Origin of the sequence: Streptomyces sp. NPDC048270 (assembly GCF_040652335.1) — a bacterium.
In the GTDB taxonomy this organism is placed as follows: domain Bacteria; phylum Actinomycetota; class Actinomycetes; order Streptomycetales; family Streptomycetaceae; genus Streptomyces.
The window spans coordinates 114561-160104 of the sequence record NZ_JBEZLV010000016.1 but is presented as its reverse complement, the minus strand read 5'-3'; the positions used below and the strand labels follow the sequence as shown (position 1 = coordinate 160104).

At 72.9% G+C, this 45544-nt stretch carries 35 protein-coding genes; 15 read left to right on the top strand and 20 right to left on the bottom strand.

The window, feature by feature from the left end:
* The 11 genes from AB0D66_RS16930 to AB0D66_RS16880 all read right to left on the bottom strand — a co-directional run.
* On the bottom strand, nucleotides 1–559 hold a 559-nt coding region (locus AB0D66_RS16930; protein ID WP_362303171.1), incomplete at its 3' end, for an ABC transporter substrate-binding protein.
* Nucleotides 560–810: 251 nt separating this feature from the next.
* The gene (locus tag AB0D66_RS16925; RefSeq protein WP_362303168.1) at nucleotides 811–2151 is read right to left on the bottom strand and encodes a GTP-binding protein; all 1341 of its coding nucleotides are present in this window, start codon (nucleotides 2149–2151) and stop codon (nucleotides 811–813) included.
* Between the two features lie 2 nt (nucleotides 2152–2153).
* The gene (gene cysD / locus AB0D66_RS16920; protein WP_362303165.1) at nucleotides 2154–3089 is read right to left on the bottom strand and encodes a sulfate adenylyltransferase subunit CysD; all 936 of its coding nucleotides are present in this window, start codon (nucleotides 3087–3089) and stop codon (nucleotides 2154–2156) included.
* Nucleotides 3086–3631, bottom strand: a complete 546-nt coding sequence (gene cysC / locus AB0D66_RS16915; protein WP_362303163.1) for an adenylyl-sulfate kinase — start codon at nucleotides 3629–3631, stop codon at nucleotides 3086–3088. The genes cysD and cysC overlap by 4 nt, the downstream gene beginning before the upstream one ends.
* 38 nt (nucleotides 3632–3669) lie before the next feature.
* Nucleotides 3670–4398: a phosphoadenylyl-sulfate reductase gene (locus AB0D66_RS16910; RefSeq protein WP_362303160.1), complete on the bottom strand. Its 729-nt coding sequence runs from the start codon at nucleotides 4396–4398 to the stop codon at nucleotides 3670–3672.
* Complete coding sequence (locus AB0D66_RS16905) at nucleotides 4395–4574, bottom strand: hypothetical protein (RefSeq protein ID WP_362303157.1); 180 nt, start codon at nucleotides 4572–4574, stop codon at nucleotides 4395–4397. The genes AB0D66_RS16910 and AB0D66_RS16905 overlap by 4 nt, the downstream gene beginning before the upstream one ends.
* Complete coding sequence (locus AB0D66_RS16900; protein ID WP_362303154.1) at nucleotides 4571–6268, bottom strand: nitrite/sulfite reductase; 1698 nt, start codon at nucleotides 6266–6268, stop codon at nucleotides 4571–4573. The genes AB0D66_RS16905 and AB0D66_RS16900 overlap by 4 nt, the downstream gene beginning before the upstream one ends.
* Before the next feature lie 225 nt (nucleotides 6269–6493).
* Complete coding sequence (locus AB0D66_RS16895) at nucleotides 6494–6577, bottom strand: putative leader peptide (RefSeq protein WP_310942095.1); 84 nt, start codon at nucleotides 6575–6577, stop codon at nucleotides 6494–6496.
* A 176-nt stretch (nucleotides 6578–6753) separates the two neighbouring features.
* The gene (locus AB0D66_RS16890) at nucleotides 6754–7317 is read right to left on the bottom strand and encodes a GNAT family N-acetyltransferase (protein ID WP_362303151.1); all 564 of its coding nucleotides are present in this window, start codon (nucleotides 7315–7317) and stop codon (nucleotides 6754–6756) included.
* Between the two features lie 5 nt (nucleotides 7318–7322).
* Nucleotides 7323–8585 (bottom strand): GAF domain-containing protein, encoded by a 1263-nt coding sequence (locus tag AB0D66_RS16885; RefSeq protein ID WP_362303194.1) that lies wholly within the window; start codon nucleotides 8583–8585, stop codon nucleotides 7323–7325.
* Nucleotides 8586–8848: 263 nt separating this feature from the next.
* Nucleotides 8849–10498 (bottom strand): acyl-CoA dehydrogenase family protein, encoded by a 1650-nt coding sequence (locus tag AB0D66_RS16880; protein ID WP_362303148.1) that lies wholly within the window; start codon nucleotides 10496–10498, stop codon nucleotides 8849–8851.
* A 17-nt stretch (nucleotides 10499–10515) separates the two neighbouring features.
* On the opposite strand from AB0D66_RS16880, the gene AB0D66_RS16875 reads away from it, so the two are divergent.
* Both AB0D66_RS16875 and AB0D66_RS16870 read left to right on the top strand, forming a co-directional pair.
* Nucleotides 10516–11640 carry a YihY/virulence factor BrkB family protein gene (locus tag AB0D66_RS16875; RefSeq protein ID WP_362303145.1) on the top strand — a complete coding sequence of 375 codons (1125 nt, stop codon included), beginning with the start codon at nucleotides 10516–10518 and terminating at the stop codon, nucleotides 11638–11640.
* A 152-nt stretch (nucleotides 11641–11792) separates the two neighbouring features.
* Complete coding sequence (locus AB0D66_RS16870) at nucleotides 11793–12527, top strand: helix-turn-helix domain-containing protein (protein ID WP_362303142.1); 735 nt, start codon at nucleotides 11793–11795, stop codon at nucleotides 12525–12527.
* Here AB0D66_RS16870 and AB0D66_RS16865 read toward each other — a convergent pair.
* Entirely contained in the window at nucleotides 12458–12859 is a 402-nt protein-coding gene (locus AB0D66_RS16865) for a VOC family protein (protein ID WP_362303139.1), read from the bottom strand. The genes AB0D66_RS16870 and AB0D66_RS16865 overlap by 70 nt on opposite strands.
* Nucleotides 12860–13351: 492 nt before the next feature.
* On the opposite strand from AB0D66_RS16865, the gene rsgA reads away from it, so the two are divergent.
* Nucleotides 13352–14485 carry a ribosome small subunit-dependent GTPase A gene (rsgA, locus tag AB0D66_RS16860; protein WP_362303136.1) on the top strand — a complete coding sequence of 378 codons (1134 nt, stop codon included), beginning with the start codon at nucleotides 13352–13354 and terminating at the stop codon, nucleotides 14483–14485.
* A gap of 558 nt (nucleotides 14486–15043) precedes the next feature.
* On the opposite strand, the gene AB0D66_RS16855 is transcribed toward rsgA, so the two are convergent.
* Nucleotides 15044–15526, bottom strand: a complete 483-nt coding sequence (locus AB0D66_RS16855; protein WP_362303133.1) for a DUF456 domain-containing protein — start codon at nucleotides 15524–15526, stop codon at nucleotides 15044–15046.
* A gap of 24 nt (nucleotides 15527–15550) precedes the next feature.
* Nucleotides 15551–16528 carry a helix-turn-helix domain-containing protein gene (locus AB0D66_RS16850; protein ID WP_362303191.1) on the bottom strand — a complete coding sequence of 326 codons (978 nt, stop codon included), beginning with the start codon at nucleotides 16526–16528 and terminating at the stop codon, nucleotides 15551–15553.
* Between the two features lie 199 nt (nucleotides 16529–16727).
* Here AB0D66_RS16850 and AB0D66_RS16845 point away from each other — a divergent pair, with 199 nt between their 5' ends.
* From AB0D66_RS16845 to AB0D66_RS16830, 4 genes are all read left to right on the top strand, one after another.
* Nucleotides 16728–20495, top strand: a complete 3768-nt coding sequence (locus AB0D66_RS16845) for a S8 family serine peptidase (RefSeq protein WP_362303130.1) — start codon at nucleotides 16728–16730, stop codon at nucleotides 20493–20495.
* A gap of 1116 nt (nucleotides 20496–21611) precedes the next feature.
* Nucleotides 21612–22655, top strand: a complete 1044-nt coding sequence (locus AB0D66_RS16840) for a protein phosphatase 2C domain-containing protein (protein ID WP_362303128.1) — start codon at nucleotides 21612–21614, stop codon at nucleotides 22653–22655.
* A 28-nt stretch (nucleotides 22656–22683) separates the two neighbouring features.
* Nucleotides 22684–24426, top strand: coding sequence for a pyruvate dehydrogenase (locus AB0D66_RS16835; protein ID WP_362303125.1), 1743 nt, complete (start codon nucleotides 22684–22686; stop codon nucleotides 24424–24426).
* 250 nt (nucleotides 24427–24676) lie between these two features.
* Complete coding sequence (locus tag AB0D66_RS16830; protein ID WP_362303188.1) at nucleotides 24677–24988, top strand: ATP-binding protein; 312 nt, start codon at nucleotides 24677–24679, stop codon at nucleotides 24986–24988.
* Between the two features lie 42 nt (nucleotides 24989–25030).
* On the opposite strand, the gene AB0D66_RS16825 is transcribed toward AB0D66_RS16830, so the two are convergent.
* Nucleotides 25031–26089, bottom strand: a complete 1059-nt coding sequence (locus tag AB0D66_RS16825) for a DUF2637 domain-containing protein (protein ID WP_362303122.1) — start codon at nucleotides 26087–26089, stop codon at nucleotides 25031–25033.
* A 196-nt stretch (nucleotides 26090–26285) separates the two neighbouring features.
* On the bottom strand, nucleotides 26286–27146 hold the full coding sequence (locus AB0D66_RS16820) for a (2Fe-2S)-binding protein (RefSeq protein WP_362303120.1): 861 nt from the start codon (nucleotides 27144–27146) through the stop codon (nucleotides 26286–26288).
* Between the two features lie 103 nt (nucleotides 27147–27249).
* On the opposite strand from AB0D66_RS16820, the gene AB0D66_RS16815 reads away from it, so the two are divergent.
* Nucleotides 27250–27915, top strand: coding sequence for a GntR family transcriptional regulator (locus tag AB0D66_RS16815; RefSeq protein ID WP_362303118.1), 666 nt, complete (start codon nucleotides 27250–27252; stop codon nucleotides 27913–27915).
* Nucleotides 27916–28267: 352 nt separating this feature from the next.
* Here AB0D66_RS16815 and AB0D66_RS16810 read toward each other — a convergent pair whose 3' ends face one another.
* Entirely contained in the window at nucleotides 28268–29050 is a 783-nt protein-coding gene (locus tag AB0D66_RS16810) for a hypothetical protein (RefSeq protein ID WP_362303115.1), read from the bottom strand.
* A 165-nt stretch (nucleotides 29051–29215) separates the two neighbouring features.
* Nucleotides 29216–30895, bottom strand: coding sequence for a PucR family transcriptional regulator ligand-binding domain-containing protein (locus tag AB0D66_RS16805; RefSeq protein WP_362303112.1), 1680 nt, complete (start codon nucleotides 30893–30895; stop codon nucleotides 29216–29218).
* A gap of 254 nt (nucleotides 30896–31149) precedes the next feature.
* Here AB0D66_RS16805 and AB0D66_RS16800 point away from each other — a divergent pair, with 254 nt between their 5' ends.
* The 7 genes from AB0D66_RS16800 to AB0D66_RS16770 all read left to right on the top strand — a co-directional run bounded on the left by AB0D66_RS16800 (nucleotide 31150) and on the right by AB0D66_RS16770 (nucleotide 40845).
* On the top strand, nucleotides 31150–32046 hold the full coding sequence (locus tag AB0D66_RS16800) for a xanthine dehydrogenase family protein subunit M (protein WP_031151493.1): 897 nt from the start codon (nucleotides 31150–31152) through the stop codon (nucleotides 32044–32046).
* A gap of 2 nt (nucleotides 32047–32048) precedes the next feature.
* Entirely contained in the window at nucleotides 32049–32657 is a 609-nt protein-coding gene (locus AB0D66_RS16795) for a (2Fe-2S)-binding protein (RefSeq protein ID WP_362303109.1), read from the top strand.
* Between the two features lie 2 nt (nucleotides 32658–32659).
* Nucleotides 32660–35065: a molybdopterin cofactor-binding domain-containing protein gene (locus AB0D66_RS16790; RefSeq protein ID WP_362303106.1), complete on the top strand. Its 2406-nt coding sequence runs from the start codon at nucleotides 32660–32662 to the stop codon at nucleotides 35063–35065.
* Between the two features lie 322 nt (nucleotides 35066–35387).
* The gene (locus tag AB0D66_RS16785) at nucleotides 35388–36851 is read left to right on the top strand and encodes an NCS2 family permease (protein WP_362303103.1); all 1464 of its coding nucleotides are present in this window, start codon (nucleotides 35388–35390) and stop codon (nucleotides 36849–36851) included.
* A gap of 81 nt (nucleotides 36852–36932) precedes the next feature.
* Nucleotides 36933–38105, top strand: coding sequence for an XdhC/CoxI family protein (locus tag AB0D66_RS16780; protein ID WP_362303100.1), 1173 nt, complete (start codon nucleotides 36933–36935; stop codon nucleotides 38103–38105).
* A gap of 130 nt (nucleotides 38106–38235) precedes the next feature.
* Nucleotides 38236–39483, top strand: a complete 1248-nt coding sequence (locus tag AB0D66_RS16775; RefSeq protein WP_362303098.1) for a YncE family protein — start codon at nucleotides 38236–38238, stop codon at nucleotides 39481–39483.
* Between the two features lie 129 nt (nucleotides 39484–39612).
* Nucleotides 39613–40845, top strand: coding sequence for a GNAT family N-acetyltransferase (locus AB0D66_RS16770; RefSeq protein ID WP_362303095.1), 1233 nt, complete (start codon nucleotides 39613–39615; stop codon nucleotides 40843–40845).
* Nucleotides 40846–40931: 86 nt separating this feature from the next.
* Here AB0D66_RS16770 and AB0D66_RS16765 read toward each other — a convergent pair whose 3' ends face one another.
* The gene (locus tag AB0D66_RS16765; RefSeq protein WP_362303092.1) at nucleotides 40932–43148 is read right to left on the bottom strand and encodes a germacradienol/geosmin synthase; all 2217 of its coding nucleotides are present in this window, start codon (nucleotides 43146–43148) and stop codon (nucleotides 40932–40934) included.
* A 113-nt stretch (nucleotides 43149–43261) separates the two neighbouring features.
* Nucleotides 43262–45289: an ABC transporter ATP-binding protein gene (locus AB0D66_RS16760; protein WP_362303090.1), complete on the bottom strand. Its 2028-nt coding sequence runs from the start codon at nucleotides 45287–45289 to the stop codon at nucleotides 43262–43264.
* Nucleotides 45290–45544: the final 255 nt, after the last annotated feature.

The window sequence follows — 45544 nt, the reverse complement described above, 5'->3', positions numbered from 1 at the left end:
TCTCCGAGATCCAGTTGAGGAACGCGACGTCCTGCGTGTTCCCCTTCTGCGGAGTGGCGATCCTCTTGCCCTTGAGGTCGTCCAGGGTCTTGATCCTGTCCGGGTTCACCACCAGCTTCACGCCGCCGGACGCGGAGCCGGAGACGATCCGCAGGTTGGAGCCCTTGGACTTGACGTAGCCGTTGATCGCGGGCGAGGGGCCGATGAAGCCGATGTCGAGCGAGCCGCCGTTGAGGGCCTCGATCTCGGACGGACCGGCGTTGAAGGCCTGCGGCTTGATCCTCGTGCCGCCCAGCTCCTTCTGGATCAGGCCCTCCTGGAGACCGACCAGGGCGGTGGCGTGCGTCAGGTTCGGGAAGTACCCGATGCGCACCTCGGGAGCGGAGAGCTTCTCGCCGGCGGCGCCGGCCGCCTGCGGCTCGCCCTTCTCGGCCTGGGAGCCGTAGCCGCAGGAGGCGAGCGCGCCGATCAGCAGCGGCAGGGCGGCAGCGGCGACGAGGCCGCGGCGCAGGGCCGTCCGGGCGCTGTGCTTCGTGCGGGTGGTGGCGGTGGCAGGCACGGGAGGACTTCCTCTCGTGACGCGGTCATCTCATGACGCGCGTCTTCGTCTGTGGAGCGGGGGCGGGTACGGCTCGTGGAGGGCGCCGGTGCGACAGCGGGCTGCCGCCGGCGACACGGTCAGCGCGCACATCGCGCCACCCCTCCCTGGCCGCTGCCGAGGGCGCCTCTCCCGGACTTCGTCCGGGGGTACCCCCAGCCCGCGCGGCCGCCCTCCGTCGCGAAGGTGGAGTAGATGTCGGAAGGCATGGGCTAGAAGTCCCACCCTTCCTCGTCGGCCTGGACGGTGGTCTCGGCCGTGGAGGCGAAGGACTCGCCGGCCATGCCCGCCGCCAGGGTGGTTCCGTCGGCCGGGTCGATCAGCAGGAAGGATCCCGTGCGGCGCGAGTCGGCGTACGCGTCGAGCGCGAGCGGCTCGGCCGTACGGACCACCACGCGGCCGATGTCATTGGCCACCAGCTGCCCGGGGTTCGGGTGCTGGGACAGGTCGTCGAGGGTCAGCCGCGAGGGGATCTCCTTGACGATCGCCTTGACCGTCCGCGTCGTGTGCTTGATCAGCACCCGGGCGCCGACGGCCAGGGGCTGGTCCGCCACATGGCAGACCGTCGCCTCGACGTCCTGCGTGGTGGCCGGGGCGCTCGCGGTCGGTGCGATCAGGTCGCCGCGCGAGATGTCGATGTCGTCCTTGAGGCGCACGGTCACCGACTGCGGGGCCCAGGCGATGTCGACGCTCCTGCCGAGCGCCTCGATGCCCTCGATGACCGAGGTCCGGCCCGAGGGCAGCACGGTCACGGCCTCGCCGACCCGCAGCACGCCGGAGGCGATCTGGCCCGCGTAGCCGCGGTAGTCCGGGTGCTCGGCGGTCTGCGGGCGGATCACGTACTGCACCGGGAAACGCGCCGGGCAGGCGGTGAGGTCATGGCTGACCGGCACCGTCTCCAGGTGCTCCAGCACCGTCGGGCCGCCGTACCAGTCCATGTTCGCCGACGGCTCCACCACGTTGTCCCCGGCCAGGGCCGAGATCGGGATCGCGGTGATCTCCGGGACGCCCAGGTCCGAGGCGTAGGCGGTGAACTCCTCGGCGATCGCCGCGAAGACGGACTCCTGGTAGCCGACGAGGTCCATCTTGTTGACGGCCAGCACCACGTGCGGAACGCGCAGCAGCGCGGCGACGGCAGCGTGCCGGCGGGTCTGCTCGATCACGCCGTTGCGGGCGTCGACCAGGACCACGGCCAGGTCGGCGGTGGAGGCGCCGGTGACCATGTTCCGGGTGTACTGCACGTGCCCGGGGGTGTCGGCGAGGATGAACCGGCGGCGCGCGGTGGCGAAGTAGCGGTACGCGACGTCGATGGTGATGCCCTGCTCCCGCTCGGCCCGCAGGCCGTCGGTGAGCAGCGCGAGGTCGGGGGCGTCCTGGCCGCGCTGGGCGGAGACGGCCTCGACGGCCTCCATCTGGTCGGTCAGGACCGACTTGGAGTCGTGGAGCAGCCTGCCCACCAGGGTGGACTTGCCGTCGTCGACGGAACCGGCGGTCGCGAAGCGCAGCAGCGTGGTCGCCGACAGATCGGCGAACTGCTCGGTGGTGGAGGTCATTTCTAGAAGTACCCTTCGCGCTTGCGGTCTTCCATCGCGGCCTCGGACATCTTGTCGTCGGCGCGGGTCGCACCCCGCTCGGTGAGGCGGGAGACGGCGATCTCGGCGATCACGGCATCCAGCGTGGCGGCGTCGGAGTCGACGGCGCCGGTGCAGGACATGTCGCCGACGGTGCGGTAGCGGATGAGGCGCGTCTCGGGCGTCTCGCCCTCCTTGGGGCCGCCCCACCCGCCGGCCGTCAGCCACATGCCGTTGCGCTGGAACACCTCGCGCTCGTGCGCGAAGTAGATCTCCGGCAGCTCGATGCCCTCGCGGGCGATGTACTGCCAGACGTCCAGCTCGGTCCAGTTGGAGAGCGGGAAGACGCGCACGTGCTCGCCGGGCGCGTGGCGGCCGTTGTACAGCTGCCACAGCTCGGGGCGCTGGCGGCGCGGGTCCCACTGGGAGAACTCGTCGCGCAGGCTGAAGACCCGCTCCTTGGCGCGGGCCTTCTCCTCGTCGCGGCGGCCGCCGCCGAAGACCGCGTCGAACTTGAGCCGCTGGATCGCCTCGGTCAGCGGGACGGTCTGCAGTGGGTTGCGGGTGCCGTCCGGACGCTCGCGCAGCTTGCCCGCGTCGATGTAGTCCTGGACGGACGCCACGTGCAGGCGCAGCCCGTGCTTCTCGACGGTGCGGTCGCGGTATTCGAGCACCTCGGGGAAGTTGTGCCCCGTGTCGACGTGCAGGAGGGTGAAGGGCACCGGCGCCGGCGCGAACGCCTTGAGCGCCAGGTGCAGCATGACGATGGAGTCCTTGCCGCCGGAGAACAGGATCACCGGCTTCTCGAACTCGCCCGCCACCTCGCGGAAGATGTGCACGGCCTCGGACTCGAGGGCGTCGAGGTGCGACAGCGCGTAGGGCGCGTCGGTCTCTTCGTGCAGGTGGGCGACCGTGGTCATGCCAGACCCCTCTCGGTGAGCAGCGCGTGCAGGGCCGAAGCCGACTCCTGGACGGTCTGCGTGTGCGACTCGATACGCAGGTCCGGGGACTCCGGTGCCTCGTACGGGTCGTCGACCCCGGTCAGACCGGAGATCTCGCCCGCCGCCTGCTTGGCGTACAGGCCCTTCACGTCACGCTCGGAGCACACCTCCACCGGGGTGGCCACGTGGACCTCCAGGTAGTTCGTCGCCGCGGCGGCGTGCCGCTTGCGGACGGCCTCGCGGCTGTCCGCGAACGGCGCGATCACCGGTACCAGCGCCTTGACGCCGTTGCTCGCGAGCAGTTCGGCGACGAAGCCGATGCGCTGCACGTTGGTGTGCCGGTCCTCGCGGCTGAAGCCGAGCCCGGCGGAGAGGAACTCGCGGATCTCGTCCCCGTCGAGCACCTCCACGCGGTGGCCCTCGGCGCGCAGCCGCTCGGCCAGCGCGTAGGCGATGGTGGTCTTGCCGGCGCTGGGCAGCCCGGTCAGCCACACGGTGGCGCCCTGGTCGCTCACGCTCATCTGCTGTGTCTCCGTAAGTTCTTCGCTGGTCGTGGTCATCAGCCGTGCAGTCCGCACTCGGTCTTGCCGCGCCCGGCCCACCGGCCGGCCCGCGCGTCCTCACCCTGCGCCACCCGGCGGGTGCAGGGGGCACAGCCGACGGAGGCGTAGCCGTCCATCAGCAGCGGGTTGGTGAGCACCCCGTGCTCGGCCACGTAGGCGTCCACGTCGTCCTGGGTCCAGCGGGCGATCGGCGAGACCTTGACCTTCTGCCGCTTCTCGTCCCAGCCGACCACCGGGGTGTTCGCCCGGGTCGGGGACTCGTCGCGGCGCAGGCCCGTCGCCCAGGCGTCGTACGCGGTCAGGCCCTCTTCGAGGGGCTTGACCTTGCGCAGGGCGCAGCACAGGTCGGGATCGCGGTCGTGGAGCCGGGGGCCGTACTGCGCGTCCTGCTCGGCCACCGTCTGGCGCGGGGTGAGGGTGATGACGTTGACGTCCATCACCGCCTCGACCGCGTCGCGGGTGCCGATGGTCTCCTCGAAGTGGTAGCCCGTGTCGAGGAAGACCACGTCCACGCCGGGGAAGGCGCGCGAGGCCAGGTGGGCGACGACCGCGTCCTCCATGGAGGAGGTCACGGCGAACTTCCGGCCGAAGGTCTCGGCGGCCCAGGTGAGGATCTCCAGCGCGGAGGCGTCCTCCAGCTCCCGGCCCGCCCGCTCGGCCAGGTCCTTGAGCGCGGCCGCGGCGGGAGCCGCGGTGGTGAGACCGGCGTCCCGAGTCGTGGTCATATCTCGTCCCCTCCCGCTGCATCGGACCGGACGCCCCGGGCCAGCAGCCCGAGGTACTTCAGCTGGAAGGCCCGGTTGCAGGCCCGGCATTCCCACGCGCCGTGGCCCGTCTCGTGGGGGAACAGGTCCTCGTCGCCGCAGTACGGGCAGTAGAAGGGTGCGGCGCGCTCGCTCACGAGAGGCTCTTCTCGTCCGCGCGGGCGACCCACGCCGCGAAGCGCTCGCCGTCCTCGCGCTGCTCCTCGTAGCTCTTGACGACCCGCTCGACGTAGTCGGGCAGGCCGGCCGAGGTGACCTTGAGGCCGCGGACCTTGCGGCCGAAGCCGGCCTCCAGGCCGAGGGCGCCGCCCAGGTGGACCTGGTAGCCCTCCACCTGGTTGCCCTCGTCGTCCAGGACCAGCTGGCCCTTGAGACCGATGTCCGCCACCTGGATACGGGCGCAGGCGTTCGGGCAGCCGTTGATGTTGATGGTGAGCGGCTCGGCGAACTCCGGCAGGCGGCGCTCCAGCTCGTCGATCAGCGAGGCGCCGCGCGCCTTGGTCTCGACGATGGCCAGCTTGCAGAACTCGATGCCGGTGCAGGCCATCGTGCCGCGGCGGAACGGGGACGGCTTGACCCGCAGGTCGAGCGACTCCAGGGCGGCCACCACCGAGTCGACCCGGTCGGCCTCGATGTCGAGGACGATCATCTTCTGCTCGGCGGTGGTGCGCAGCCGGCCGGAGCCGTGCTGCTCGGCGATGTCCGCGATCTTGGTCAGGGTGGCGCCGTCGACGCGGCCCACGCGGGGCGCGAAGCCGACGTAGAACCGGCCGTCCTGCTGCTGGTGGACGCCGACGTGGTCGCGCCACTGGCCGGAGGGCTGCTCGGGCGCGGGGCCGTCGGTCAGCTTCCGCTCCAGGTACTCGTCCTCCAGGACCTGGCGGAACTTGGCCGCACCCCAGTCGGCGACGAGGAACTTCAGGCGGGCGCGGGTGCGCAGCCGGCGGTAGCCGTAGTCGCGGAAGATCGAGATGACGCCCTCGTAGACGTCCGGGACCTCGTCGAGCGAGACCCAGGTGCCCAGGCGCACGCCCAGCTTGGGGTTGGTGGAGAGGCCGCCGCCGACCCACACGTCGAAGCCGGGGCCGTGCTCGGGGTGGTTCACGCCGACGAAGGCGATGTCGTTGATCTCGTGCGCCACGTCGAGCAGCGGCGAGCCGGAGATCGCGGACTTGAACTTGCGGGGCAGGTTCGAGAAGTCCTTGTTGCCCACGATGCGGCGGTAGATCTCGTCGATCGCGGGGGTGCCGTCGATGATCTCGTCCTGGGCGATGCCGGCGACGGGCGAGCCGAGGATGACGCGGGGCGTGTCACCGCAGGCCTCGGTGGTGGACAGCCCGACGGCTTCCAGGCGGCGCCAGATCTCCGGGACGTCCTCGATCCGGATCCAGTGGTACTGCACGTTCTGCCGGTCGGTGAGGTCGGCGGTGCCACGGGCGAACTCCTGGGAGATCTCGCCGATCACGCGGAGCTGCTCGGTGGTCAGCCGGCCGCCGTCGATGCGCACGCGCAGCATGAAGTACTTGTCGTCCAGCTCCTCCGGCTCCAGGATCGCGGTCTTGCCGCCGTCGATCCCGGGCTTGCGCTGGGTGTAGAGGCCCCACCAGCGCATGCGTCCGCGCAGGTCGTTGGGGTCGATCGAGTCGAAGCCGGCCTTGGAGTAGATCGTCTCAATGCGTGTCCGCACATTGAGACCGTCGTCGTCCTTCTTGAACTGCTCGTTGCCGTTGAGGGGCGTGTGGTGTCCGACGGCCCACTGACCCTCACCGCGGTGACGGCCTGTCTTGCGGCGCGCGGCGGCGGCTGCGGGCGTTTCGGGAGTGGCGGCCATGGCGGGTACGTCCTTCTTCGGCGGCTCAGGGCAGGAGCGGGGACACAGGGGAGCGGTGGTACGCCCCCGTCACGTCGGCGTCGCTGAGCGGGTGTGGCTGATTTCCGCCTTTGCCGGGGTGGCCGGCGGGCAGGGCGGTATTCGGCCGTCAGGGGGCAGAGATGATCGTCACTTCCACGGCGACGATGCCGGGATGGTGGCGGTGTGCGGCGGTTGCTGGTTCCGTCAGCAGGCCGGACAGATGGCGCTGGACATGCGGCCGAGGTCGACGTGCCGCCGACTCACCAAGGCAATTCCAGCTCCATTCATGGCGGAAGCGTGTCATGTGGCGATTGGAGGAGTCCACTACTGTCCAAAATGCGGACGATGTCGTCTCGCATCGTGATACCGGGGTGATCGCCGTCACCCCGGTGCCGGGGGAGCCCCGGGCGTCCGGCCAGGGCGCAGGCGCCTGGTCAGCAGCCCCAGGCGCCCGGCCAGGAGTCCTAGGCGCCCGGCCAGGGGCCCGGGGTCGGCGCCTCCTCCTTGGACTCCGTCTCCGTCCTGAAGAGCTTGAACCCGCGCCGCAGGTAGTTGTCCATCGCCGTCGGCCCGTCCAGGCTGCACGTGTGCAGCCAGACGCGCCGCGTCGGCTCGCGGTCCGGCCAGCGGGAGGCGAGGTCCCAGGCCCTGGCCACGCCCACCGACAGCAGGTGCCCGCCGATCCGCCGCCCCCGGAAGTCGGGCAGCAGGCCGAAGTAGACGATCTCCACCACGCCGTCGTCCTGGGGGTCGAACTCCACGTACCCCGCCGGCGTGCCCCGGTCGTACGCCACCCACGTCTCCACGCCCGGCCGCCCCAGCTGCTCCACCCACTGCGCGCGGGTCAGGCCCAGCCGGTCCGTCCAGTGGATGTCCCCGCCGACGGAGGCGTACAGGAACCGGCTGAACTCGGGGGAGGGGACCTCCGCCCGCGCGATGGTGACCTCCGGGCCCGGTACGGCGGCCGGAACCAGATCGTCCGGCGAGGTCATTTCCAGGGACCAGGTGGTGAGGGTGATGGCGCTCATGCAGGTCAGGGAATCATGCCCCGCCCCCGATGGCCCAGGCGGGCCCTGATCACCGCGGGCGCGGTGGAGTGCGGCAGCAGGCCGGCCGGGTCCTCGGGGCGGATCACCTCCACCTCCACGTCCTCCGCGAAGCGGTACGGCCGGTGGGTCAGCACCCCCGCGAGGTTGCGGCGCACCCGGGACATCTCCGCGCGGACCGTCACCGTACGGGTGGGGTCGCCGAACAGCTCCTCGGACAGCTCCGCAGCCGAGCGCCCGCGCGGGCTCTCCGCCAGCAGGAACAGCAGCTCCGCGTGGCGCGGGCTCAGCTCCTGCGACCAGCTCCCGGCGGCCCCGTACACGGTCGCCGACCAGGACCGCGCCCGGCTGAGGTCGAGCACGACCCGGGTCGCCCCCGGCTCCGGGCGCTCCTGCGCGATCCGCAGCAGCCAGCCGCCGGGCAGCGGCTCCACCGCGCAGTCGCCGAGCTGCGGCACCCACACCCGGCCCGGGCCGAAGGACTTCGGCAGCGGGATCCGGTCCACCGGCGCCAGGCCCGTCACGGCCGCCGTCCAGCCGTGCGCGTCCACGGCCAGCGCCCGCCCCGGCAGCCGGGCCAGCAGCGGCGCGGCCACCGCCCGCAGCCGCTCCAGCGACTCCAGGTGCCGCACGCGCAGCTCCCGCTCCGCGAGCCGGGCCACCGAGCTCACCCACGCCAGCGTCGCCGGGTGCATCGTGGCCAGCGGGCCGCTCACGTCGACCACGCCCAGCAGCCGCCCGTCGCGCGGGTCGCGCACGGGCGCGCCCGCGCAGGTCCAGTCGTGGTGGCTGGAGACGAAGTGCTCCGCCGAGAACACCTGGACCGGCCGCCGGGCCACCAGGGCCGTACCCACCCCGTTGGTGCCCACCACGGCCTCGTCCCAGTCGGCCCCGACCGCGAAACCGAGCCGGTCCGCCTTGCGCAGGATGGAGGAGTGCCCCTCCCGCCACAGCAGCCGGCCCTCCGCGTCGGCCACGACCATGATGTGCAGCGCCTCGTCCAGGGCCGGGAGCAGCCCCTCCCGCAGCACCGGCAGGACCGCCCGCAGCGGCGAGACGTGCCGCCGCTCCTCGGTCTCGGCGGCCGACAGCATCCGCGAGCGCGCGTCCCGGTCCGGGTGCACCCCGCCCGCCAGCATCCGGCGCCAGGACTCGGCGATCTCCGGGCGCGGGGCGGCCGGGGGGCGGTCCCCGGCCAGCGCCGCCGCCCGCACGCCCTTGAGCAGACGCGCGGCCTCCCGCGCGTCCATGGCCGAGATGCGGGCCACATCGACCGTGCTGCCTGTGGACTCGGCCACCGGAACCTCCCCGTGCGAACAGGACGACTCAAAGGTTGCAACGGTATGCAACTCTCGCCAAGTCCCGGTCGCCCGACCGAAACTGTCCGGACGCCGCCGAGCGGCGTGACAGCTCCTCCTCGGGGCTTCTCGGGTCAGGGGTGGTGCCGAGTCGGCGCGGCGCCACTCCTGATCCCGTCCGACGGGCCGGATCCCGGCTCGGAGCGGTTTGGGGACTACTCCCCGCCGGTGATCCGCGCCCGTTCCACGAGAGCGCCCAGGTCGAGACTGTGCGGCAGCGTGCCGAAGGCCGCTCCCCAGTCACCGCCGAGCCGTGAGGCGCAGAACGCGTCGGCCACCTCGGGCGGTGCCCACCGCACCAGCAGCGAGCCCTGGAGCACCAGGGCCATGCGCTCGACCACCCGGCGGGCCCGGGCCTCGATGCCCTCCAGGTCGGCGAGCTCCGTCAGCAGGTCCTTGATGGCCGAATCCAGCCGGTGGTCCGCGCCCCGGGCCAGGCCGACCTCCTGGAGGAACGCGTTCAGGGCCTGGGGCTCCCGCTGGAGGGCGCGCAGGACGTCCAGCGCCTGCACATTGCCCGAGCCTTCCCAGATGGAGTTCAGCGGGGACTCGCGCAGCAGTCTCGGCATGCCGGACTCCTCGACGTACCCGTTGCCGCCCAGGCACTCCAGGGCCTCGGCCACCATCGGCGTACAGCGCTTGGTCACCCAGTACTTGGCCGCGGGCACCGCCAGGCGCAGGAAGGCCTTCTCCTGGTCGGACCCGCTGTCGTAGGCCGCGGCCAGCCGCAGGGTCAGGGTGGTGGCCGCCTCCGACTCCAGGGCGAGGTCGGCCAGGACGTTGCGCATCAGCGGCTGGTCGATGAGCGGTGCTCCGAAAGCAGAGCGGTGCTCCGCATGGTGAGCGGCCTGCGTCAGGGCCTGCCGCATCAGCGAGGCCGAACCGATGACACAGTCCAGCCGGGTCGCCGCGACCATCTCGATGATCGTCCGCACCCCCCGGCCCTCCTCGCCCACCCGGCGCGCCCAGGTCCCGTCGAACTCCACCTCGCTCGACGCGTTCGACCGGTTCCCCAGCTTGTCCTTCAGCCGCTGGATCGCGAAGACGTTGCGCGTGCCGTCCGGCAGCACCCGCGGCACCAGGAAGCAGGTCAGCCCGCCCGGCGCCTGCGCCAGCACCAGGAAGCCGTCGGACATCGGCGCCGAGCAGAACCACTTGTGCCCGGTCAGCACGTACTCGCCCGAGGCGTCCAGTGGGACCGCGGCCGTCGTGTTCGCCCGTACGTCGCTGCCGCCCTGCTTCTCCGTCATCCCCATGCCGAAGAGCACGCCGGCCTTCTGCGCGGCCGGCGCCAGCCCCTCCTCGTACACGTGCGAGGTCAGGCGCGGCTCCCACTCGGCCGCCAGCTCCGGATCGGCCCGCAGTGCCGGCACGGCGGCGTGCGTCATCGAGACCGGGCAGCCGTGCCCGGCCTCGGCCTGCGACCACACGAAGAACCCGGCGGCCCGCCGCAGGTGCCCGGCCGGCCGCCCCCAGGCGTCCGTGAGCCCGGCGGACACGGCCTTGCCGAGCAGGCGGTGCCAGGCGGGGTGGAACTCCACCTCGTCGATCCGGTTCCCGTACCGGTCGTGCGTCCGCAACTCGGGTGGATTCTCGTTCGCCAGCCGGCCCCACTCCTGTGCCTGCGCGGAACCGGCGGAGCGCCCGAGCAGCGTGAGCTCCTCCCGCACCTCGCCGAGGAGTTCGGGGGCCGCGTCGGCGAGATGACGCTCCACGCCCTCGGTGAGGGCCCGGTCGCCCCCGTAGACGTCGTGGCCCACGAGCGGCGGGGCCTGATTGGTGACTGTGTGGGTGGTGGCTGCCATGCGGATACCGTAAGGACGTGCAGCCAGCAAAAGAAACACCAGAGCGGATCCTGGTACGCCACGGACGGCTCCACCGGGCCCGCGCCCTCTACCGCAACGTCTCGAAGCGGAAGATGGGCTGGCTGCTCCTGAAGGACACCGTCAACTCGTGCATCGAGTACCGGATCCTCGGCCTCGCCGCCGAGGCGGCCTTCTTCACCCTGCTCTCGCTGCCCCCGCTCTTCCTCGGCCTGTTGGGCCTCCTCGGCTACGTGGACGGCTGGACGGGCACCACGACGGTGGCCAGCATCGAGGAGAACATCCTCGGGGCGGTCGGCACGATCCTGTCCGACCGGGGCGTCAACGACATCGCCAAACCGATGCTGGACGACGTGACCGGCCGCGGCCGCCCGGACCTGATCTCGCTCGGTTTCGCCTTCGCCCTGTGGTCGGGGTCCCGCGCGGTGAACGTCTTCATCGACACCATCACCGTGATGTACGGGCTCGACGGGCACCGCGGCATCGTCAAGACCCGGCTGCTCGCCTTCCTGCTGTACATCATCGCGCTGGTCATCGGCGCGGTCGTGCTGCCGCTGATGGTGGTCGGACCCGACGCGGTGGTACGGCTGGTGCCCTGGGGCACCAGTGTGATCGCGGTGCTGTACTGGCCGACCGTCACCCTGCTGTCCATCGTCTTCCTGACCACGCTGTACCACGTGTCCGTGCCGGTGCGCTCGCCGTGGATCGAGGACGTGCCGGGCGCGCTGGTCGCCCTCGCGATGTGGGTGCTGGGCTCCTTCCTGCTGCGGATCTACCTCACCAACACCGTGGAGGGCCCGACGATCTACGGCTCGCTGGCCGCGCCGGTGGCCGTGCTGCTGTGGATCGGCATCTCGGCCTTCGCGGTCCTCGTCGGCGCCGCCGTCAACGCGGCGATCGACCGCGTCTGGCCCTCGGTGGCCACCGCGGCGGCCCGGGAGGCGAACGAGCGGGCCCGCGAAGCGGAGGCCGCCCAGCTGATCGCGCGGGCCGCGGCGTGGCGCGCGATGGCGGAGGGCGAGTCGGAGGACGACGAGGACGACGCGATGCCCTCGGAGTTCCCCGAACGCTGGTCGAAGTTCCTGCCCCCGGAGGACTACACCTCGCGGCTGCGCAAGCACTGAGGCCGACGGTAGGCCGGGGCCGCGTACCGCTGACTCCCGGCGCCGGGGGGCCGCCCCGCCCGCGGGTCGAGGCCGGCGGGCACCCCGGGGCCCGTGTACCGGCGACCGCCGGCGCCTGGGTCCGGCCTCCCCGCGGGGCCTAGCCTGGAAGGGTGTACGAGGAGACGCGGTCAGGGGTGGTGGCCGGAGCCGTGCTGTGGCGCGCCGGCGGGCCCGGGCGGGTCGTGCTGCCCGACGGGTGCATGGACCTGCTGTGGGCCGAGGGCCGGCTGCTGGTCGCCGGGACCGACACCGGGCCGCATCCCGCCGGGGAGGTCGCGGGCGGGGCCTTCGCCGGGATCCGGTTCGCGCCCGGTACCGCGCCCGCGCTGCTCGGCGTACCGGCCCATGAGCTGCGGGACCGCCGCGTCGAGCTGGCCGACCTGTGGCCCGCCCGGGAGGTGCGCCGCCTCGCCGGGCAGGTGGCCTCGTACGGGGACCCGCGCGCCGGGCTGGAGGCGCTGGCCGCCCGCCGCGCGGCCGGGGCCGGGCCGCCGGACCCGCTGGTCGCCGAGGTCGTGGCCCGGCTCCGGGCGGGCCAGGCGGTGGCCCCGATCGCCGCCGCCGTCGGCCTCGGGGAGCGGCAGCTGCGCCGGCGCTCCCTGGACGCCTTCGGGTACGGGCCCCGGACGCTGGGCCGGGTGCTCCGGCTGCGCCGAGCCCTCGCGCTGGCCCTGGCGGGCACGCCCTACGCCGAGGTCGCCTGCGTCGCCGGGTACGCGGACCAGGCCCATCTGGCCCGCGAGGTACGGGCGTTGGCCGGGACCACGCTCGGCTCCTACGTGGCGGGCGCCGACGGGGCGAAGAGCGAGACCCCGCAGCCGTCCGGATCGAGGAGCACGGCGTAGCGCTGGCCCCAGAAGGCGTCCCAGGGCTTCATGTGCCCGGGATGCCCGGCGGCGGTCAGCTCGGCGTACAGCGCGTCCACCTCGGCGGGGGAGTCGCACAGGAAGGCCAGGTCCCGCCGGCCGTCACCGGTGGGCCGGGTCCAGGAGGGGTCGAAGGAGCGGACGGTCTCCTCCGTGTCCCAGCCGATCCGCAGGCCGCCCGGCAGCACGGCCTCGACGTGCGGCTGGTCATCGGCGTCGGCCGGTACGTCCAGCCCCAGCCTGCGGTAGAAGGCGAGCGAAGCGGCCATGTCGGAGACGACCATGCCGATCATGTCGAGTCGAGGAGTCATGACGGCAGGCTAGGCCGGGCCCGGGACGGCTGTCTTGAACGAAACGGACACCGCCACGGGGATTGACGGGGCGTCAGGCCGGGGCGCGCGTTACATCGGGAGGCCGATACCACTCCCGAGAGGCCCCGTGCCACCGCCCCCGCCCCCGCCCGCGTCCGCGCCCGTGCCGCCCGCCTTGCCCGCGTCGCCGTCGCCGTCCGGGTCCGGGTTCGCATCGGCTAGTAGGGGGGCGGGGCGGCGGCGAAAAAAGAATTGGCGCCCGCCGGAGAGGGCTTGTTACGGTGCATCCGTTCCCGCCGAGCAGTGCGGAACACCAGGACGCGTATGACCCGGAGGTGAGTTCATTGATGACTGTCGTCAGGCAGGGCGCCGTCGCCCGCACTCAGAAGACCATCAATGTCACTTCCGTGGTCTCCGGCTGACCTCACACCTCTTCGCGCGCCGCCGTCGAGCGGGCGCGCGCTGCCGGGGCCACCCTGTGAAGGGTTCCCCTTGTCTCACGCATCCCGTCCTTCTCCTTCCACCTCCTCCACCTCCTCCGCCCCGTCGCTCGCCGACACCCTCGGCCCCTTCGGCTGGGACGCGGCCTGGGCGGTCGAGTTCATCCCGTACGCGGAGCAGGGCCTGCTGCCCGGCCGCGTCGTACGCGTCGACCGCGGGCAGTGCGACGTCATGACCGAGCACGGCATCGTGCGCGCCGACACCGCGTTCGTCACCCCGCACGATCCGCTGCGGGTCATCTGCACCGGCGACTGGGCGGCGGTCGAGCCGTCGGGCAACCCGCGCTACGTGAAGGCGTACCTGCCGCGCCGCACCGCCTTCGTGCGGTCCACCTCCAGCCAGCGGTCCGAGGGGCAGATCCTCGCCGCCAACGTCGACCACGCGATCATCGCCGTCTCCCTCGCCGTCGAGCTGGACCTGGGGCGCATCGAGCGCTTCCTGGCCCTGGCGTGGGAATCGGGGGCCCAGCCGCTGGTCGTCCTCACCAAGGCGGACCTGGTGCCGGACCCGGTCACCCTCGCGCACCTGGTCCAGGACGTGGAGACCACCGCGCCCGGGGTCCAGGTACTGACGGTGTCCTCCCTCACCGGGGAGGGCACGGACGTCCTCACGGCCCTGGTCGGCGGCGGTACGAGCGTGCTGCTCGGGGTCTCGGGCGCCGGCAAGTCCACCCTGGCCAACACGCTGCTCGGGGCCGACGTCATGGAGGTCCAGTCGGCCCGCGAGGTCGACGGCAAGGGCCGCCACACGACCACGACGCGCAACCTGCTCGCCCTGCCGGGCGGCGGCGTCCTGATCGACACGCCCGGACTGCGCGGCGTCGGGCTCTGGGACGCCGGGACCGGGGTCGGCCAGGTGTTCGCGGAGATCGAGGAGTACGCGGAGGCCTGCCGCTTCCACGACTGCGCGCACGAGGCGGAGCCGGGGTGCGCGGTGCGGGCCGCCGTGGACTCCGGTGAGCTGCCGGAACGCCGCCTGGAGAGCTACCGCAAGCTGCTCCGGGAGAACCAGCGGATCGTGGCGAAGACGGACGCGAGGCTCCGCTCGGAGATCCGCCGGGACTGGCGCCTCAAGTCCGCGGAAGGCCGAGCCAACTACGCAGCCAAACGCCACGGCCGAGCCTAACCCCGCCCCCGGCCCTGTCCTGCCCGAGCCGGGCGCCGGCCCGGCCTGGGCCGTGGTGGGGGCGGGTTCGGCTCGGCGCTGCCACGCCGAGGTCCGGCCAACTCCAGCCCCGCCGGCGTTTGCGGCGCGGGTCTGGGGCGGAGCCCCAGGGAACGGTGGAAGGGCGGGGCGGGGAGCGGCTCCGCGCAACGGCCCGGAGCCCGGCCCTGAGCCCGGCGGAACCGGTCGGCCGGGTGGGCCCGGCGGGCCTTGGGTCTGCATCCGGGCTCGGGTTGCCGGCCGGGCGAGGCCGGGCGAGGCCAGGCCGGGCGAGGCCAGGCCGGGCCAGGTCAAGGCCGGGCCAGGCCGGGCCAGGTCAAGGCCGGGTCGGGCCGGGCCAGGTCAAGGCCGGGTCGGGCCAGGTCGGGCCGAGGCGCAGGGGCAGGGGCGCTCGGTTCGGTCCCGGTGGGCCGAGCCGGGGCGGCCGGAGCCCGAGGCTTGGCGCGGGGCGGCCGAGGCCGCGCGGCAGGGGCCCGCCATGCCCAGCCCCGCCCCGCCCCCCGGGAGGCCACGGCGGATTCAGCCCGCCGCCACCACCCCCACCCACGCCCCCAGCACCACCAGGCACGCGAACAACTCCACCAGCACGCTCGTCCCCGCCGCCCGCATCACCGCCCGCGTCGACGCCCACGCCTCACCGCGGGTCCCCAGGCGCAGCCGTTCGCACAGGTAGATGCCGCCCACGAAGCCCGGGACCGCCCCCAGCACGGGGACCAGTACGAAGCCCAGTACCGCCCCGGTGCCCGCGTACACCGCCATCCGGGGGGTCACCGCCACCCCGTGCAGCCGCCGCGGCGGGAGCAGCCACTTCACCACCTGCACCACCAGCAGCAGGGCCGTCGCCGCGACCAGCAGGGTCCACGCCGGCGCCGACCGCTCGTGCAGCGCCCACCACAGCAGCCCCGCCCACACCAGCCAGGTCCCCGGTACGCCCGGGACCAGCACCCCGAGCACCCCGAGGAGCAGCACCAGCCCCACCAGGAGCAGCTGCGGCAGATCCATCTGCCCAGCCTGCCCGACCAGGGGCTATCGGGCCACCCAGCCCCGCTCGTAGGCGTGCCAGCCCAGCTGGAGCCGCGTCGTGACCGCCGCCAGCTCCATCAGGCCCTTGACCCGCCGCTGCACCGTCCGCAGCCCCAGCTCCAGGTGCTTCGCCACGCTCGCGTCCGTCATCCCCGCCAGCAGCAGGGTCAGGATCTCCAGATCGGTGGCGTCCGGACCGCCGTCCGACTCCTCGGGCCCGCCCGACGCCCCCAGCCGCAGCGGCAGCGACTCCCGCCACACCGCCTCGAACAGGCCCGTCAGGGATTCCAGCAGCCCCGACGCGTGCACCACCAGCGCCGCCGGCTCCGCGCCGCGCGCCGTCAGCGGGACCATCGCCAGGGTGCGGTCTGCGATCACCAGCTTCGTCGGGACCTCGCCCGTCACCCGGACCCGCTCGCCCCGGGACAGCGCCGTCGACGCCTCCCGGATCCCGCTCGGCAGGGTCAGCACCTCCCGCTCGATGACCACCCGGTAGTCGACGCCGCGTACCGAGGCCCGTTCCTCCGCCTCGTTCTCCGTACCCGTCACCACCTGCGGCCGGCCGCTGACCAGCGCGCACACCTCCCGCTCGGCCCCCAGCTGGAGCTGGTGGAAGCGGTGCGCCACCGCGCTCGCGCCCTGCACCACCTCCACGAGGTCGTGCACGGCCGGCTCGGAGGCCTCCGCCCGGTACTCCTCCGCCAGCAGCGCCGCCGTCAGCTCCGCCTGCTCCAGCTCGTGCCGCTGCTGGGTGAGCAGAGCCCCCAGGGCGACCCCCGGCGGCGCCGCCACCCAGCGCCCCGGCCGCGCCGAGGACTGCGCGGCCAGTCCGTGCCGCTCCAGGTGCCGCAGCGCCCGCTCGGTCTGCGGCACCGGCAGGGTCAGCCGGTGCGCGAGGTCGGGCACCTCCGCCGCCCCCAGCGCCACCAGCGCGCGGTACGCCGACTCCTGGCCCTCGTCGAGGCCTATCGCACCCAGCAACCCGAACACCCACCTCTCATCCCCGCGCCTGGCGGGAAGCGGCCACGGCGCAAACCCGCCGCCGACATCATCGCCGCACCCCCCGCCTCTCTGCCAAGGTGACGCCACCGCAGCACCAACATCCGCTGGCCAGAAGCCATTTACGCGGCAGCTTTGCCGCGCAATGCAGTAGTTGGCCGGAATTCACCTGGGGAGAGCGATGCGCCCGATATCGCGAACGACGCTCGGGGCGGCCACCGCGGCCGTCCTGGCCGTCACCGCCGTCGGCCCGTCGGCGGCACAGCCGAGCGACGGAGCGCCTGGAAAGAGACCACTCGTCGGCAGCGAGGCGGCCGGAAAGCAGCCCACCGCCCCCGTCACGGTCACCCTCGTCACCGGCGACCGGATCGTGGTGTCCACGGACGCGGCCGGCCGCACCGCCGCCACCGCCATGCCGCGCCCGGACGGTTCGCAGCCGGTCGTGCAGACCCGCCAGTCGGGCAAGGACCTCTACGTCTACCCGCAGAGCGCGGTCAAGGCCCTCGCCGCCGGCAAGGCGGACCACGAGCTCTTCAACGTCACCGGCCTCATCCGGCAGGGCTACGACGACGCGCACGCCAAGAAGCTCCCGCTCATCGCGGTCTACGACGGCTCCGTGAACGTGGCCCGCAGCGCCCCGCCCGCGCCCCGCGGCGCCGAGCGCTCCCTGGTCCTCGACTCCATCGGCGGCGTCGCCCTCTCCGCCGACAAGGAGCAGGCCGCCTCCTTCTGGGCCGATGTCACCGGTACGGACGCCCGTGCGCGCTCCGTCTCGGGCGGGCTGAAGAAGCTGTGGCTGGACGGCAAGGTCCAGGCGAACCTCGAACGCTCCACCCGGCAGGTGGGCGCCCCCGCCGCCTGGGCCGCCGGATACGACGGCAAGGGCACCAAGGTCGCCGTCCTCGACACCGGCACCGACCTCGAACACCCCGACCTCAAGGGCCGCGTCTCCGGCTCGAAGAACTTCACCGACTCCGACACCGACACCGACCGGCAGGGGCACGGCACCCACACCATCTCCACCGTCGGCGGCTCCGGAGCGGAGAGCGGCGGCGCGAAGAAGGGCGGGGCCCCCGGCGCCGAACTGCTCAGCGGCAAGGTCCTCAACGACGAGGGCTACGGCCTCGACTCGTGGATCATCGCCGGCATGGAGTGGGCCGTCGCGAGCAAGGCCGACGTGGTCTCCATGAGCCTGGGCGACCCCTCCCAGACCGCCTGCGACGACCCGCTCGCCGCGGCCGCCGAACGGCTCTCCCAGCAGGGACCCCTCTTCGTGATCGCCGCGGGCAACGCGGGACCCGGCAACAACACGGTCTCCTCGCCCGGTTGCGCGGCCTCCGTGCTGACCGTGGGCGCCGTCGACCGCGACGACACCACGGCCGTCTTCTCCAGCCGCGGCCCGGCCGGGCTCCAGCACACCCTCAAGCCCGAGATCGCCGCCCCCGGCGTCGGGATCTCGGCCGCCGCGGCCGGCGGGCGCGGGGTGTACGCGTACCAGGGCATGTCCGGCACCTCGATGGCCACCCCGCACGTCGCGGGCGCCGCCGCCATCGTCAAGCAGCGCCACCCCGAATGGACCTCGCAGCAGGTCAAGGCGGCCCTCGTCGGCTCCGCCAGCACCGCGGTGCCCGGGGACGTACGGGAGACCGGCGGCGGCCGGCTCGACGTGCGGGCGGCCCTGGACGTCACCGTCACCAGCGCCCCCGCCGTGCAGGGCGGCACCTACAACTGGCCGCAGGACCGCAGCGACCGCACCACCGTGCAGGTCCCCTACACCAACACGGGCACCCGGCCGGTCACCTTGAACCTCGCCGTCGAGAAGGTCACCGGCAACGACGGCTCCGCCGTCCGCGGCCAGGTCGCCCGCCTCGGACAGCGCACCGTGACCGTCCCGGCCGGTGCGACCGTCACCGTCCCGCTCGCCCTCGACCCGGCCGCCGGGCTCGAGCGCTCCCAGTACGGGGACGTCACCGGCCGGATCGTCGCCACCGCGGGCGGCGTACGCGTCTCCACCCCCTTCGCGCTCTACGTCGAGCCGCAGACGGTGACCCTGCGCGTCAAGCTCCTCGACCGCGCGGGCAAGCCGGCCGCCGGACCGTCCTCCCTGGACGTGATCGGCACCGACGACGCCACCGGCGAGCGCCGCTTCAACGACGGCTCCGTCGACCAGGTCTACCGGGTCCGGCCGGGCGCCTACTTCCTCTCCGCCTTCGTCGCCACCCCCGACGCGGGCGAAGCGGACGACCGCCTGATCGACTCCCTCACCTACCTCGGACGCCCGCAGGTCGAGGTGAAGAAGGACACGACCATCGTGCTCGACGCCCGCAAGGCCGGGCGCCTGGCCATCGAGGCCGACAGGCCGGTCGAGGCCCGCAACACCACCCTCGGCTTCGCCCGCAGCTGGGACGACGTGTGGCTGCACGCCGGCACCGCCATGGGCGGCCGGACCATCCGCGGCTACTACTCCTCCGTCGAAGGCCGCGCGAAGGACGGCGAGTTCGAGTTCGGCAGCTACTGGCGGGCGGCCGCGCCGCTCGTCTCCGAGCTGAAGGTCGCCGGCGGTCCGGTCCTGCACCCGATCACCGCGTCCACCGGCAGCGACAACCTCGACGGGAACGGCGCCGCGCCGCTGGTCGACGCGGGCGCCGGCACCCCGCAGGAGCTGGCCGCGGTCGCCGCGAAGGACGCGGTGGTGCTGGTCAAGGCCGCGGACGGGGCGCTGTACGAGGTCGCGCAGAACGCGCGGGCCGCCGGCGCCAAGGCCGTGCTCGCCTACCGCGACGCCCCCGGCCGCTGGGTCGCCTTCACCGGCTACGCGGGCGGCGCGCTGCCCGTCATGGCTATCGAGGCCGCCGAAGGCAAGGCGCTGCTGGGCCGGCTGGCGGCGGGCGAGGTCGCGCTGTCCTGGAAGGCCACCGCGAAGAGCCCGTACGTCTACAGCCTCGCCTTCCCCGAGACCGGAGAGGTCAGGGGCGACCGCACCTACCGGGTGCGCGACCGCGAGCTCGGCCAGGTGGAGTCCGCGTACCACTCGATGGGCGTGGCGGCCGACTTCATGGACCTGGCCGGTGCCTACCGGCCGATCGGCAGCGCGGTGTACTTCGGCGGAATCGAGACCGTCGCGACGCCGGGCCGGCGCACGGAGTTCTACACGGCCGGGGACACGGCCTGGGACCAGATGCTCTCGAGCAGCTTCCCCTGGGGCGAGTTCATGGTCGGGGAGCAGCGCACCTACGCCAAGGGGCAGAAGACCAGCGCGAGTTGGTACGACGGGGTGACCGGCCCGGTCGCACCGCGCGACGCCTCCGGCAAGGAGGCGCTGGCCGCCGAGCGGCAGGGCAACCTGATCGGCTTCGCCCCCGCCATGTGGGGCGACAGCCGCCACGCCGCCCAGCCGGGCTCCTTCGGCGACATCGGCAACCTGCAGCTCAAGCGGGACGGCGAGGTCATCGGCGAGAGCTGGTACCCGTTCGGGGTCTTCGAGGTCCCGGCCGAGGCGGGCCGGTACGAACTGACCCAGGCCATCGAGAAGATCGGCCCGCCGGCGCGCACCTGGCAGCGGTCCACGTCCGTCCGGACGACCTGGGGCTTCATGTCGAAGCTCGACGCGTCGGCGTACTCGCAGGGGCTGCCGGTGCTGTTCCCGCGGTACGCGGCGCCGCTGGACGGGATGAAGACGCTCGCGGCGGCGAACGGCCAGGCCATCGGGCTGAGCGCCACCGGGCACGCGGGTTACGCGCCGGGTGCGCTGAAGTCGGCGAAGCTGTCGTACTCGTACGACGGCGAGAACTGGACCGAGGCGAAGGTGAGCGAGCGCGCGGGCCGGTGGACCGCGGTCGTGGACCACGCCGGGGCCTCCGGCAAGCAGGTGTCGCTGAAGGTCGAACTGACCGACGCGAAGGGTGCCTCCGTTGCCCAGACGGTCGCGCGGGCGTACGACGTCCGCTAGTCCTTACGGGTGAGGGTGGAGGGGTCCACCGGGCGGCGGCCCGGTGGACCCTTTTCGCGCGTTCGGCGTTTTCCGCCCGCGCGGGAGGCCGAGAATGAGGGCATGAGTCAGCAGGGCGCGGACGACTGGTGGCAGAAGCTCTACGCGGACCCGGACCTGGACCCGGGCCCGCCCCCCGACCCGGGCGACACCCTGGACCACCGCTTCCACACGGCGGCCGACCTCACCACGGCCCCACCCCCGACCCCGGCCGGCATCCCACCACAGGGCCGAGCCCCGTCCCCGGCATCACCGCCGACCGCCGGGCCCCCGGCCCCGGGCGGCATCCCACCACAGGGCCGAGCCCCGTCCCCGCCTGCCACCCCGGCCCCGATCCCGCCGAAGGCCCCGGCCGGGACCCCACCCCAGCTCAGGCCCCCGGGCCCGGGCTCGCCCCCGCCTGCCACCCCGCCCCCGCCGGCGGCACCTGACGCGCCCCCGGCCCCACCAACAGCCCCGGCCGCCGGCCCGCCGCCGGGCCCGCGCGGGCCTGCGCCGCAGGCACCGGGCCCGGGCGGAATTCCGGCCGAGGGACGGGCGGCCAACCCGGCTGCCGGCCCGGCCCCGGCCCCTGACGCGCCCGCGGCCCCGCCGACCATGCCTTCGGCGCCCGGGCGGGCGGGGTCTCCGCCGCCGCCGCTCGCCCCGCCGGAAGGCCCCGTCGCTGCTGAGCCGTTGCTCCCGGGTCCCCGCCGGTCGCTGCCGCCGCCCCCGCCCGGGTGGCCGCCGGCTCCGCCGCGTGCGGTCGTCCCGCCAACGGCGCCCGCAGTCCCGGCGTCTCCAGCACCTCCGCCGCCCACCTCGGCCGTCGCCCCGCCGCTTGCGGGTGGCGCCGCCCAGCCTTCGGTGGATCCGCGGCCGACGGCTGCCGAGGCGCCGGAGGTTGCTGCCGCGCCGCCGGCTGGCGCCGACCTCTCGGCCGGGCCCCGGCCGGCGGTTGCCGAGCCGCCAGGTACCGCCGGCCCACCGCGCCCGGGGGCCGCCCGGCCCTGGGCTGACCCGCGGTCGACGGCCGCCGAGCCCCCGGCCGTTCCGCCGCCTCCTGCGGACGCCCCGCGGGATCCGCGGGAGGGCGGTGTGACCGGGTACGCGCTCGGGGGTGTGGACGTGCCGCCCGTGCGGGAGTCGGAGGGGGGCGCCGAGCCGCCCGTGCGGCGGGAGGCGGCCGGGGCGGAGCCCGGGCCTCCGGATGCCGAGCCCGCGGCGGCGGACCGGCCCGCGGCGGCGGACCGGCGGCCCGAGGTGCGGCACCTCGGGGACCGCGCGCCCACCTACGCCGCCGAGCCCGGCTCGCTCCCGCCCGCCGACCCGGCCGCGCTGGACGCGCTGACCCCCGACACGGTCCTGGAGGGCGCCCGTTACGGCACGTACACCCTGCGCGCCGCCTCCCTGCGCGGGGACTCCGCCCGCTTCCGCGGCGAGCCCCGCCGCGACTTCCTGCTCACCGCCCGCTTCGGCGGCGGCGACGACGGCCTGGTCCTGGTCGCCCTCGCCGGCGGCGACCGGGCCGCCCCCGGAGCCGCCGAGGCCGCCGCCGAGCTCTGCCGGACCATCGCGGCGGCCGTCGGGCGCAGCCAGGAGCGGCTGGCCGACGACATCCGGGCCGGGCGCCGCGACGCCCTGCGCTCGGGCCTCCAGCGGCTCACCGACCGCGGCTACGGACGGCTGCGGGCCCGCGCGGCCGAGCTCGGACTCGCCGAGGAGGCCTACACGGCCGGGGTGCGCGGGCTGCTGCTCCCGGTGGACCCCGAATGCCGCACCCGGGTGTGCTTCGGCTCCGGCGCGGGCGGCCTGTTCCGGCTGCGGGACGGCGCCTGGCAGGACCTGGAGCCCACCGGACCGCCCGCCCCGCCCGCCCCACCTGCCCCATCCGCCCCCGACGAGGACGCCCCGCACGGCTTCCGCTTCCGCGCGTCCGTGGCCCGCCCCGGCGACACCCTGCTGCTGTGCTCCGGCGGCCTGGCGGAGCCGATGCGGGAGGAGCCGGTCCTCCCGGCCGCCCTCGCCGCGCGCTGGGCCGAGCCGGAACCGCCCGGCCTCGCCGCCTTCCTCGCGGACGCCCAGCTCCGCCTCAAGGGCTACGCCGACGACCGCACGGCCGCCGCCGTCTGGGAGGCGTAACCGGCGCACCCGTGGCTGGATAGGAGGCATGGCCAAGCAGAACGTCGCAGAGCAGTTCGTCGACATCCTCGTGCGCGCGGGCGTGCGCAGGCTGTACGGCGTCGTCGGAGATAGCCTCAACCCGGTGGTTGACGCAATCCGCCGGACGGGTGGCATCGACTGGATCCAGGTCCGCCACGAGGAGACGGCGGCCTTCGCGGCGGGCGCCGAGGCCCAGATCACCGGCCGCCTCGCCGCCTGCGCCGGCTCCTGCGGCCCGGGAAACCTGCACCTGATCAACGGCCTGTACGACGCCCACCGCTCCATGGCCCCGGTCCTCGCGCTCGCCTCGCACATCCCCTCCTCGGAGATCGGCCTCGGCTACTTCCAGGAGACGCACCCCGACCGGCTGTTCACCGAGTGCAGCCACTACAGCGAGCTGATCTCCAACCCCCGGCAGATGCCGCGCGTGCTCCAGACCGCCATCCAGCACGCCGTCGGCCGCAGCGGGGTCGGCGTCGTCGCGCTGCCCGGGGACGTCGCCGCGCAGCCCGCGCCGGAGAAGTCGGTGGAGCACGCCCTCGTCACCGCCCGCCCCTCGGTCCGCCCGGGCGAGGGCGAGATCGAGAAGCTGGTCCGCCTCGTCGACGAGGCGGACAGGATCACCCTCTTCTGCGGCAGCGGCACCGCCGGGGCGCACGCCGAGGTGATGGAGTTCGCCGGCCGGGTCAAGGCACCCATCGGGCACGCGCTGCGCGGCAAGGAGTGGATCCAGTACGACAACCCGTACGACGTCGGCATGAGCGGGCTCCTCGGCTACGGCGCGGCCTACGAGGCGACCCACGAGTGCGATCTGCTGATCCTGCTCGGCACGGACTTCCCGTACAACGCCTTCCTGCCCGACGACGTGAAGATCGTCCAGGTGGACATCCGGCCCGAACACCTGGGGCGCCGCTCCCAGTTGGACCTCGGCGTCTGGGGGGACGTACGGGAGACCCTGCGCGCCCTGAACACGCGGGTGCGGGCGAAGACGGACCGCCGCTTCCTGGACCGGATGCTGAAGAAGCACGCCGACGCCCTGGAAGGCGTGGTCAAGGCCTACACCCGCAAGGTGGAGAAGCACACGCCCATCCACCCCGAGTACGTGGCCGCGGTGCTCGACGAACTCGCCGACGAGGACGCCGTGTTCACCGTCGACACCGGCATGTGCAACGTGTGGGCGGCGCGCTATCTTTCCCCGAACGGCAAGCGGCGCATCATCGGCTCCTTCAGCCACGGCTCCATGGCCAACGCCCTCCCGCAGGCCATCGGCGCACAGTTCACCGACCGCGACCGTCAAGTGGTGTCGATGTCGGGTGACGGCGGTTTCTCGATGCTGATGGGAGATTTCCTCACCCTGGTGCAGTACGACCTTCCCGTCAAAGTGGTCCTGTTCAACAACTCATCTCTCGGAATGGTCGAGTTGGAGATGCTGGTTTCCGGCCTGCCCTCCTACGGCACGACGAACACCAATCCCGACTTCGCGGCCATCGCCCGCGCGGCAGGCGCGTACGGCGTCCGCGTGGAGAAGCCCAAGCAGCTCACGGGCGCTTTGAAGGACGCGTTCAAGCACCGGGGACCGGCTCTGGTGGACGTGGTGACCGACCCCAACGCCCTGTCGATTCCCCCCAGGATCAGCGCCGAGATGGTGACCGGATTCGCCCTTTCCGCCAGCAAGATCGTGCTGGACGGCGGGGTCGGCAGGATGGTCCAGATGGCTCGATCCAACCTGCGCAACGTGCCGCGCCCCTGAGGCCGAAGGAGTGCGGACCGGTCCGGGGGGCATGCATCCCGTAGACCTGTTCGAGAGCAATGAACGCGGGAGGTACACCGCCGTGCGGGTGGGGGCGAACACGGGGAAGCTGTCGAAGAGGGGCCGTCCGGTCCCTCGCGAGCCCTCGGCCGAAGGCGGGGGAGCGGGGGACGCGCTGGAGATCAGCCGCAGCGTCCGCCGCGCCGATCTGAAGGCCGTCGGCGAAATCCGGCGGTCGTTACGGGACTTGATGCGCCACCGGTGCCGGTCGGACGCCGCGGAGGTGGCCGAGCTCCTCATCACCGAACTCGTCACCAACGCCCTCGTCCACACCGAGCAGGGCGCCGAGGTCTCCGCGAGCCTGGCATCCGCCCGGCTGCGGGTGGAGGTCAGGGACTACGCCTCACGCAGGCCCCTTCCGTACGTACCGACCGCCGACGACGGTACGCACGGGCGGGGCCTGGTGCTGGTGCAGGCCCTCGCCGACGCGTGGGGCGTGGACGTGGTGGAACCGGGCCGCGGCAAGGTGGTCTGGTTCGAACTGGACGGAGGGCTCGCCTGAGCGGGCGAGCCCTCCGGGGTCCGGGTGCGCATCCGGGGCCGTTCAGCCGAACTGCTGCTCCAGGTCCTTCAGTTTGCGCTCCAGCGAGTCAAGCCGGGGAATCGTCTGGGTGTCGTCCTCGGCGGTGAGGTCCACCGTCCGCGGCCCGGTCACCTCAAGGGACTCGGTCCGGCTCACGGCCTGCAGGGAGGGCCTTCGGCGCGCGGGCAGCTGTTCCGATTCCGGTATGGCCGGCTCCGCGCCGACCGGCGCGGAGCCCGCTCCCTGGGTCAGTTCCGGAAGCTCGACCTGGCGGCCGCGCGCCCGCCCGAAGGCCCGGTGCTGGCGGCCGAGCGCCCTGATGTGCGCACGGTCCAGGCGGTGCTGCTCCCGCCTGCGGTGCCGGTCGTTCTCCTTCTCCTTCTTGTCCTCGCGCACCTCGTCCACCGCCTCGTCGAGCGTGCGCACCCCCTCCAGCAGCATGAGCGACCACGCGCCGAAGGTCTCCCGGGGCGCCCGCAGCCAGCGGACCATCCGAATCTGCGGCAACGGCCGCGGGATCAGGCCCTGTTCGCGCAGCGCCGCCCGGCGGGTCTGCTTGAGGGCCCGGTCGAAGAGGACGGCCGCCGAGAGCGACATGCCGGCGAAGAACTGCGGGGCCCCGTCGTGGCCCAGTCCGCGCGGCGCGTGCACCCAGTTGAACCAGGCGGCCGCGCCCGCGAACAGCCAGACCAGCATGCGCGAGCCGAGGGCCGCGTCACCGTGGCTGGCCTCGCGGACGGCGAGCACCGAGCAGAACATGGCGGCGCCGTCGAGGCCGAAGGGGACCAGGTACTCCCAGCCCCCGGAGAGGTTGAGGTTCTGCCGCCCGAAGCCGACCAGTCCGTGGAAGGAGAGGGCGGCGGCGACCGCCGCGCAGCAGAAGAGCAGGACGTAGGAGGCGGTCCCGTAGACGGCCTCCTTGCGCCTGCGGCGCTCCTCGCTGCGCTCCCAGCTGTCGTCGGCGGCGGCCTTCTCGCTCTCGCGCTTGCCCCGGGCCAGTACCGCAACTGCCGCAAGTACGCCCAGGATCAGCAGGCTGCCGGGCAGCAGCCAGTCCAGCGATATGTCGGTCAGTCTCATGCGGATGTCCCTTGCCTCTGCCTCGCGTATGCGGCCTACCGGCGCCATAGTGGCGCAGCGGATCGGCCCGGCATGCCGGTTTCGGGGCAAGTGGACGCCATCGGGGGGCGGGGCCCGCCGGATAGGGTGTTGTGGCCCGAACGGGTGCCCGTACAAAGGGAATCCAGTTCGAATCACGTCACCCTTGGGGGTGGGTTCAGCCCGCGACGGGCTCCGCCGCGGCCGTCAGGCGGGTGACGCGGTCCGCGTCGCAGGTCCGGGGGCAGGTGACACAGGTGTCCTCCGGCCGGATGGTGTAGAAGAAGCAGCAGCTGGCCCGGTCCCGCGTGGGAAGCTCGCGGCCGTCCGGCCCGGAGAGCGTACGGAAGCCCGCGGACCCGGTGTACGGGGCGGCCCCGCCGGGCAGCAGCGCCTCCAGTTCGGCCATGGCCCGCCGCTCCTCGCCGAGCAGGTCGCCGATGTACCACAGGCTCTCGACGACCTCGTCGGTCACCATGCCCCACAGGGCGCGGCGGCCGCGCCGCATGCGCGGCCCGAAGCCCGCCAGTACCGGTTCCAGGTGCTGGGCCACCGCGGCCCGCACCTCGGCGCGCAGCGCCTCCTCGTCGGGCACGACCCGGGCCCCGGGGAGAGCGGCCGCCGGGTCGTCCGGCAGGCAGGCGAATTCCGCCACGTGTACGGCCATCCGGCCCTGCGTCCGGTGGAAGGCCACCTCGGAGGCCGGGAGCCGGGGGACGCGCCGCTGGAGGAACCACGGCAGGGTGATCAGCAGACAGGCCGGCCACGCGTACCGGTGCAGCCCGAAGGTCGCGACCACGTCGGGTCGGGCCTGCTGCCCGTAGTCCCGCAGGATCTGGGCGTCGTCCCAGGCGAGGAACGCGTCCAGGGCCGGTCCGCCCGCCGCGAGCTCGTCCGCGCCGACCCAGCCCGCACCGCGAGGGGAGGGTTCGTGCGCGGAGCGCTCGACGACCAGCAGCCCGGCGTAGGCCTCGGCCAGCCGGGCGTAAGAGGCCGCCACCGGGGAGGCGGTGACGGGAGGAACGGCCGTGACGGTCATGACGGACCACCAAATCGCGCGATCGTTAGCAGGTTAGCCTTACCTTACCCGATCTCGGTCAGGCCGTATCCTCGGGGGTGGCCGAACCACCGAGGAGGACCGAGTGCACGACACGGCCCGAGCCCGGGTACCGGCACAGACGCGGAAGGTGCTGCGCCATTCCGTGCGCGGACAGGTCCTCGACGCGTTGCGCGCCGCGCTGGTGGACGGCGAGCTGGTGCCGGGCGAGATCTACTCCGGCCCGGCGCTCGGGGACCGCTTCGGCGTCTCCGCGACGCCCGTGCGCGAGGCGATGCAGCAGCTGGCCCTCGAAGGGGCGGTGGAATGCCTCCCGAACCGGGGCTTCCGTGTGGTCTCGCGCACCCCGCGCGAGCTGGCGGAGCTGGCCGAGGTACGGGCGATGCTCGAGGTCCCGGTGATGCTCCGGCTGGCCCGTTCCGTGCCGGCGGCGACGTGGGAGGCCCTGCGGCCGGCCGCGGCCGCCACGGCGGAGGCGGCGGCGGCGGGTGACGTGCCGGGGTACGCGGAGGCGGACCGGGCCTTCCACCGCGAGGTCCTCGCGCTGGCGGGCAACGACCAGCTGGTCCAGGTGGCCGACGAGCTCCACCGGCGGGCCCAGTGGCCGCTGCCGGGGGCTCCGCGGGTCCGGCGGGCGGATCTCGTCGCCGATGCGGCGGAGCATGCGGCGCTGCTGGAGGCGCTCGCCGCCGGTGACCTCCCGGTGGTGGAGTCCCTGATCCGCGAACACTTCGCGGGCGCCACCTCCTGACCCGCCCGGGCACCCCGCCGCTGCCGGGGCCCCGGCCCCCGCACCCCGCGCCTCAAACGCCGGCGAGGCTGGGAGTCCGCGCCTCAAACGCCGGCGGGGCTGAAAGCCGGGGCTCCGCCCCGCACCCCGCGCCTCAAACGCCGGCGGGGCTGGGAGTCCGCGCCTCAAGCGGCGGCGAGGCTGGGAGTCCGGAGCTCGGCGTTGGTGGGGCTGAAAGCCTGAGCGGGCCGGCGGGTGCGGGTGCACCCGGGTCGGAGGCGCCGGGTGCGTGGCGGGGCCGCCGCGTACCCTTCAGCCCCGCCGGCGTTTGAGGCGCGGGCGCGGAGCGCCGTGTTCGGACGGTCGGGGGGAGCTACGCCGCAGGCGACTCCGTGGGGTGGAGTTGGTCCGCCAGCCAGGTGGGGATGCCGCCCAGCAGGTGGAACAGGCGGCGGGCCTCCGCGCGCAGGCGGGTGGCCTCCGGTTCCGGTTCGGCTTCGGCCAGGGCGGCCAGCGCGGGGGCCGTGCCGACCAGGAAGCCCAGTTCCTCCCGGATCCGGAGGGACTCCAGGAAGCCGTGGCGGGCCTCCGCCACCTCGCCGTCCCGCAGGGCCAGCGCCGCCAGGTGCCGCCAGGTGAAGGACAGCAGCAGCGTGTCCCCGTGGGCCACCGCCCCGGCGTGCGCCCGGTGGTACGCCGGACGGGCCGACTGCGGGGCGTCCGCGAGGTGCTCGGCGACCAGCCCCCGCCGGAAGTCCAGCAGCGGCCGGGTCCGGGACCCCGGCGACAGCAGCGCCGCCGCCCGGCCGAGCGCCGAGCGGGCCTCGTCGGCCCGGTCCCGTACGCCCAGCACGGTCGCCGCGTACGCCAGCTGGCCCCGCTCGCACGCGGCCGCGCCCCGGTCGTCGTCGTCCTGCGCGACCGCCTCGGCGACCCGCAGCGCGTCCTCGGCCTCGGCCCAGCCCTGGCCCGTGAACAGGCAGCGTTCGACCAGGAGCGCGGTCCGCTGTACGGCGGCCCCCGCGTTCCCCAGGTGCGGCGTCAGCAGCGCCGCCGCGTCGGTCCAACAGCCGCGCGAGCGCAGCCGCCATATCGCCCGCTGGAGGGGGTCGTCTCCCCCGGTAGTTCCGGCACCCGACATGGCGGTTTCCGCCACATTGCCCTCCCCAAAGCAATCAAGCAGCACATCGTTGAGCCCTGGGGCGAAATGAGAGCACGGATCGGCGGCTCCGGCCAAGGGGTCGGGTGAACTCTTTCACAAAGTCCGGACGGATCATCAGCGCCCCCCGGCCGGACCCCTCCGGCCGCGGGGCGGATCTTCTCAGCTCATGCGCAGTGCCAGGAAGAAATCGAGCTTGTCCTCCAGCCGCGACAGGTCACGCCCCGTCAACTGCTCGATTCGCCCGACCCGGTACCGCAGCGTGTTGACGTGCAGGTGCAGCCGCGTCGCGCAGCGGGTCCAGGAGCCGTCGCAGTCCAGGAAGGCCTCCAGCGTCGGAATGAGCTCCGCGCGGTGGCGCCGGTCGTAGTCCCGCAGCGGGTCCAGCAGCCGGGCCGTGAAGGCGCGCCGCACGTCGTCCGGCACGAACGGCAGCAGCAGCACGTGCGAGGCCAGCTCGTGGTGTCCGGCCGCGCAGACCCGGCCCGGGCGGGCCGCGGCGACCCGGCGGGCGTGCCGGGCCTCCTCCAGCGCCCCGCGCAGCCCCTCGGCGGAGTGCACGGCCGCGCTGACGCCCAGTGTGAGGCGCCCGTCGTCGGCCAGACCGGCCTGCAGGGGGTCGCGTACGGCCGAGAGCAGCTCGTCGGCGTGCAGGGCCGAGTCGGGGCCCTTGTCCTCGCCGCTCTCCCCGGCCAGGGACGGCAGCGGCACCAGGGCGATGGCCTCGTCGCCGGCGTGGGCGACGGCGATCCGGTCCGAGGGCTCCGGCCCCGAGACGGACGGGTCGACGAGGATCTCCTCGAGCAGCGACTGGGCGACCGGCCCGCCGGGGATGTCCCCGCCGTCCCAGTCCACCCGGGCCACGACCACCTGCCAGTGCGGGGCCGCGCCCAGGCCGGGCAGCAGCACCGGCGCCGCCACCCGCAGGCGGGCGGCGATCTCGGCGGGCGGAGCACCCGTCTGGACCAGTTCCAGGACCTCCTGGGCGAGGCGGCGGCGCACGGTGCGGGCCGCGTCGCGCCGGTCCCGTTCCACGGCGATCAGCTGGGTGACGCCCTGGAGCAGGTCCAGGCGCTCGGCGGGCCAGTCGCCCGCGTCCGCCTCCACGGCCAGCAGCCAGTCCGACAGCACGCTCTCGCGCACGTCCCGGGAGCCCGGCCCGGCGGCGCTCCGGCCGTGTCCCCTGATCGGGAAGAGCGAGTAGGTAATACCCTGAATGGAGATCCGGTGCGGTCCCCTGCGGCCCGTCCGGACCGCCGCGAGGTGCTCGCTCGCCAGGGCCGCGCACACGCCCGGTGCCAGCGGCTCGCCCGCCCCGGCGATCTGCCGGCCGGTGGGGGACAGCACCCAGGCCCGGAGATCGAGGTCGGTGGTGAGCAGATCCAGCACCACATCCGGTCCACCGCCCGCCGGACCCGAGGTCATCAGGCGCCGGTGGCGGTCGACGACGGCCGCGAGATCGCCCGCACGCTCCCCCGAGACCTGGCGCACGACGTACTCGGTGATCGTGGCGAATGCAACGTCTTCGTTCACGGCGAACAGCGGCAGGCGGTTGCGCCGACAGGCTGAGACCAGATCGTCCGGGATGTCTCCCAGCTCCGCCTCGCCGGCGGCGAGCCCGGCGACGCCCGCGCTCGCGAGGATTCGTACGAACGGCTCGGAATCGGCTGAATTTCTACGCCAGGCCAGGCCAGTGAGGACGAGCTCGCCCCCGGTGAGGTATCGGCTGGGATCACGCAGGTCGGTCGTCATGACCCCGCGGACCGTCCGGTCGAGTTCTTCCTCGCCGCCCAGCAGCCGCAGCCCCAGCGCCTCGGTTTCCAGCAGTGCGCGCAGCCGCATGATGTCGCCGCCGATCTGTCTCGAATGTTGCCGTTGGAAATCGGGCAGGTCGTCGCATCCTGCCTTTCATACGAATCTACAAGACGAGGGAGGCCGTCAGCCAACTCCTTCATGGTTTCGGTGACTGCACCCGGGGGACAGGCGGCCGGTGTACTGAGTCCACACCGCGTTAACAGCACGTGAACGACCAGTCGAGGGCCCTTAGGCCTCCTGGCTTGAAGTGAACGACCCGATTAAGAAGAAGAGAGCCGCACATGGACTTCCTTCGCCCCGCCAGCTGGGAGGAGGCGCTCGCCGCTAAGGCCGAGTTCCCCACAGCTGTGCCGATTGCGGGTGGCACCGATGTGATGGTCGAGATCAACTTCGACCACCGTCGGCCGGAGTACCTCCTGGACCTGAACCGCATCGGTCTGCTGCGGGAGTGGGAGGTCGGCGAGGACGTGGTTCGTCTGGGCGCCTCCGTCCCGTACACGCAGATCATGGAAAACCTCCGCACGGAGCTTCCGGGTCTCGCGCTCGCCTCGCACACGGTCGCGTCCCCGCAGATCCGCAACCGCGGCGGCGTCGGCGGCAACCTCGGTTGCGCCTCGCCGGCCGGCGACTCGCACCCCGCGCTCCTGGCGGCCGGTGCCGAGGTCGAGGTGGAGTCCGTACGCGGCTCTCGCCTGATCCCGATCGACGAGTTCTACACCGGCGTCAAGCGCAACGCGCTCGCCGCCGACGAGCTCATCAAGACCGTCCACATCAAGAAGGCGGACGGCCCCCAGCAGTACTCCAAGGTCGGCTCCCGCAACGCGATGGTCATCGCGGTCTGCGCGTTCGGCCTGGCGCTGCACCCGGAGACCCGCACGGTCCGCACCGGCATCGGTTCGGCCGCGCCGACCCCGATCCGTGCGAAGGCCGCCGAGGAGTTCCTGAACGCCGCGCTCGAAGAGGGCGGCTTCTGGGAGTCGGGCAAGGTCATCACCCCGTCGATCGCCAAGCAGTTCGGTGACCTCGCCTCCGGCGCGGCCAACCCGATCGACGACGTCCGCGGCACGGCGAAGTACCGCCGTCACGCGGTTGGCATCATGGCTCGCCGCCAGCTCGTCTGGACCTGGGAGCAGTACCGCGGTACCGGCAACGGCCGCTCGCTTGAAGGGGCTGCGTAATCATGCGCGTCAATTTCACTGTCAACGGCCGTCAGCAGGAAGCCGACGACGTGTGGGAGGGCGAGTCCCTCCTCTACGTGCTGCGCGAGCGCCTGGGCCTGCCGGGCTCGAAGAACGCCTGTGAGCAGGGCGAGTGCGGCTCCTGCACCGTCCGGCTCGACGGCGTGCCGGTCTGTTCCTGCCTGGTCGCGGCCGGTCAGGTCGAGGGTCGCGACGTCGTGACCGTCGAGGGCCTGGCGGAGTTCGCCAAGCAGCGCGAGGAGCACGGCCACGGCGGTGCCTGCGGCACCGGCGGCGGCTGCGGCGGCAAGGGCGGCGTCTCCCTGGACGCGGCCAAGCAGTGGCAGGCCAAGCCGGGCGACTCGCAGACCGGCGAGGGCGTCGAGCTCTCCAACATCCAGCAGGCGTTCATCGACGCCGGCGCCGTCCAGTGCGGTTTCTGCACCCCGGGCCTCCTGGTCCAGGCCGACGCGCTGCTGGAGGAGAACTCCTCCCCGTCCGACCAGGACATCCGCGAGGCCCTGTCCGGCAACCTGTGCCGCTGCACGGGCTACGAGAAGATCCTCGACGCGGTCCGCCTCGCGGCCGCCCGTCAGGCAGAGGCGGTCTGACCATGGCTCAGAACACGCGCACGGTTCCGGCGGGTACGCCGACCAACGTCACGCAGAAGCACAACAAGGGCGGCATCGGCGAGTCCACGCTCCGCCCGGACGGCACCCTCAAGGTCACCGGTGAGTTCGCGTACTCCTCGGACATGTGGCACGAGGACATGCTGTGGGGCCAGACCCTGCGCAGCACCGTCGCCCACGCCGAGATCGTGTCCATCGACATCTCCGAGGCGCTCGCCATGCCCGGCGTCTACTCGGTGCTGACGTACGACGACCTGCCGGCCGAGATGAAGAACTACGGCCTGGAGATCCAGGACACCCCGGTGCTCGCCAACGGCCGGGTGCGCCACCACGGTGAGCCGGTCGCCCTCGTGGCCGCCGACCACCCGGAGACCGCCCGCCGCGCGGCCGCCAAGATCAAGATCGACTACCGCGAGCTGCCGCTCGTCACGGACGAGGCCTCGGCCCTGGCCGCCGATGCGCCGCTGATCCACGAGGGCCGCGACGACCACCACATCGGTCACGTCCCGCACCCGAACATCGTGCACCGCCAGCCGATCATCCGCGGCAACGTGGAAGAGGCCCGCAAGCGCGCCGACGTGATCGTCGAGGGCGAGTACACCTTCGGCATGCAGGACCAGGCCTTCCTCGGCCCGGAGTCCGGCCTCGCCATCCCGGCCGAGGACGGCGGCGTCGACCTGTACGTCGCCACCCAGTGGCTGCACTCGGACCTCCAGCAGATCGCCCCGGTCCTCGGCCTCCCGCCGGAGAAGGTCCGCATGACGCTCTCGGGCGTCGGCGGTGCCTTCGGCGGCCGCGAGGACATCTCGATGCAGATCCACGCCTGCCTCCTGGCCCTGGCCACGAACAAGCCGGTCAAGATCGTCTACAACCGCTTCGAGTCCTTCTTCGGGCACGTGCACCGCCACCCGGCGAAGCTCTACTACGAGCACGGCGCCACGAAGGACGGCAAGCTCACGCACATGAAGTGCAAGATCGTCCTGGACGGCGGCGCGTACGCGTCCGCTTCCCCGGCGGTCGTGGGCAACGCCTCCTCCCTCTCGGTGGGTCCCTACGTCCTGGAGGACGTGGACATCGAGGCGATCGCGCTCTACACGAACAACCCGCCCTGCGGCGCGATGCGCGGCTTCGGCGCCGTCCAGGCCTGCTTCGCCTACGAGGCCCAGATGGACAAGCTCGCGGCGAAGCTGGGCATGGACCCGGTCGAGTTCCGCCAGCTGAACGCCATGGAGATGGGCACGGTCATGCCCACCGGCCAGGTCGTGGACGCCCCGGCGCCCGTGGCCGAGCTGCTGCGCCGGGTCAAGTCCCGCCCGCTGCCGCCCGAGCGCCAGTGGGAGTCGGCCGGCGAGGGCGCGGACGTCCGCGCGCTGCCCGGCGGCCTCTCCAACACCACCCACGGCGAGGGCGTCGTACGCGGCGTCGGCTACGCGGTCGGCATCAAGAACGTCGGCTTCTCCGAGGGCTTCGACGACTACTCCACCGCCCGCGTGCGCCTGGAGGTCATCAACGGCGAGCCCGTCGCGATGGTCCACACGGCCATGGCGGAGGTCGGCCAGGGCGGCATCACCGTCCACGCGCAGATCGCCCGTACCGAGCTGGGTGTCACGCAGGTGACCATCCACCCGGCCGACACGCAGGTCGGCTCCGCCGGTTCCACGTCCGCCTCGCGGCAGACGTACATGACCGGTGGCGCCGTGAAGAACACCTGTGAGGCCGTCCGCGAGGCCCTGCTGGAGATCGGCCGCCGCAAGAACGGCTCGTACCACCCGGCCTGGGCCACCGCCGAGCTGCTGCTCGAAGGCGGCAAGATCGTCACCGACGGGGGCGAGGTCCTCGCGGACATCGCCGAGATCCTGGAGGGCGAGGACGCGATCGACCTGGAGCTGGAGTACCGGCACCACCCGACCGTCCCGTTCGACCTGGTCACCGGCCAGGGCAACGGCCACGTGCAGTACACCTTCGCCGCGCACCGCGCGGTCGTGGAGGTGGACACCGAGCTCGGCCTGGTCAAGGTCGTCGAGCTGGCGACCGCCCAGGACGTCGGCAAGGCCCTGAACATGCTCTCCGTGGTCGGCCAGATCCAGGGTGGCACCACCCAGGGCCTCGGCGTCGCGATCATGGAAGAGATCATCGTGGACCCGAAGACCGCGAAGGTGCGCAACCCCTCCTTCACGGACTATCTGATCCCCACCATCCTCGACACCCCGACCATCCCGGTCGACGTCCTGGAGCTCGCCGACCCGAAGGCGCCGTACGGCCTGCGCGGTATGGGCGAGGCCCCGACCCTGTCGTCCACCCCGGCCGTCCTCGCGGCGATCCGGCAGGCGACCGGTCTGGAGCTCAACAAGACGCCGATCCGTCCGGAAGCCCTCACCGGGACCCTCTAGGACGGCGTGGTCCGGGGGCCGCGAGGCCCCCGGGCCCCCTCAGACTCTCCGGGTGGTGCGCAATGGGAACGTCACACTTCACAGCGCGCCGCCCGGAGTACCCGAAGTACCGCACCGCTCGCGGTTCGCTTCACCCCGCAGCACCCCTGCGAGAACCCCCACGTAGTACCAGCGGTCACCCCCGCGCTACCCGCAGTACACGCAGTGCACCTTCGCGTCGCCTCGGGCCGTCACCCCGGGTCGTGCAGCCAACGCAGTTTCCCAAATCCCGCGTCTCCAATCTTTATGCGGGTGCCCCTTTGAACCTTGGGAGTTAGGCACCATGACCCAGTCGTCTGTGGAGCCCAAGACCACCGCGGAAGAGGCCGGCGACGGCTCTCGCAATCCCGCCGGGCGTTCTTGGCTCGACCGGTACTTTCACATAACGCACAGAGGATCCAACGTCGGCAACGAGGTTCGTGGCGGTATCACGACCTTCATGGCCATGGCGTACATCCTCCTTCTCAACCCCCTGCTCCTCTCGGGCAAGGACGTCGCCGGCACCGTGATGGACGGATCGGCGATCATCACCGCCACCGCCTTCGCCGCGGCCGTCACCACGCTCCTCATGGGCTTCGTCGGCAAGGTGCCGCTGGCCCTCGCCGCCGGCCTCTCCGTGTCCGGTGTGCTGGCCTCGCAGGTGGCCCCGCAGATGACCTGGCCGCAGGCCATGGGCATGTGCGTGGTCTACGGTGTCGTGATCTGTCTCCTGGTCGTCACCGGCCTCCGCGAGATGATCATGAACGCCATCCCGCTCGCGCTCAAGCACGCCATCACCATGGGCATCGGCCTGTTCGTCGCCCTGATCGGCTTCGTGAAGGCCGGGTTCGTCGGCAACGGCGGGGAGTTCATGCCCCCCGTCCAGCTCGGCGCGACCGGGGAGCTGTCCGGCTGGCCCGTGCTGCTCTTCGCCCTCACCCTGATCGCCATCTTCATGCTCCAGGCCCGCAAGGTGCCCGGCGCGATCCTGATCGGCATCGTCGGCGGCACCGTCCTCGCCGCGATCCTCAACGCCATCGTGGACATCGACCCCAAGGCCTGGAAGAACGGCCCGCCGGAGCTCGACGGCTCCGCGGTCTCGATGCCGAACTTCGAGCTCTTCGGCGACGTCTCCTTCGGCGGCTGGGGCGACGTCGGCTACATGACGGTCGGCATGATCGTCTTCACCCTGGTGCTCGCCGGCTTCTTCGACGCGATGGCCACCATCATCGGCGTCGGCACCGAGGCCAAGCTGGCCGACGACAAGGGCCGCATGCCCGGCCTGTCCAAGGCCCTGTTCATCGACGGCGCCGGTGGCGCCATCGGTGGCGTCGCGGGCGGCTCCGGCCAGACCGTGTTCGTCGAGTCCGCGACCGGCGTCGGCGAGGGAGCCCGCACGGGCCTCGCCTCCGTCGTCACCGGCCTCTTCTTCGCCGCCTGCCTCTTCTTCACCCCGATCACCCAGATCGTCCCGGGTGAGGTCGCCTCCGCGGCCCTGGTCGTCATCGGCGCGATGATGATGCAGAACGCCCGCCACGTGGACTGGGCCGACAGCTCGACCGCGATCCCGGTCTTCCTGACCGTCGTGATCATGCCCTTCACGTACTCGATCACCGCGGGTGTCGCCGCGGGCGTCATCTCCTACGTCGCCATCAAGGTCGCTCAGGGCAAGGCCCGTGAGATCGGCGGCTTCATGTGGGCGCTGACCGGAATCTTCCTGGTCTTCTTCGCGCTCCACCCGATCGAGAGCTGGCTGGGCGTCGGCTGACCCGGCCGCGCCTGATCCGTACGCAGTACCGCGCACTCCACGTATCCGATACTGGAACCGAACCTCTCCGAGGAGGCCCCCATGCTGGACATCGCCGAAGAACTGAACCGGTGGGTCGAGCAGGGACGTGACTTCGCCGTCGCCACCGTGGTGGCGGTCGGCGGGAGCGCGCCCCGGCAGCCCGGGGCCGCGCTCGCCGTCGACAGCGAGGGCACGGCCATCGGCTCGGTATCCGGCGGATGCGTGGAGGGCGCGGTGTACGAGCTGTGCCGGCAGGCGCTGGAAGACGGCCAGACCGTCGCCGAGCGCTTCGGCTACAGCGACGACGATGCCTTCGCGGTCGGTCTGACCTGCGGCGGGATCATCGACATCCTGGTCACCCCGGTCTCCGCGGGCTCTCCCGTACGGGAGGTGTTCGCGGCCGGTCTGGCCGCCGCCGCCCGAGGGGAGGCGGCGGCGGTCGCCCGGGTGGCGCAGGGGCCGGCCGAGCTGATGGGCCGCGCCGTGTTCGTCCGTACCGAAGGCGCCTGGGAGGGCGGCTTCGGGGGCCACCCCGAGCTGGACCGCACCATCGCCGAGGAGGCCCGCGCCATGCTCGACGCCGGCCGGACCGGCGTGCTGGAGATCGGCGCCGACGGCCGGCTCTGCGGAGAGCCGCTCAAGGTGCTGGTCGAGTCCAGCGTCCCCGCCCCGCGGATGATCGTCTTCGGTGCCATCGACTTCGCTTCCGCCCTCGTGCGCATCGGCAAGTTCCTCGGCTACCGGGTGACCGTCTGCGACGCCCGGCCGATCTTCGCGACGAGGACCCGCTTCCCCGAAGCGGACGAGATCGTCGTCGACTGGCCGCACCGCTACCTGGAGGCACAGTCCTCGGAGGGCTCGCTGGACGGCCGTACCGTCCTGTGCGTCCTCACCCACGACGCCAAGTTCGACGTCCCGCTCCTCGAACTGGCCCTCAGGCTCCCCGTCGCCTACGTCGGCGCCATGGGCTCCCGCCGCACCCACGAGGACCGCAACAAGCGGCTCCGCGAGGTCGGCGTGACCGAGCTCGAACTGGCCCGGCTGCGCTCCCCGATCGGCCTGGACCTCGGCGCCCGCTCCCCGGAGGAGACCGCGCTGTCCATCGCCGCCGAGATCGTCGCCAACCGCCGCGGCGGCAGCGGCGCCGCGCTGACCGGTGCGCACATCCCGATCCACCCCGATCCGAAGGCCGTCTCCGACGGCGTGATCGGCCGGATCGGCTCCGTCGCTTGAAGAGCTGAATCCCGTACGTGACGAAGGGCGCGACCCCGTGGGGGTTGCGCCCTCTTGGCGTTCCGCCTATCTTACCCGCCGGTAACAGGAGGCGCCTTCTCCATCCCTTCCCCCCAACGGAGTTGAACGGATGTCACGTACCCTCCGCACGCTGGGCGCGCTCGCCGCGGCCGCCCTCCTCACCTCCCTGGCGCCCGGCGCCCCCGCCGCGGCCTCGCCCGGTGACGGCGGCCTGCGCGAGGTGCTGTTCGTCGGGAACAACTGGGAGGGCACCGCCGACGTCCTCTCCTCCACCGGCGATCTCGCCAAGGTCGGCCGGATCAACATCGTTCCCGACAAGGAGGAGCGGCTCCGGGAGATCTACCTCAACCCGGTCAAGCTCGGCTTCTTCCTCGGTATCCGGGCCACCGCCGGCGAGGGCCACGACCAGTTCGTGGACGACCTGTACACCACCCCCGACGGCTCGGCCGTCGTCGCCTCGCGGCCCAGCTTCGCCGACGTCGTCTCCGTCGACCTGCGGACCGGGCGGATCAACTGGCGCTTCCCGGTGGCCGGCTACCGCGCCGACCACATGGCCGTGTCGCCCGACGGGACCCGGGTCGCGGTATCGGCTTCCACCGCCAACACCGTGCACGTCCTCGACATCGCCACGGGCCGGCAGACCGGCTCCTTCGCCACCGGCGACAAACCCCACGAGAACACCTTCACCGGCGGCGGCCGCTACCTGTGGAACAGCTCGATCGGGGAGGTGACCACCGCCCTGGACGCCCCCTGGCTCGACTGGACGAAGGGCGACCGGAAGATCACCGTGGTGGACACGCAGACCTTCCGCACGGTCAAGGTGATCGACATGCGCGAGCGGCTGGACGCCTTCGGCCGCCGGGACCTGTCCGACGCCGTACGCCCCGTCTCCTTCAGCCCCGACGAGTCGAAGCTCTACTTCCAGGTGTCCTTCTTCAACGGCTTCCTGGAGTACGACGTGGCCACCGACCGGATCACCCGCCTCAAGACCCTCCCCGAGAACCCGGCCACCAGCACCGACCGCACCACGTGGGTCAACGACTCCCGCCACCACGGCATGTCCATGAGCCCGGACGGGACCAAGCTCTGCATCGCGGGCACCATGGACGACTACGCGACCGTCGTGGACCGGGCCACCCTCGCCGAGGGGCCGCTGGTGAGCGCCGACAAGCCGTACTGGGCCACGGTCGACGGCGACGGCACGGCCTGCGTGATCTCCGAGAGCGGCTCGGACCGGGTGACGGCCATCGACTTCGCCACCGGCGCCAAGCGGGTGTCCGTGCCCGTCGGGGACCACCCGCAGCGCATCAGGATCGGACAGGTCCCGGCGGGCTGGACGGGCCCCGCCACCGGGTGACGCACGCGCCGGGGGGCGTGCGGGGCCGGGCCCGCACCCCCGCCCGGCTGCGCGGGCAGACTGGTCAAACGGGCAGATCCGGCCACTATGAGGTGACCGGTCCACCGATGACCGATTAGTCTCGTGATCATGGTGGACATCCGCGAGGTACCCGAAGCCGACATCGACCGCGCTCTGGAGCTCGCCTACCTGGTGTTCAACGACCGGCCCGAGAAGGAGGGCCGCGAACGGCACCACGCCCTGCTCCTGCGCTGCAGCCGGATCGGCGCCTACGACGGGGACACCCTCGTCGGCTTCATGGCCGCGCACGACTTCCGCCTGTCGGTCCCCGGGGCGGACCTGTCCTGCCCCGGGCTCACCTTCGTCTCCGTCGCACCCACCCACCGCCGCCGCGGCGTACTCACCGCCCTGATGGCCGAGCAGCTGCGGCGCGCCACGGCCGCCGGCAGCCCCCTCGCCGCCCTGTGGGCCTCCGAAGCCGCCATCTACGGCCGCTTCGGCTACGGCGGAGCCACCACCGGCGTCACCATCGAGATCGACTCCACCCGGCCGCTGCCCCTGCGCATCGCCCCGGACCGGCGTCCGCTGCGCCTGGTCGCCCCCGACGAGGCGCTCGAGGTCGTCGGCGCCTTCCACGAGGCGTCGCGCGCCGGGCGGGCGGGCCGGCCCAGCCGCAGCCCCGAACGCTGGAGTCAGGAATGGCTGTCCGAACAGGCGGAGGACGACGAGGAGTTGAGCCCGCCCCGGATCATCGTCCTGGGCGACCCGGGGGAACCGGTCGCCGGGTACGTGCTCTACCGCACCAAGCCGGAGGACGACGGCGGGCCCGTCCGCACACCGGGCCTCGTGCGCGTGGAGGAGCTGGAGGCCGAGACCCCGGCGGTCGCCGCCGCCCTGTGGGAGTGCCTCGCCGCCCTCGACCTGACCGGCCGGGTCACCGCGTGGGGCCGTCCGGCCGACGACCCGCTGCTGCACTTCGCCGCCGACCGGGACCAGGTGCGGGTGACCGCCCAGTTCCCGGCGCTCTGGCTGCGCCTGGTCGACGTACGGGCGGCGCTGACCGGGCGGTCCTGGGCCGCGCCGGTGGAGCTGGTGCTGGAGCTGACCGACGTACGGCTGCCCGCGAACGCCGGGCGCTTCCGGCTGAAGGCGGGGCCGGGCGGGGCAGCGTACGAGCCCGCCCGGGCGGAGCCGGACCTGGCCCTGGACGTGCGGGAGCTCGCCGCCTGCTACCTGGGCGGGACCCGGGTCGTCGAGCTGGTCGCGGCCGGGCTGGTCGCCGAGAACCGGCCCGGCGCGGCGGCGGAGCTGGACGCCGCCCTGCGGACGGATCTGCTGCCGCACACGAGCGACGAGTTCTGAGGCACAGGGCGGCGCGGGGGGCCGGGTGGAGGCGGGGGCGGGCGAGCGGACCGTCCCCGCCTGGCGGATTCAGGCGGGTCCCGGGGTCAGGCCGGCAGTGAGATCCGGGACGCCGCCATGCCGAAGGCGGAGCCGAGGACGCCGGTGGACAGCGGGTCGGGCAGGCCGTGCAGGTCCTGGGGGCGGTAACGGGCGATCTTCTGGTGCCAGTTGAGCACCCCGGCGTGCCAGTCCTTCAGCTCGTCGACGTACGCGTCCAGGGCGCTGCGCGCCTGCGCGCCGAGCTTCCAGTCGTCGTAGAGCAGCGGCAGCTGGTTCGCGACGATGTGCTCGAACTCCTCCGTGCGCTGGGTCATCAGGGAATGGCAGATGTGCAGCGCCTCCGCGTACCCGATGTCGAAGAAGTTCCGCGTGACGAGGATGTAGTTGTGGACCTCGCCCTCGACCTCCACCTCCTTCTGGTAGGAGAAGATGTCGTTGATCAGGCAGGCGGCGTCCGCGACGGCGTTCTCCAGGGACCGGATGGTGCCCGAGGCGTAGATCTCCTCCGGGATGCCCCGCCCCTGGTGCCCCAGCCGGCACAGGTACATCGTGAGATAGCTGCCGAAGGTGCGGCGGCGCATCTCGGCGTAGTCCACCGGGTCCGGGATGCGGTTCTGGATCTGGTTGTCCACCTCCCACAGCCAGCTCTCCAGCATGTCCACCAGCGTGGCGCGGAACTCGGTGCGCTGCTGCTGGGACATGGCGGCGCTGGTGCGCACCCAGAGGTCGGCCAGCGCGCGCTCCATCGCCGTCAGCGGTTCCGGCTGGTCGGCGTGGTCGACGGGGACCATCGCGATCAGCCGCGCCGTGGTCGCCTTCGCGGCCGGCAGGTTCCTGCCCTGGCCGAAGACCACCGGGTAGTAGTCGTCCCCGTACGTGCCCCAGGTCAGCCAGCAGGCGTTGAGGGCCAGCTCCTCGGCCGTGGCGTCCGGGTCGATCCCGGCCGAGCAGACCGCGAAGTCGAAGCCGCGCAGCTTGGCCTCGGTCCAGATCGCCGAGCCCGGGTCGCCCGGCTGCGGGTCGAGCAGGCCCATCCGCCGGGACCAGGCCACCGACTCCTCGCGGGCGTGCGCCAGGTGCGGGCTGAGGCTCAGCCGGTGCGGCATGTAGATGTCGGGAATGACGGAGGGCCCGGTCTTCTCGAACGGGACGTGGGTGAAGGAGCGGCGGCGCATGTCCATCGAGCGCCGGTTGAAGACGGACCCCAGGTCGAGCGCGGTGGTGCCGAGCCCGGACGGGAGGAAGGGCAGGGTGAGCGGGGCGGTGGCCCGGGCCTCCTTGTTCATGTAGCGGCTGGAGACCATGTGCCACTCGTGGCCGCCCGACTGCCAGTCCTGCAGGCCCTTGGCGTAGGCGAGGACGGCTGCGATGTCGGCCGGGTCCATGGCGTGGTCGGCGAAGAGCTGGGGCAGCTCGCCGAGCGCGGTCTGCTCGAACTGCTGGAGGCGCGAGGTGAGCAGGTCGTTGGAGGCCTCGGCGGCCTCCTGGGTGGTGCAGCCGAGGAAGGTCTCCAACACCAGGATCGCATTGGAGAGTTCGCCCTCGTCGGCGACCTCGCGCTGGTAGGAGAAGAGGTCGTTCCTGATGTGCACGGCGTCGGAGAAGGCGTCGCGGAGCACGCCGAGCGGCCGCGAGTGCGCCACGCGGGCCGGGACTTCGGCGGAGACGTATTCGATCAGGCCGGCCGACCAGGGGGCGCCGCCCACCTTGCGGCGCATCTCGATGTACTCGAGAGGGTTGGCGACGCGCCCGATGTTGATGTTGGCCAGTTCCCACATGGACTCGTTGAGGAGGTTCCTCGTCGACTCGGAGAACCGTTCCCTCCAGTCGGCGGACATCGCGGGCACGGTACGCCGCCACAGGTCCGCGAGACCGGCCTCGACCGGGTTGGTGGGCTCGGGGAAGCCGTCGGCCAGGTCCATCGGCATGAAGGCGGCGAGCTTGTCGAGGTAGTCCTTGGCGCCGTCGCGGTCCTGGGAGCGCTTGTACATCTCCAGGAAGTGGTCGTCGAAGAAGAAGACCCAGACATACCAGTCGGTGACCAGGGACAGCGCCGCGCTGTCACAGTCGGGGTGGGTGTACGCGCACAGCAGCGCGTAGTCGTGCGAGTCGAGGTCGCTCTCCTCCCAGACGCCGGAACCTTCCAGCATCCCGAGTGCGCGCGCCCACTGCTTGGTGTGGACCCTCGCGTCCTCCAGGTGGGGGTTCAGTCGCGCCGGATAAGGCACATAGAAATCCGGCAGTTGAAACGGCTGCGTCACGGCAGGGTCGGCCTTTCGTCCATGGGTGCGGGGGGCCGGTGGGCCCGGCCCCCCGCACGAGATCAGCAGTGCCCTACCCCTGGTGGCCTAGGGATAAGGGGGAGTTCACTGCTTCAGGTGACGGACGGGTCGTTCCGCGGCGCGCCGGCCTGGTGGGGGATAGGGACCCCCTGCCCGGGCTCCTTCGCTCCGTCGCCGTACTGGTCGGCCTGGATCCGGAACATGGTCGCGTAGCGGCCGCCCAGGGCCAGCAGCTCCTCGTGGCCGCCCCGTTCGACGAGCCGCCCCTCGTGCAGCACGTAGATGACGTCGGCGTACCGCACCCCCGACATGCGGTGGGTGACCAGGACGACCGCGCGCTGCGGCCCGGCCAGGCCGCGGATGCTGTCGAAGGCGGCGATCTCGGCCTCCGGGTCCAGCGCCGAGGTGGGCTCGTCCACGACCAGGACGCGGGCGTCGCGGAAGCGGGTGCGGGCCAGCCCGAACTTCTGCCACTGGCCGCCGGACAGCTCCGAGGCACCCCTGAACATCCGGGCGAGCAGCGTCTCGTAGCCGTGCGGGAGCTTCTCGACGACCTGGTCGGCGCCCGCGTACCGGGCCGCGGCCGCCACGCCGGCGGCCTGCTGCAGGGACCCGTCCTCGCCGCCGGTGCCGGGCCGGCCGATGGCGATGTTGGTACGGGCGGTCACCGGCCAGCGCTCGAAGTCCTGGGTGAGCAGCGAGACCCGGTCGAAGACCTGCTCCCGGTCGGCCTCCCGCACGTCCACCCCGTCCCAGGTCAGCGCGCCGGAGTCGGGCAGGTGCAGCCCGGCCAGGAGTTTGACCAGGGTGCTCTTGCCGGAGCCGTTCTCGCCGACCAGCGCGACGACGGTGCCCGCCTCGATGGTGAGGCTGACCCCGCTCAGGGCGGGCTCGTCGCGGTCCGGGTAGCTGAAGGAGACGTCCTCGAGCCGGAGCGTGCCCAGCCGCTCGGGCAGCGGCACCCCGCCGGCCGGGACGGCGCGGCGGCCGGCCTCGGCGACGAACCGCTCCAGGTCCCTGACGTACAGGGACTCCTCGTGCAGGGTGTTGGTGGTGGCGACGAGGGCGCCGAGGCTCGCCGAGCCGGAGCGCACCGCGATCACGGCGGTGCCGGCGACGGCGAGGTCCATCCGGCCGGTCACGATCAGCAGCCCCATCGCCGTGTAGGTGACGAGGGCGGCGACGCCGGAGAGCGCGGCGGCGAGCAGTTCGGTGGCGGCCTTGTCCTTGGCGAGGCGGGTGGCCTCGCCCTCGGCGTGCTCGGCCATGTTGCGGTAGTGGCCGAGGAGGTAGCGCCCGACTCCGTGCACCCGTACCTCGGGGGCCGACGTACGGGAGATCAGCAGCTGTCCGATGAGCCGGGCGGCGCGGACGTGCTCCACCCAGGTCATCATGGACAGGTAGCGCCGCTGGGCCACCCGCATCGCGCCCCAGCCCCGGGGCGCGGCGATGAGCAGCAGCATCGGCAGCAGCAGCGGGTGCAGCACGGTGAGCACCCCGGCGGTGGCGACCAGCGAGATCAGCCCGCCGAGGGTGGCCACGCAGGCCCCGACGGTCCGGCGGGCCGAGGGCGGGCCCCACTGGGCACTGTCGAGAAGCCTGCGGAACTCCCCGTCCTCGATGGCCTCGAGCTCCACCTCGACGGCCGCCTTCAGGTACTGCTCGTGCGCGGCCCGCTCCACCTTGGGCTCCAGGCGCCCGGCGGCCGCGGTGGACCAGGAGGCCAGTACGGCGCCCAGTACGGCGACCAGCGCACCCGCGGCGAGGGCGGGCAGGGCGGCGTGCAGCCGGTCGGCGGCGCTGCCCGCGCCGAGCAGCGTACGCAGCACCCGGCTCAGGACGAGCAGCCCGGCGGCGGAGGTGACCCCCTGCCCGGCCTCGGCGAAGGCGACGGTGAGCAGGGCGCGCCGGTCGGTGTCCCACGCGAGCCGCAGGGTCCCGCCGGCCATCCGCGGCATGGAGCGCAGGGTGGTCAGCAGCCGGCTCTCCAGCCGGGCGTACTCGTGGTTGGCCCAGCCCGCGTCGTAGCGCAGGGGCCCGCCGAAGAGCCGCCGCTCACTCTCGGAAACGGCCGGCTCGGCGGGCGCGGGCCGCCCCAGCAGCCCCACGCGCAGCCTCATCCTCGGCCACCCCCGCCCACTGCCGGGTCGAACGCCACATGAACGTGCACGAATCGCAAGATTCCTCCCGAGGTGCCGCGGCCGCGTACTGACGACGGCAAGAACGTGGCTGCTCAGAGGCGCGTCACGGTTCCGCGGGGGCGAACGGCCGCACAGAGTTGCGGTGCTCGTGCGGATCCCAAGGGGCGTGCGGAGGAGGTGCCGTGACGCGGCGTTCGAACCACTCGGAGGTGAGCATGACCCCCTTCGAGGGAT

Excerpts from the sequence above, each read along its gene's own strand:
- AB0D66_RS16925 (WP_362303168.1), bottom strand. The coding sequence starts at position 2,151 with ATGACCTCCACCACCGAGCAGTTCGCCGATCTGTCGGCGACCACGCTG.
- AB0D66_RS16910 (WP_362303160.1), bottom strand. The coding sequence starts at position 4,398 with ATGACCACGACTCGGGACGCCGGTCTCACCACCGCGGCTCCCGCCGCG.
- AB0D66_RS16835 (WP_362303125.1), top strand. The coding sequence starts at position 22,684 with ATGGCCAAGCAGAACGTCGCAGAGCAGTTCGTCGACATCCTCGTGCGC.
- AB0D66_RS16830 (WP_362303188.1), top strand. The coding sequence starts at position 24,677 with ATGCGCCACCGGTGCCGGTCGGACGCCGCGGAGGTGGCCGAGCTCCTC.
- cysC (WP_362303163.1), bottom strand. The coding sequence starts at position 3,631 with ATGAGCGTGAGCGACCAGGGCGCCACCGTGTGGCTGACCGGGCTGCCC.
- AB0D66_RS16760 (WP_362303090.1), bottom strand. The coding sequence starts at position 45,289 with ATGAGGCTGCGCGTGGGGCTGCTGGGGCGGCCCGCGCCCGCCGAGCCG.
- AB0D66_RS16895 (WP_310942095.1), bottom strand. The coding sequence starts at position 6,577 with ATGAATGGAGCTGGAATTGCCTTGGTGAGTCGGCGGCACGTCGACCTC.
- AB0D66_RS16775 (WP_362303098.1), top strand. The coding sequence starts at position 38,236 with ATGTCACGTACCCTCCGCACGCTGGGCGCGCTCGCCGCGGCCGCCCTC.
- AB0D66_RS16800 (WP_031151493.1), top strand. The coding sequence starts at position 31,150 with ATGGACTTCCTTCGCCCCGCCAGCTGGGAGGAGGCGCTCGCCGCTAAG.
- AB0D66_RS16780 (WP_362303100.1), top strand. The coding sequence starts at position 36,933 with ATGCTGGACATCGCCGAAGAACTGAACCGGTGGGTCGAGCAGGGACGT.
- AB0D66_RS16865 (WP_362303139.1), bottom strand. The coding sequence starts at position 12,859 with ATGACTCCTCGACTCGACATGATCGGCATGGTCGTCTCCGACATGGCC.
- AB0D66_RS16785 (WP_362303103.1), top strand. The coding sequence starts at position 35,388 with ATGACCCAGTCGTCTGTGGAGCCCAAGACCACCGCGGAAGAGGCCGGC.
- AB0D66_RS16770 (WP_362303095.1), top strand. The coding sequence starts at position 39,613 with ATGGTGGACATCCGCGAGGTACCCGAAGCCGACATCGACCGCGCTCTG.
- AB0D66_RS16790 (WP_362303106.1), top strand. The coding sequence starts at position 32,660 with ATGGCTCAGAACACGCGCACGGTTCCGGCGGGTACGCCGACCAACGTC.
- AB0D66_RS16880 (WP_362303148.1), bottom strand. The coding sequence starts at position 10,498 with ATGGCAGCCACCACCCACACAGTCACCAATCAGGCCCCGCCGCTCGTG.
- AB0D66_RS16805 (WP_362303112.1), bottom strand. The coding sequence starts at position 30,895 with ATGCGGCTGCGCGCACTGCTGGAAACCGAGGCGCTGGGGCTGCGGCTG.
- AB0D66_RS16890 (WP_362303151.1), bottom strand. The coding sequence starts at position 7,317 with ATGAGCGCCATCACCCTCACCACCTGGTCCCTGGAAATGACCTCGCCG.
- AB0D66_RS16855 (WP_362303133.1), bottom strand. The coding sequence starts at position 15,526 with ATGGATCTGCCGCAGCTGCTCCTGGTGGGGCTGGTGCTGCTCCTCGGG.
- AB0D66_RS16900 (WP_362303154.1), bottom strand. The coding sequence starts at position 6,268 with ATGGCCGCCACTCCCGAAACGCCCGCAGCCGCCGCCGCGCGCCGCAAG.
- AB0D66_RS16820 (WP_362303120.1), bottom strand. The coding sequence starts at position 27,146 with ATGACCGTCACGGCCGTTCCTCCCGTCACCGCCTCCCCGGTGGCGGCC.
- AB0D66_RS16845 (WP_362303130.1), top strand. The coding sequence starts at position 16,728 with ATGCGCCCGATATCGCGAACGACGCTCGGGGCGGCCACCGCGGCCGTC.
- cysD (WP_362303165.1), bottom strand. The coding sequence starts at position 3,089 with ATGACCACGGTCGCCCACCTGCACGAAGAGACCGACGCGCCCTACGCG.
- AB0D66_RS16885 (WP_362303194.1), bottom strand. The coding sequence starts at position 8,585 with ATGGACGCGCGGGAGGCCGCGCGTCTGCTCAAGGGCGTGCGGGCGGCG.
- AB0D66_RS16825 (WP_362303122.1), bottom strand. The coding sequence starts at position 26,089 with ATGAGACTGACCGACATATCGCTGGACTGGCTGCTGCCCGGCAGCCTG.
- AB0D66_RS16795 (WP_362303109.1), top strand. The coding sequence starts at position 32,049 with ATGCGCGTCAATTTCACTGTCAACGGCCGTCAGCAGGAAGCCGACGAC.